Consider the following 44449-nt stretch of genomic DNA (forward strand, 5'->3'; position numbering starts at 1 on the left):
AGCTCCCTCGCCACAAAAGCCACAAAAGCCACAAAAGCCACAAAAGCCACAAAAGCCACAAAAGCCACAAAAGCTGCAAAAGCTGCAAAAGCTGCAAAAGCTGCAAAAGCTGCAAAAGCTGCAAAAGCTGCAAAAGCTGCAAAAGCTGCAAAAGCTGCAAAAGCTGCAAGACAAGGCGTGGGTTATTTGGGGTAAAGCGGTGGCAATCCCGAATCACCGGCCGCATCCAGCGCCCCTTCGGTGGGCGGGATGGTGCGGATCGCGCGCCACAGGTCTTCGCCTTGCCAATGCTGGCCGGTCTCGCTGTAGAGCGCGCCGTTGAGGCCGTCCAGGGCGTCGGACAGCGGCACGAAACGCGCCGCCATGTCGGCCAGGGTTTCCGGTTGCTGGCGGGCCCAGGCGTCCAGGGCCTGGCGGGTGGCGTGGGGGTCGTTGGCCAGGCAGGTGCGCTTGAGGTCGTCCAGCAGGGTGCGCGGGCTCGGTCCGGCCTGGGTCGAGCGCAGGATGGCCGGCTGCCAGCGGGCGCGCCACCACAAGCCAAAGCCGAGCAGCGTCGTGCAGGCCAGGATCAGGCTGCTCAGTTGCCAATACCACAGGGTCTCGCTGTCGACCGTCGTCACGATCTGCGCCGTGCCGGCGGGCGTATCCACCATCAGGCTCGGATTGTTCGCCACCTGCAGGGTCCGCGCCGGGAGGCTGGTGCGGTCCAGGTGATCTTCCAGGGTGTTCCACCAGACCACCTCCACCGGTGGCAGCTCGATGGTGCCGCTGCGGTTGGGCACCAGCGCCTCGCGGTCTTCGCGGCTGCCCACCAGCCCGCGTTCACTGCTGCGGCTGCTGAGTACCGGCTGGTCCGGATAACGTCGCAGGCCGTTGATCTCGGTGGCCGGCAGCGGTGGTAATTGGGCGCTGGCCAGGCCTTCGGCTTCCAGGGTCAGGCTGCGGGTCAAGGAGTCGCCCACCTGGCTGTGGGTCGGTTCCGGGCTCCAACTCTCGCTCAAGGACAGGCTGCGTGCCGGCAACCAAGGCACGTCGGCCGGGTAGCTGGCGGGCTTGGGCTTGACGCTCAGTTGCAGGAGCTCGGAGCTTACCCGCATCAATTGGCCGGGCTTGGGGCCCGAAGGGGCTGCGTCCTGGGCCACCGGTTCGACCAGGGTGGCGCTGAAGGTCTGGGCCGGGATCGTCAGCTCACCGCTACGTTGCGGGTAGATGCCATAACGCAGCTCGATCACGCCGTGGCGCACATCGTTGATGACCTTTTCATAGGTGCGCGATTCGCCCAGTTGTTCGGTGCGGGCATCGGGGATGTGCAGTGGCGTCAGGCTGCTGTCGTCGTACAGCGACACCGAATGGTAGATGCGCAATGTCAGGATTGCCTGGGCCTGCACATACACCTGGGTCTGGTCGAGGCTGGCCTCGATGAACACCGGTGCCAGGGTCCCGGACGCATTGCGGGTTTCGCTTTCGATGACTTGCAAGGTGATCGGCTGGCTGGTCACTTCACCCAGTTGCAGCGGGGGAATGATCACGGTGCCGCTCTGGCGCGGCAGCAGGGTGACGATCCAGCGGGTGGTGGCGCGGTTCTCGCCGTCGAGGGTCGTCAACTGGTTGACCTGACGGGTGCCGCGCACATCGAACAAGGCCTGGAGCGGGCCCAGGTCGGGTTTGCCGAACAGCGTGGCGTCGTTGGATTCCAGGGTCAGCTCCACCGTTTCCCCTGAGTTCAGGCGGCTGCGGTCCACACTGGCCGTCAGCTGTGCAGCCTGGGTTCCAGAGGCCCAGAGCAGCAAGACGAGGAGGTAGGCGGTGAAGCGGGTCATGGGGTTTTTCCCTGGGCCTGATGGCTTTGCTGTTCATACCAGAATTTACGCCTGAGCAGCTCGCCGGGATTGTCCGGGATCTGGCGCAGCCATTGTTCCATGGCCTGGCGTTGTTCTTCTTCATTGCGCTGGCCGGCGGCGGGACGCAGCGGCGGCGTGGTGGTCTGCTCGTCGGGCAGCTCGCTGCCCGGCACATCCTGGGCGGTGGGCGCTTGCGCGGTCCGTGGCGGCTGGGATTCGTCCGGTGTCGCGGTGGCCTCGGTGGAGGGTTGGCCCTCTTCTGAAGATTGACTGGTCGAAGTGCTATCCGGCGTTTGCTCGCCCTGGCCCGGTTCCTCGCGTTCGGCGGGCTTGGGCTCTGGTGTCGGTGGTGCCTGTTCGTTCAACAGGCTCTGCACCAGGGCCTTGTTGGTCTGGGCCGGGCGCAGGTCGGGTTGCAATTCCAGGGCTTGTTCATAGGCGTCCAGTGCGGCTTCCAGCTCACCGCTGCGAGCCAGGGCGTTGCCGCGATTGTAGTGGGCACGGGCGTCGTTGCCTTCGGCGAAGCGCCGGGCGGCTTCGCTGTATTGGCCGGCTTCGTACAGGGCGACGCCTTGCCATTGGCTGTCTTCGAAGTGGGCGGCGGCTTCGGCGGGGCGCTTTTGCTTGAGCAAGTGCTGGCCCTGCTGGTCGGGGCGCAACCACAGGTCCTGGAATTCGAAAGCGTGGCCGGTTTGCGGCAACATGAACAGCAGCGGCAGGCAGAACAGCCAGCCTCGACGCCCGGCGCAAGCGGCCAGCAGCAACAAGGGCAGGAGCAGCCAATAACCCTGGTCGGCCCAGGTGTCCAGGCGCAATGTCTGGCCGTCGCTGCGCAGATGGCGAGGACCGTCCAGCAGACCCAGGCCGCGCAGGTCGCTGTCGTCCAGCCGCGCCGGTCGGTAGCGGCCGTCCAGCTCGTTGGCGAAGGCCTTGAGGCCCGGGCTGTCCAGGCGCGGTACCAGGATCGAACCCTGGGCATCCTTGAGGTAGCTGCCATCTTCCTGGGCCACCGGTGCGCCTTCGCGGGTACCGATGCCCAGCATCAGCCATTGTGTGGCGGAACCGTCCAGGACCTGGCGGATGCCTTCACGTTCCTGCTCGTTCAACGACGAACCGATCAGCAGGATCCGACCGTGGCCGAGTTCACCCTGGTCCAGCAGGGCCATGGCTTTATGAACAGCCAGGTCGGCGCGATGGCCGCTTTGGGGCATGATCGACGGCGCGAGGGCTTCGAGCAGGTTGGTGCTGGTGGCCAGATCGTCGGACAGCGGCACCAGCGTGTGGGCGCTGCCGGCATAGACGATGATCGCGGTCTGGGCATCGCTACGGTTCTGCAACAGGTCCAGCACCTTGCGCCGGGCCTGTTCCAGGCGCGTGGGCGGGACATCGGTGGCGAGCATTTCCGGGGTCAGTTCCAGTATCACTATCAGCGGATCGGCGGGTTTCTGGCTGGTCTGTTCGACCCGCGCCCAGCTTGGCCCCAGCAACGCCAGCACGATCAACAGCCAGCCCAGGCCCAGGGCAATCCACGGCAGCCGGCTTTCCCGACCACTGCCGCCACTGAGCAGTACCGCATGAAAGGCCGGCGGCAGGATCATCTGCCAGCGGCCCACCCGTTTCTGCCGGTGCCACAGTTGCCAAAGCAACCAGCCCAGCAACGGCAGCAGCAACACGAACCAGGGGCGCAGCCAGTGCGGCCAGAGGGCGATCATCGACGCCTCCGCAAGCGCAGGCGCTTGAGCCGCTGGCGCCACTCGGTGTGTTGGGACGGTTGGAACAGCGGCTGGTTGAACAGACGTTGCAGTGGATTGTCCGGCCAGCGCGCCCGGGCCACCAGCAATATGCTCAACAGCAGCGCAGCGGCCAGGGGCCAGTGATACAGCGCCAGGGCAGGGCGTGCCTGGGTCGGTTGCTGGGTCACCGGTTCGAGCTGGTCGAGGGTGGTCTTGATCGCCAGCAATTGCTCGCCATCCTGGGCGCGAAAATAGCGACCGCCCGTGACCTGGGCAATGTCCTTGAGGGTCGGCTCGTCGAGGTCCAGGCTCGGGTTGACGCCGAGGAAGCCCGCCGTGCCACTTTGTTCCGGGTCGGCACCAATGCCGATCGGATAGATTTTCACGCCTTCGTCGGCGGCCAACCGCGCGGCGGTCAGCGGGTCTATTTCGCCGCCGTTGTTGGCGCCGTCGGTGACCAGGATCAGTACGCGACTGTGGGCCGGACGCTGGCGCAGGCGCTTGAGGGCCAGGCCGATGGCGTCGCCGATGGCGGTATTCTTGCCGGCGATGCCGATGCGCGCCTCGTCGAGCCAACGACGCACGGTGCGGCGGTCGAAGGTCAGCGGTGCCTGCAAGTAGGCCTGGCTGCCGAACAGGATCAGGCCGACCCGGTCTCCTTCGCGGCCTTCGAGAAAATCCCCGAGCATGTGCTGGACCAGCGCGAGGCGACTGACGTCTTCGTCCTTCCACTGCATGTCGGGAAAGTCCATGGAGCCCGAGACGTCCACCGCCACCAGCAGGTCGCGACCGCTGGCGGCAATGGGCAGCGGTTCCCCCAGCCACTGCGGTCGTGCAGCGGCGATCAGCAACAGCAGCCAGATCAGGATAAAGGGCGCCTGTTGCCGCCAGGTCGGCAGATTGGCCCGGGCCCGACGGCCCACCAGGCCTTCCAGGTCGCCGAGGAAGCTGACCTTGAGCGCCGGCTCGCCGCTGTCGGCCGCCGGCAGCACCAGGCGCATCAGCCAGGGCAGCGGCAACAGGGCGAACACCCACGGCCAGGCGAATTCAAACATGTTTGCGAATCCAGATTTCGACCGCCTGGGTCAGGCCGGCGATGGCTTTGTCATCGAGCTTGCATTCGGGCTTGTAGGCGCCTTCCACCAGCACCATCCAGCGCGTCAAGCCAGCGGCCGGGCAACGGTTGTCCAGGAAGGCCAGCCATTTGCGCCCGTTGAGGGTGTGGCTCTGGCTGTAGGGGTAGTGGTTGCGACACAGGCGCTTGAGCAGCCCGTTGAGTTGCTGCAACCAGGCACCGGCCGGCGCGCCGTCGTAGGGCTTGGGCAGCCGGGCGAGTTCGGCCAGGGCGGCCAGGCGCACCGGGTCCAGGGGTTGCTCGCTGCGGTCGGCGGTACGCTTGGCGGGAATGAACCGGCGCAATTGCCACAGCCCCAGGCCCAGCAACGGCAACATCAGCAGTAGCAACCACCAGCCCGGTGCGGGCGGCCAGAAGCCAATGGGCGGTGGCGCCATCAGCGGCTGCAATTGATCGAGGCTGCTCATCGGCTTTTCCCGGCCCGCTTGGGGTTCAGGTATTCGCGTAGCTGCTCGACCATGTCGCCCTGGGTACTCAGGGGCATCATCAGGATTCGCAGCTTTTGCGCCAGCAATTCCCAACGCGCCTGGCGTGCCTCGGCCTGGGCGCGATAGGCCTGGCGCAGTTCGAAATTCAGGGTGTCGAGCTCCAACTGCGCGCCACGCTGGGCGAAACGCAGCAAACCGGCGGCGGGCAAGGCGTGATCGAGCGGGTCCGACAGCGGCAGCAGCAACAGGTCGCAATGACGCGACAGCAGGCTCAGTTGTTGTTCGGCGCTGTCGGACAACGCACGCTCGTCGCAAATCACGATCACCAGGCTGCCGGGCCGCAGCACTTCCCGGGCCCGACGCAGGGCAATGCCGAACGAGTCGCGGTCCGGCTCGCCCTCGGTGTGCAGTGACTGATTGACCCGCACCAGCCGGTTGAGCAATTGCAACAGGCTCTGTTTGCTGCGCCGTGGCTTGACTTCGTAATGGGTGTTGTTACCGAACACCAGGCCGCCAACCCGGTCGTTGTGCCCCAGCGCGGCCCAGCCGATCAGGCTGGCGGCCTGGGCGGCGAGTACCGACTTGAACATCAGCCCCGAGCCGAAGAACAGCCGGTGGCTTTGCTCGATCATGATGAAGATCGGCCGTTCCCGCTCTTCGTGGAACAGCTTGGTGTGGGGCTCCTGGGTCCGGGCGGTGACGCGCCAGTCAATGGTGCGCACGTCGTCGCCGGCCTGGTAGACCCGCACCTGGTCGAAATCCACCCCGCGCCCGCGCAGCTTGGAGTGGTGCAGGCCGATCAGCGGGCTGCGCTGGCCCGGTGTCGAGAACAGTTGCACCTCGCGCACTCGATGGCGCATCTCGATCAGCTCCGAAAGGCTGACGCGGATGCCCGGTGCGGGCGCCAGGGGGTTATTCATGACTCATGCTCAAGCGACAGCGACGACGTCGAGAATTCGCTGCACGACCCGGTCCTGGTCGATGCCGGCGGCCTCGGCTTCGAACGACAGGATGATGCGATGGCGCAGCACGTCGAACAGCACGGCCTGGATATCTTCCGGGCTGACAAAGTCGCGCCCGGCCAGCCAGGCATGGGCACGGGCGCAGCGGTCAAGGGCGATGGAACCCCGCGGACTGGCACCGTAGGCGATCCATTCGGCCATTTCCGGATCGAACTTGGCCGGGTTGCGGGTGGCCATGATCAGTTGCACCAGGTACTCCTCCACGGCGTCGGCCATGTACAACCCGAGGATTTCCTTGCGTGCGGAGAAGATCGCCTGCTGGCTCACGCGGCGCTCGGGCTTGGTCTCGCCGTTCAGCGCTTCACCCCGGGCCTGCTGCAGGATGCGGCGTTCCACGGCGGCATCGGGAAAACCGATCTTGACGTGCATCAGGAACCGGTCGAGCTGGGCTTCGGGCAGCGGGTAGGTGCCTTCCTGCTCGATCGGGTTCTGCGTGGCCATCACCAGGAACAGCGGCGACAGTTCATACGTGCTGCGCCCGACGCTGACCTGGCGCTCGGCCATGGCTTCGAGCAGGGCCGACTGGACCTTGGCCGGGGCGCGGTTGATTTCGTCCGCCAACACCAGGTTATGGAAAATCGGCCCTTGCTGGAACACGAAACTGCCGGTTTCCGGCCGGTAGATTTCCGTGCCGGTAATGTCCGCGGGCAGCAGGTCAGGGGTGAACTGGATACGATGGAACTGCGCTTCGATGCCCTCGGCCAGCTCTTTGATGGCCTTGGTCTTGGCCAGCCCAGGCGCGCCTTCCACCAGCATATGACCGTCGGCGAGCAAAGCGATGAGCAGACGCTCGATGAGTTTTTCCTGGCCGAGAATCTGCGTTGAAAGAAAGGTTCGCAGCGCAAGCAGCGCTTCACGATGTTCCATCGGTGACTGTTCCTGGAAAGGGTGGCCCCAGGCGTTCGGATAACGCCGGGGCTGGGGGCGTTACTTTAATGCATGGCGGGGGGTGGCGACTAACGGGATTTTGATTGGCCGTGTGAATTGTGATCGGCTTGGAAAGATTGTGAGGTGGGTTTGCTTGCCATGAATCCCACCCGGACAGGCGCACTTACCCCGTGGGAGGGAGCTTGCTCCCGCTTGACCGGGCTGGCGCTCCAGTGCGAAGCACTCACAAAGTGAAGGGGTGTTTATCGGGATGTAGGAGTGCTCTGGAACAGGCTACGTTGTCTTGCGCCGTTGCCTACAACTGCGCCAGAATTCGCCGGCTTGTGCGCTTGGGAGGCAGGTTCTATCGTTTCCGGGTCGCTGATGAATCAGCGATCGGGTTTGGTAGCCCGGCTTTTGACTTGTCGCACAGCCCCTGTAACAGAGGCCTTTTTGGTATCTGTTTTATGGCGGTCATGCGCAGGGCGTCTTCGGACGCGCCGGTTCTCCAAGTCACCGGTCTACCAACCCGCGTATGGCCGCCACCTTCGTTTGGTAGCGAGGTTGATGGTCTCCTTTTTCTGATTTGGAGATTCATTCATGTTCAAAGTAACCCCGAACCCACCGAACACCGATCCAACGTCACCGCGTCCAAAAACCAAGTCCCAGAAACACGACGAAGTCACCGACCGAGTCCTCGACCATTACCTGAACCCCAAGCCGGACAAATCCGAAGCAGAACCTGCTCCCGGCCAACTCTTCACCGTCAACAAAGACATCGACACCGAAAGCCTGCTTGCCAACCTCAGCGAAACCCTGGCTTCGGCCAATGCCATGGTCAATGATCTGGCTTTCGACCTGGACGGTTCACGCCGGCATTTCCTCCTGGGCATTCAGCAACTGATCGAACTGGGCAGCCTGCTGGCGAACCGTGCACTGGACAACATCGAAACCCGTCAGCCGACATAGCCCTTGTGGCATTCCTTAAATCCTGGGCAAGCCGCAGAACCTGTGGGAGCCGAGCTGCTCGCGATGGCGGCGCAATATCCAACATAGATGGAGCCTGACCCACCGCCATCGCGAGCAAGCTCAGCTCCCACAGGGGATTGGCGGTGGACGCAGGAGCAAGGAACACCACGAATCCATTGTGGGAGCCGAGCTTGCTCGCGATGACGACGGTACATTCAACTTCAATGTAGCCGACCCACCGCTATCGCGAGCAAGCTCAGCTCCCACAGGGATTAGCGGTGAATAGCTCAGCCTTCCCACACCCCCAAATTCACCAGGTTCTCCGGTCGCTCCCCCGCCAATGCCGCCAGCAGATTGTCCACCGCACAGCGCGCCATCGCTTCCCGGGTCTCGTGGGTGGCCGAGCCCATGTGCGGTGTCGCTACCACGTTGTCCATCTGCAACAGCGGCGAATCGGCATTCAAGGGTTCGCGCTCGAAGACGTCCAGTCCCGCGCCACGGATCTGTTTGTTGCGCAGGGCGTCGATCAGTGCCACTTCGTCCACCACTTTGCCTCGGGAGATATTGATGAAGAGGGTCTCGGGACGCATTCGGGCAAACGCCTGCGCATCGATCAGCCCTTGGGTTTCAGCCGTCAAGGGCAAGGTCAGGCAAACGAAGTCCGCCTGCTGCAACAATGTTTCGAGACTGCAGTAACGCGCACCGAAACGTTGCTCGACCGCGGGCTTGGGCGAATGGCTGTGGTAGAGCACCGGCATGCCGAAGCCGAAGTGCCCGCGCTGGGCCAAGGCTTCGCCGATGCGCCCCATGCCGATGATGCCCAGGGTCTTGCCATGGACGTCGGTGCCGAAATGCCGGGGGCCGATGCTCTGTTGCCAGCCGCCGCTGCGCACCAGATTGGCCAGTTCCACCACGCGCCGGGCGGTTGCCAGGATCAGGGCGAAACCGGTGTCCGCGGTGGTTTCGGTGAGCACGTCCGGGGTATTGGTCAGCAGGATCCGACGTTCAGTCAGGTAGTCGATGTCGTAGTTATCGACCCCCACCGAGACGCTGGCGATGGCTTGCAGGTTCGGCGCCAGGTCCAGCAGCGCCGCATCCAGCTTGAGGCTGGCGCCCAGCAGGCCGTGGGCCGTGGGCAGGGCGTCGCGCAGTTGTGCCAGGCCCTGGGCATCGAGGCGTTCGATGAGCGTGACTTGGGCCTGGGCTTGCAGGCGAGCCATCAATTGAGGTGACAGCGCTTTGTACAACACCACGTGCTTTTTCATGGGAGGGGTCTCGATTCAGGAACGGGCGGGCGCCGGGCTCGGCGTCGCGGAGTGGGAGACGGTCCGGTCGCTGGCGCCGGGCTTGAGGGCGAGGGTCAGCACGACCGACAGCAGCAAGGCGCCGCTCATCAGCAGGAAGGACATGCCAGGGGAGCCGGTGGTGCCGTTGAGGTAGCCCACCAGGTACGAACCGCCGAACGAACCCAACGCGCCCATGCTGTTGATCAACGCCATGGCGCCGCCGGCGACATTGGCCGGGAGGATCTCCGGAACGATGGCGAAGAACGGACCGTAGGGCGCATACATGCAAGCGCCGGCGACCACCAGCAAGCCATAGGACCACCAGAAGTGCTCGGCCCCCAGCAGGTAGGAGGCGTAGAACGCGATGGAGGCGATCAGCAGCGGCGGCCAGACAAAACGCTTGCGCTTCTGCGCCTTGTCCGACGCCCAGGACACCACCAGCATGCCGATCACCGCCGCCAGGTACGGCAAGGACGACAGCCACCCGGCCTCGACCATGTTCATCTGCAGGCCGGCCTTGAGGATCGACGGCAACCACAGCACAAACCCGTAGACGCCGATGCTCCAGCAGAAAAACTGCAACGCCAGGATGATCACCTTGGGAGAGCGGAAGGCTTCGGCGTAGTTCTTCACCGCCTTGATGCCGACCTGTTCGGCCGCCAAGGCACTTTCCAGATCATGTTTTTCCTGGTCGCTGAGCCACTTGGCCTGGGCCGGGCGATCATCGGCCAGGCGCCACCAGACAAAGGCCCAGAGTACCGCCGGCAGGCCCTCGATGATGAACATCCAGCGCCAGTCGAATCGCTGCACCAGGTAACCCGAGACCACGGACATCCACAGCATGGTCACCGGGTTGCCGAGGATCAGGAAGGTATTGGCGCGCGAGCGTTCGGCCCGGGTGAACCAGTGGCACAGGTACACCAGCATTGCCGGCATCACCGCGGCCTCGACCACCCCGAGCATGAAGCGGATCACAATCAGCCAGTAGGCATTGGAGACCACGCCCGTCAGGGTAGCCAGCGAACCCCAGAGGATCAGGCTGACGAAGATCAGCTTCTTCACGCTGTGCTTTTGCGCGTAGATCGCCCCCGGGACCTGGAAGAAAAAGTAGCCGAGGAAAAACAGGGCGCCCAGCAGCGACGAAAGCCCTGGGGTGATCATCAGGTCCTTGGCCATGCCCGAGGCGGCGGCAAATCCATAGTTGGCCCGGTCGAGGTAGGCCAGGCTGTAGGTGATGAAGACGATGGGCATGATGTACCACCAGCGGCGGGTGGCGAGGTTGAGCGTTTGCATGTCGTTGACTCCTGAGCTTGTTGTTTTTGTTTGCAGCAGGTGTTTTTGGCGGTGGCTTCTATCGCGAGCAAGCTCGCTCCCACAGGGGGTTAACTCGATGCCATGTGGGAGCGAGCTTGCTCGCGATCGGCGGTTTCAAATTCAGCCAACAACTCAATGCGAGTCGGTAATCCCTCCATGTCTCCACGGCTCTGCACCGCGCGGCTGCCAATCCAGTTGGCGCGCTGCACGGCCTCGGTGATGGCCCGGCCTTCGAGCAATGCGCTGATCAGGCCCACGGCGAAGCCATCACCGGCGCCCACGGTGTCCACCACTTGGGCCACCGGCACGCCGGGGATGACGCCCTGGTCCAGCGCTGTGCGGTAATAGGCGCCGTCCGCGCCGAGCTTGATCACGACGAGTTCGACACCTTGGTCCAGGTAGAACGCGGCGATGTCGGCCGGGTCGTCGAAGCCGGTCAGCAGCCGGCCTTCGCCGAGTCCCGGCAAGACCCAGTGGGCGAGGGCGGCGAGGCGATTGATTGCAGTGATCATCGTCGACTCGCTGCCCCAAAGGCTTGGCCTCAGGTTGGGGTCGAACGACAGGCTGCGGCCGGCCGCGCGCATACGGCTCATCAATTCAAAGGACATCTCGCGGGCCGTGCCCGACAGCGCCGGGACGATGCCGGTGGCGTGCACGTGACGGGCGTCAAGCAGCGCTGGCGCGATGGAGCCGATCGACAGATGACTGGCCGCCGAGCTGCGCCGGAAATACTCGACTTGCGGGTCGCTGCCATCGACGGTAAGGGACTTGAACTGGAAGCCGGTGGGGTGCTCCGGGTCGACCGCCACGTGGCGACAATCCAGGCCCTCGTTTTCCAGGGTCTGCGTCACGAAGCGCCCCAGGGAGTCGGCGCCGACCCGGCTCAGCCACGCGACCTTGAAGCCCAGCCGTGACAGACCGATGGCCACGTTGCTGTCGGCCCCCGCAATGCGCTTGTGAAACTGGTCGACGCTGGCCAGGTCACCGCGCTGATCCGCCACCAGCATGGCCATGGTTTCGCCGAACGACAACACATCGAATTCAGACATGGGCAGGCTCCTGGCGCGATTGCCCGAGGCGGGACAGGGTGGCGACATGGTGGGCGGTCAATTGCAGCAGGTCATCGTCTTGCAGCGGGTATTCGGCGGCGCGCATCACGCGGGCGGGCATGTGCTTGAGCAGTTGTTCCCACTCGTGCAGGTCGGTCATGGCCGGAGGCACGGCGACGAGTTTGCCGTCGGCGCGCCGGGCCACGGCCTTGCAGTGCACATACGCCACATAGCGTCCGAGCTGGCGGGCGGCCACGGCGGCCGATTGGTCCTGCCATTGCCAGTTGCCAATGTCGAAGGTCATGGCGACGGGCAGCGCCTGGTGCTCCACTGCGGTGAAGAATCGTTGCAGCGGTTCGATTCGCCCGCCCTGCAAGGTCTGGTCGTTTTCCACCAGCAGTTGCACCGGGCTGGCGGCGAGCACCTGGGCCAGTGCCGACAAGTCATTGGAGTCGGTGAAATGCCCGAGGGAGACTTTCAGCCAGGTCGAACCGAACGCCTCGCCGCGTTGCAGGGCCAGCGCCAGGGCTGGGTTGGGCCTGGACTGGCCGGCGAGCCACAGTTCCAGGGGCGACGAAAAAATACTCTGCAGCCCCTGGGCCCGGGCAGCGGCGGCCAGTTCAGCGGGCTGTTCGGTGGTGAGCAATTCTTCGCGCCATTCGATGCGCGAGGCACCGGCGGCGGCCAACAGATCGATGAAGCGGCCTTGGCCATGCTGCCGCACCAGGTCGGCGCCGTAGCTGGAAAGACTGATGGAGACGGGTGGGTTGTGCATTGTTGTTGTACCTCTGAAACCGGTTTCAGTTTTATTCAAAAAAAAGGGGGTGTGTTTTAGGGCCTCATCGCGAGCAAGCTCGCTCCCACAGGGATCTTCAGTGCGCCACAGATCCCGTGTGGGAGCGAGCTTGCTCGCGATAGGGCCCTCACCATCACCGACCATTCCCAAGCGTCGACCCACGCTCAATCAACCGCGCCGCAAAATCCAGGGTCCGCACCGGCCCGTTGTCACCGCGCAAGCGCTTGAGCAGGCATTCGAACGCGCTGGCGCCGATCTGCGCTGTCGGTTGGGCCAGGGCCGTGATGCCGCTGCCCACCAAGGGGTACCAATCCAAGTCATCGAGGGCGATCAGGCCCACGTCGTCGAACAAGCGGCAACCCAGCTCGCGCAACACCGTCGTGGCGGCCAGGGCGGCAATGCCATTGGCGCAGAACAACGCCTTGGGGCCATGGCCAGGCTGGGCAAGAAAGGCCTTGATACGCGTGGTCAACTGATCAGAGGTTTCCACCACGGTGCCGGCCAGGGCAGGCCGCCGTTGGATACCAGCCTTGAAACTCTCGACCCGCTCGATTCGCGAACTGGTGCCGTCGAACGGTTCTGTCACCAGCAACAGATCGCGGTAGCCCCGTTGTTCGAGGTGATCGAGGGCCATTTCGATGGCCGCCGGGTTGTCCAGCCCGACCAGGTCGCTGTCGAGCCGATCGACCTTGCGATCCACCAGGACCAGGGGCATTTCGCTGCGCAGTTCGAACAGTTCGTCACGGTGGTGACCCAAGGTGTTCACGATCAGCCCTTCGATGTTGTAGGCGCGCAGCAGCGCCAGGTGCTGGCGTTCCTGCTCGTCGTCGCGGTCGGTGTTGCACACCACCAGGCTATAGCCATGGCGACGACAGGCGGTTTCCACGCCATGCATTACGGCAATCGAATAAGGGTTGCGGATATCGGCCACCAGCATGCCGATCAGGCGTGTGCGCCCGCGCTTGAGGCCGCGGGCCATCTGGTTCGGCCGGTAGCCCAGCTCGCTGATGGCCTGCTCGATGCGCCGGGCGATGGCCTCGGAGAGCAGGGCCCGGTCTTCGCCAATGAAACGCGAGACACTGGCTTTGGAGACCCCGGCGCGTTCGGCGACGTCGAGCATGGTCACGCGGTTGCGCTGGGCGGCGGAGAAAGAAGTCACGGATTGAAACCTGCTTATTGGATTTATTAGTGGCTCTGAAACCGGTTTCAGGAAACACCAGAACCCAATCGGTCGTCAAGGGCGACGTGTCGCAGGCACGACCAGCGGTGGTTCGCTTGCGTCGCACAGGGGCGACGATCCAGACAGGTCTTCATCAGAACCGGGCCACCCAGGCGATTTGCAGCGCGCAAGGCCGTGTGGTTAGCTGCCTGTCTCCCCAGCCCTTTGACTGCCGAAAACCACCATGAATTTTACCCAGCCTCGTTTGAGATTGCTGTCGATACTGAGTGTGACCTTGTTGGTGGTGGGCTGTGCATCCTATTACCTGTTACGCCACAGCGGCGCGCCGGTAGATGAAGGTTTCGCCGCCGAGCAACTGAACGAAGGGGGCATGGAAGACATCGGTACGCTGGCAGCGCCCGAGGTGGAAAAACGCCTCAATTACTTGATTCAGGACACCGGTGAAACCCTCAGGTCCCTGGAGCTGATCAGCGACGCGCAATTGAGCCTGACCCTTTCGACGAGCGAGCCCGACGACGAGCAGCCATTGCAATACGAGCCGCTGTTTGTCCCGTTCACCAGCGCGCAACTGAAAGCTGAGCTGGCGTCGATTCAAGGCTTGCGTTTTACCCAGCGGTTGTTTGCCGAGGGTTCCGAGGTGCGGCTCGATACCAGCCGCCTCGATCCGCTCTGGAAGCGCGCCGCCACGCCGGAGGAGCCGGCGGCCGAGCAGTACCTGCCGCAGCGCCTGCGTTTTCGCGATGGCAGCGAAACAACCTTCGCCGAGCTCAAGGTGTCGCCCCAGGTCGAGTCCGACGACACGATCTCGTCCCATGACGCCTTCGCCCTGTCGGTGAACAAATCCCTGGCGAGTCTCGGCCTGACGGTCGCTTACCGCAGCTACCCGGCGTTCAAGCAAGTGGTACTGGACAAGGATCACCCGAAAGTGACCCTGGACGGCGGTCAGTCCTTCCAGCTCACTGCCCTGGGTGATGACAGCGCGTCCGTGCGGTTGAGTACACCGAAATTGTCGACCTTCGTGGTGCAGGGGCTGGATGACGCGGGCAGGGCGCTCTACAGCAACGGTAACAACTCCCGGGCGTTCCCCTCCGATGGCGATATCGCGGCGTTGCATGCGTATTACAACGCGCTGTTGCAGACCAAGGACGATCTCAAGCAGCTCAAGACCGGCCAGGCGGTGCAACAGCAATTGCAGCGCTTGACCGAGGCGCTGGCCGCTCAGGTGGGGCCGTTGAAAAACACCGAGGTCGACTATCGATTCGAGGCCACCCCGCAACGTATCGTCATCCATGTGCTCGATCCGATGGAAGACAACACCGTTGAGTTCGCCCAGGTCGACAACGTCCTTGCAGCGCAAGCGCGTTACATCGCCCTGGACCGGAACGCCGAGCGCTACGGCTTCATCGATCAGGCTGGCCAGTGGTTGATCAAGCCCCGTTGGGTGCAGGTGCAAGATAGCCAGATGGCCGATACCTACACGTTGTTTTCCCCGGAGAAGTCCATCGACCCGGAGTCGGAGTGGCAGGCGTTGCGCAGCCAGCTCGCCTACTTCCCCGCTGGTAGCAACAAACTCGTAGACCTGCCGTTCGAATACATCACCGAGGCGTTGAGCAATGGCCTGCTGTTGGTGGAGCGCGAAACCAACGGCCCTTACGGGCTCTATGATGCCAAGCGTCATCGTTTCGTGTTGCCGATGAAATTCGTCAACCCTACTGTGACCGATAACGTGTTCATCGCCCGTCTCGGCAAGCGAACCGATGTCATGGAAGGCCTGTACGGCGCCTATACCCTGGACGGCAAAGAGATCCTACCGACGCAGTTCTCGGGCATCGAGTACCGCGAGGGGTTGCTCTACGCCAGCTCCGCCGATCGGAGTCGTCAAGACGTGTTCGACCTGCAAGGTAAACGGATCAACCCTCAGGGTGACAACGTGATAGGCCGGTTTGTCGGGCAACAACCGCTGCTGGTGCAGGACACTAAAAGCCGGAAATTCGCTTTTATCGATCGCCAGGGCGCGCGGCTACCCATCAAGCTGCCATATGACGAAGTGACGCCGTTTTCCAACGGCATGGCGGTGGTCGGACGCGATGGCAGCTACGGTGCCATCGATCTGGCGGGCAGGTTGCAGGTCCCGCTGGATTACAACCAGATCAGCGCGTTCCAGACCCACTACGCCGCGGCCATCCGGGCCGATGGTGGTTCCGGCCTGGTCTTGATCAGTCGGGACAACAAGGTGATCAAGGAACTGGGGTCCTACACCAGCCTGGACGTGCCGGATAACGGCAATGAGGCTCGTTATTACGTGAGGGATCCGAATAACAGTTACGAGTACCTGGTTTATGACGCCGATGGCAATCTCGTGAAGAAAGACGGATAAAGGCGGATGCAGTGATTTCTCGCCACAGGAGCGTGTTCGTGTCCGGATCTCAGAGCTGGCTTATATAGGTCCCCGTCCCCTTGAGGATGTTCTGCAGCGTCAGTTCCACTTCCGCCAAGTCCGCCGTATCGGTGTCGTGGGTGATCTCCAGCACATCGTCGCCGTTGAGCGCATCGGCATCCGCCGGGGCAATTTCAATCAGCAAGCGGGTCGGGCTGAGGGTGACCTTGACGCCGTCCAGTGTCGAAGGCTCTCCATCGAGGGCGATTTCCAGTTCGTCTTCGTCGGGGTAGCGCGTCATCAGGAACATTTCGCCCTGGGCGCTGTGGCAGCAGAGCATGGCCATGTTGTCTTCTTCTTCATCACACGGGTTGGCGATCAGAAGGGCGGTGGTCATTTGCATGGTGATGGCTCCAGGATCGAGTGCACCTGCGGGGTGCAAAAAGTGGATTCTGCCAGCCCGAAGGATTTTCTGCTGGTTTACCGCCTCGGGGTGCCGTTTGGCCCCCAGCCTGCTAGGGTTGTTCGGTGCGTACCGGCTGTTTAGCTAGCCGATGACCGAATATGTCGCAGCGCTGCAAGCAGGCAGGTTGTCGCACTCGTTAAGCTGCGCAACGGATGTGCACCTGCCAAGGCCACCCCAGGGTGGTTTTGGCAGGTGTCCATGACATGAAATTACATGGAAAAGGATGTGACCTGCGGGTCCTGTCCAGCTTCACCCACCTGTCATCCTGTTTCCTCTGCCCGAGAATCAGGAACGGGATGGCCGACAGCCCCGCAGGGGTTGCACGCGACGCTTCAATCAATAACAAGCCCAAGCGGAGTACCACAGATGGCGTTCTTCACCGCAGCCAGCAAAGCCGACTTCCAGCACCAACTGCAAGCGGCACTGGCGCAGCACATCAGTGAACAGGCACTGCCACAAGTGGCGCTGTTCGCTGAACAATTCTTCGGCATCATTTCCCTCGATGAACTTACCCAGCGCCGGTTGTCCGACCTCGCCGGCTGCACCCTGTCTGCCTGGCGCCTGCTTGAGCGCTTCGATCACACGCAACCACAGGTGCGCGTCTACAACCCCGATTACGAACGCCACGGCTGGCAGTCGACCCACACGGCCGTGGAAGTGTTGCACCACGACCTGCCGTTCCTGGTGGACTCGGTCCGCACCGAGCTGAACCGTCGCGGCTACAGCATCCATACCCTGCAAACCACTGTGCTGAGCGTGCGTCGCGGCAGCAAGGGCGAGTTGCTGGAAATCCTGCCAAAAGGCACCCAGGGCGACGACATCCTGCAAGAGTCGTTGATGTACCTGGAAATCGACCGTTGCGCCAACGCCGCCGAACTCAACGTCCTGAGCAAGGAACTTGAGCAAGTGCTGGGCGAAGTGCGCGTGGCCGTGGCTGATTTCGAACCGATGAAAGCCAAGGTCCAGGAAATCCTCGACAGCCTGGACAGCAGCGCCTACGCCATCGACGCTGATGAAAAGAGCGAGATCAAGAGCTTCCTGGAATGGCTGGTGGGTAACCACTTCACCTTCCTGGGCTACGAAGAGTTCGTGGTGCGCGATGAGGCCGACGGCGGTCACATCGAATACGACCCCGATTCGTTCCTCGGCCTGACCAAATTGCTGCGCGCCGGCCTGACCGCCGAAGACCTGCGCATCGAAGACTACGCCGTCGCCTACCTGCGCGAACCGACGCTGTTGTCGTTCGCCAAGGCCGCGCACCCGAGCCGCGTGCACCGTCCGGCCTACCCGGACTACGTGTCGATCCGCGAAATCGACGCCAGCGGCAAGGTCATCAAGGAATGCCGTTTCATGGGCCTGTACACCTCTTCGGTGTATGGCGAGAGCGTGCGGGTCATCCCGTACATCCGTCGCAAGGTCGCGGAAATCGAGCGTCGCTCGGGCTTCCAGGCCAAGGCGCACCTGGGCAAGGAACTGGCCCAGGTGGTCGAAGTGCTGCCCCGTGACGACCTGTTCCAGACCCCGGTGGACGAGCTGTTCAGCACTGTCATGTCCATCGTGCAGATCCAGGAACGCAACAAGATCCGCGTGTTCCTGCGCAAAGACCCGTATGGCCGTTTCTGCTACTGCCTGGCCTACGTGCCACGTGACATCTATTCCACCGAAGTGCGCCAGAAGATCCAGCAAGTGCTGATGGATCGCCTGAAGGCCTCGGACTGCGAGTTCTGGACCTTCTTCTCCGAATCCGTACTGGCCCGTGTGCAGTTGATCCTGCGGGTGGACCCGAAGAACCGCCTGGACATCGACCCGCTGCTGCTGGAAAAAGAAGTCGTGCAGGCTTGCCGCAGCTGGAAGGACGACTACGCCAGCCTGGTCATCGAAAGCTTCGGCGAAGCCCAGGGCACCAACGTGCTGTCGGATTTCCCGAAAGGCTTCCCGGCCGGCTACCGCGAGCGCTTTGCCGCGCACTCGGCCGTGGTCGACATGCAGCACCTGCTGAACCTGAACGAAAAGAACCCGCTGGTCATGAGCTTCTACCAGCCGCTGGGCCAGGTCTCCGGCCAGCGCGAGCTGCACTGCAAGCTGTATCACGCCGACACGCCGCTGGCGCTGTCCGACGTGCTGCCGATCCTGGAAAACCTCGGCCTGCGCGTGCTGGGTGAATTCCCGTATCGCCTGCGCCACACCAACGGCCGCGAGTTCTGGATTCATGATTTCGCGTTCACCGCCGCCGAAGGCCTGGACCTGGACATCCAGCAACTCAACGACACCTTGCAGGACGCCTTCGTCCACATCGTGCGTGGCGATGCCGAGAACGATGCGTTCAACCGCCTGGTGCTGACCGCCGGCCTGCCATGGCGCGACGTGGCGCTGCTGCGTGCCTACGCCCGTTACCTGAAGCAGATCCGCCTGGGCTTCGACCTGGGTTATATCGCCAGCACCCTGAACAACCACACCGACATCGCTCGCGAGCTGACCCGGTTGTTCAAGACCCGCTTCTACCTGGCGCGCAAGCTCAGCGGCGATGACCTGGAAGACAAGCAACTGCGCTTGGAGCAGGCGATCCTCTCGGCCCTGGACGACGTCCAGGTGCTCAACGAAGACCGCATCCTGCGTCGCTACCTGGACCTGATCAAGGCCACCCTGCGGACCAACTTCTACCAGACCGACGCCAACGGCCAGAACAAGTCCTACTTCAGCTTCAAGTTCAACCCGCACCTGATCCCGGAACTGCCCAAGCCCGTACCGAAGTTCGAGATCTTCGTCTACTCGCCACGGGTCGAAGGCGTGCACCTGCGCTTCGGCAACGTTGCCCGCGGTGGCCTGCGCTGGTCCGACCGTGAAGAAGACTACCGCACCGAAGTGCTGGGCCTGGTAAAAGCCCAGCAAGTGAAGAACTCGGTGATCGTGCCGGTGGGCGCCAAGGGCGGTTTCCTGCCACGTCGCCTGCCGCTGGGCGGCAGCCGGGACGAGATCGCGGCCGAAGGCATCGCCTGCTACCGCATCTTCATCTCGGGCCTGTTGGACATCACCGACAACCTGAAGGACGGCGCGCTGGTACCGCCGGCCAACGTCGTGCGCCATGACGACGATGACCCGTACCTGGTGGTCGCGGCGGACAAGGGCACTGCGACCTTCTCCGACATCGCCAACGGCATCGCCATCGACTACGGCTTCTGGCTGGGCGATGCGTTCGCCTCCGGCGGTTCGGCCGGCTACGACCACAAGAAAATGGGCATCACCGCCAAGGGCGCGTGGGTCGGCGTGCAGCGCCACTTCCGCGAGCGCGGCATCAATGTCCAGGAAGACAGCATCACCGTGGTCGGCGTCGGCGACATGGCCGGCGACGTGTTCGGCAACGGCTTGTTGATGTCCGACAAGCTGCAACTGGTCGCGGCCTTCAACCACCTGCACATCTTCATCGACCCGAACCCGGAGCCTGCCAACAGCTTTGCCGAGCGCAAGCGTCTGTTCGACCTGCCGCGTTCGGCCTGGACCGACTACGACACCAGCATCATGTCCGAAGGCGGCGGTATCTTCTCGCGCAGCGCGAAGAGCATCGCCATCTCGCCGCAGATGAAAGAACGCTTCGACATCACGGCCGACAAACTGACCCCGACCGAGTTGCTCAACGCCTTGCTCAAGGCGCCGGTGGACCTGTTGTGGAACGGCGGTATCGGCACCTACGTCAAGGCCAGCACCGAAAGCCACGCCGATGTCGGCGACAAGGCCAACGATGCGCTGCGTGTGAACGGCAACGAACTGCGCTGCAAGGTCGTGGGCGAGGGCGGAAACCTGGGCATGACCCAACTGGGTCGCGTCGAGTTCGGCCTCAATGGTGGCGGTTCCAACACCGACTTCATCGACAACGCGGGCGGCGTGGACTGCTCCGACCACGAAGTGAACATCAAGATCCTGCTCAACGAAGTGGTGCAGGCCGGCGACATGACCGACAAGCAACGCAACCAGTTGCTGGCGAGCATGACCGACGAAGTCGGTGGCCTGGTGTTGGGCAACAACTACAAGCAGACCCAGGCCCTGTCCCTGGCGGCACGCCGCGCCTTCGTGCGGATCGCCGAATACAAGCGCCTGATGAACGATCTGGAAGCCCGGGGCAAGCTGGACCGCGCCATCGAGTTCCTGCCGACTGAAGAACAACTGGCCGAACGTGTCGCGGCGGGCCACGGCCTGACCCGTGCCGAACTGTCGGTACTGATCTCCTATAGCAAGATCGACCTCAAGGAAGCGCTGCTCAACTCCCTGGTACCGGACGACGATTACCTGACCCGTGACATGGAAACCGCGTTCCCGCCGACGCTGGTGAGCAAGTTCTCCGAGGCCATGCGTCGCCATCGCCTGAAGCGCGAGATCGTCAGCACCCAGATCGCCAACGACCTGGTCAACCACATGGGTATCACCTTCGTTCAACGGCTCAAGGAGTCGACGGGCATGAGCCCGGCGAACGTGGCCGGTGCCTATGTGATCGTGCGCGATATCTTCCACCTCCCGCACTGGTTCCGGCAGATCGAAGCCCTGGATCACCAGGTCTCGGCCGACGTGCAACTGGAGCTGATGGACGAGCTGATGCGCCTGGGCCGTCGCGCTACGCGCTGGTTCCTGCGCAGCCGTCGCAACGAGCAGAACGCGGCTCGTGACGTCGCTCACTTCGGTCCGCACCTGGCCGCGTTGGGCCTCAAGCTCGACGAACTGCTGGAAGGTCCGACCCGTGAAGGCTGGCAGACCCGTTACCAGGCCTATGTGGCCGCTGGCGTGCCGGAGTTGCTGGCGCGCATGGTTGCCGGTACCACGCACCTGTACACCTTGCTGCCGATCATCGAGGCGTCCGACGTCACCGGCCAGAACGCCGCCGATGTGGCCAAGGCTTACTTCGCCGTGGGCAGTGCCCTGGACATCACCTGGTACCTGCAACAGATCAGCGCACTGCCGGTGGAAAACAACTGGCAGGCCCTGGCCCGTGAAGCGTTCCGCGATGACGTCGACTGGCAGCAACGGGCGATCACCATCTCGGTTCTGCAAGAGGGCGACGGTTCCCAGGACGTGGAAACCCGCCTGGCGCTGTGGCTTGAGCAGCATCACGAAATGGTCGAGCGCTGGCGCGCCATGCTGGTGGACATCCGTGCCGCCAGCGGTACCGACTATGCCATGTATGCGGTCGCCAACCGCGAACTGCTGGACCTGGCGTTGAGTGGTCAGGCGGTCAAGGTGCCCGACTGATCCGGCGTTGAATGAAAAAGCCCCGCATTGAGAGATGCGGGGCTTTTTTTTTGGCTTTAAAGATTCACTGTGGACCCTTGTGGGAGCGAGCTTGCTCGCGATAGCGGTGGGTCAGCGACATTGAACTTGACTGATACACCGCCATCGCGAGCAAGCTCGCTCCCACAGGATGGCTTGTAGTGCGACTGTTAGTTTTTCAGCGGTATCAATACCGCTTCATCCTCTCCCATCACCATGAACACCAGCAATTTCGCCGGTTGGCTCGTGCTGGCGTTTTTCGACACCAGGTGCTCGGAACCCGCCGCTTCATACCAGAACTCCCCGGCCTTGTAGGTCTTCGCCGGCTCGCCCTTGACCTGGGAGGTGATGGCGCCTTCCAGCACATAGGCCATGGCCGTGCCTTCGTGTTTGTGGGCAATGGACGCTTGGCCGGGGGCATAGTTGACGGTCAGCATCATGGCTTTTTTGCCTGGAACGTTTTTCAGCAATTGTTCCTGCAACACCGTGACCTTCTCTGAAGGCGCGGCTTCGTGGGCGTAGGCTTGGGTAATGGGCAGCAGGCTGAGGGCGGCGATCAGATAGAGGGTTTTCATGGGGTATGGACCTTGGTGATTTCGAGTGATTTCGCGCTGTCGCGGCGATGGGTTCACCCTAAGCCCCCAGGTGGGGCAAGCAAACGTCCAATCTTTCGGAAGGTGGGTAGACCAATGGTTGGGTGGCAAATTTCCATCAGGCTGGCCCGTACCCCCGTGGCGAGGGAGCTTGCTCCCGCTGGGTGGCGAAGCCGCCCCAACCGGAACGCCGCCACTGTCCAGGCAGACCGCATCAGCCGGTTTACGACTGCTGCGCAGCCGAGCGGGAGCAAGCTCCCTCGCCACAGGTCAAGAGCGCTCAGACAATCGGAAAACTATTGAAATCCACGCTTCGGGCCAGGCGGTTGTCGATCAGGCTGATGAAACCTTGCACTTCCGGACAGTTGAAGTGGGCTTGCATGGCCGCCTCCGATTGCCAGCGGGCGCTGACGTTCCAGCGGTCGCCATCGTCCGGGCAACGGTCGACCATATAGGCGTCGCAGCCTGGCAGGGCACGCAGGGTTTCGACGATCTGCTGCAATTGCCGGCCCAGATCTTCCGAGCGCCCGGCGGCGGCTTGCACCTGTACGGTATTGATCACTTGGCGAGACATTTTTCAGACTCCTGAATCAAGTCGGACGGAGGTGTTCACGAGTAATGACACCCGTGCAGGATAGGCCTGGCGGCGCGAGGCTCAAACAGCCAATGGGCGGATAAATGCCCAGTCCAATCCTCAGGCCACCTGCTGCAGAATGTCGCGTAAACGGTCGAGGGCGATGTCGATGTCCAGGGTTTCGATAGCGCCGAAACCGAAAAACAGGCCCGGCCGCACGGGCACATCATTGAAAAAACCATCGAGGCTGTAGAGCCCGACCTCGGCTTTTTTCGCCAGCTCGATCACCAGCGCCAGATCCACCGGGACCTTGCACAGCACGGCCATATGAAAGCCCGCGGTGGTGGGCACGGCCTCGAACCAGGGCGACAAGTCCCCGGCCATGCGCGCCAGGATCCGCTCGCGACGCCCGGCGTACAGGGTGTGGCAGCGGCGGATGTGCTTGAGCAGGCAGCCCTCGGCGATGAACTTGGCCAGGGCCCATTGGGGCAGGGTGGAGGTGTGCTGGTCGGTGAGGCGCTTGGCCAGGATCACCGCTTCAAGGATCGCCGGCGGCAGGATCGCGTAGCCGAGCCGCAGCTCCGGCAGCAGGGTCTTGGAGAAGGTGCCGACGTACGCGACGATCCCGCGCTCATCCAGGCTCTGCAACGAATCGGCGGGCCGGCCTTCGTAGCGGAATTCGCTGTCGTAGTCATCTTCGATGATGATCGCCCCCAGCTCATAGGCCCGCGCCAGCAAGGCCTCGCGGCGGGCCTGGCTCATGGGCATGCCCAGGGGAAATTGGTGAGAGGGCGTCACATAAATCAGCCGCGTGCCGTCGGGGATCAGGTCTACCCGCATGCCTTGCTCGTCCACTGGCACCCCAGCCACCGTGGCGCCCTGGGAGCCGAACAGCAAGCGCGCCGGCGGATAACCCGGGTCTTCCATGGCCACCAGGCTGCCGGGACGGGTCAACACCCGCGAGATCAGGTCCAGGGCCTGTTGCGCGCCGTTGCACACCACGACGTCTTCGTCCTGGCAATTGACCCCGCGGGAAAAGGCGATGTGCCGGGCAATGGCATTGCGCAGCGACGGCAGGCCTTCGGGCTGGCTGTAGAAACCCTTGGCACTGGCGATCTGGCGCAGGGCGTGGGCGGTGCAGCGCCGCCAGTCGTCCAGCGGAAACTGACCCTTGCCGGTGGCGCCGCCGATGAAGTCGTAGCGCAACGCACCTTCGAGGGTGGGGTGGCGCATCAGGTCCGGCATGGTGCGCCAGGCCTCGACGACATCGGCGCCGGCCAGCTCGCGATGGCTTTGCTTGCGCACGACTTTGGCCGGACGCGCATTGACGTAGGTGCCTTTGCCGATGATGCCAGTGAGGAAGTTCTCGTAGGTCAATTGGGCGTAGGTGTCGGAGACGGTCTTGCGCGAGACACCCAGTTGCTCGGCCAGCAGGCGACTGGGCGGCAGTTGGGTGCCGGCGGCCAGGCGACCGCTCTCGATGGCGCTGCGCAATTGTTGATACAACTGGCCCGACAGGTCCTTGCGGCCGTTGATGACAACATGAAGTTCCATACCCGCAAGCTCCTGGGCGATTGTTCGGTGGCCGGCGTCAAAGGCGCAAGATTACCCGCATTGTGCGACTGCATAGAAGTTGCGTGGGGAAAATCCCGTCCATTGGACTTGTCCCCGGTTTTTTCGCCGAATTGGACCTGTCATTGCCCGGCACCAGGGCCTACCGTGAAGGTCTCGAACACCACGGAGCCCGCCATGAGCCCGCGTCTGGATTACTACACCGCATCCCCCGGGGCGATGCGAGCCATGATCGGCCTGGAAGCCCTGACCAGTCGCCTGAGTATCGAACCGGCGCTGCTGCACCTGATCAAGATCCGCGCCTCGCAACTCAATGGCTGTGCCTTCTGCACCGACATGCATTCGGTGGAGGCACGACGCCAGGGCGAGACCGAGCGGCGGCTCTACGCGCTGGCGGTATGGCGCGACAGCGGTTTCTTCACGGCTCGCGAACGCGCCGCCCTGGCCTGGACCGAGGCGGTGACGCTGTTGGCTGAAAGCCAGGTGCCCGATGACGTCTATGCCCAGGCCCGGGCCTGCTTCAGCGAGGAAGAACTGGTGGACCTGACCCTGGCGATCAGCACCATCAACAGCTGGAACCGGCTGGCGGTGAGTTTTCGCCAGAGTCCGGGGGGCTGAGTTTTCAGTCGTTTAGCGCCTGGCAGGCCGCTATCGCGAGCAAGCTCGCTCCCACATGGGGTGGGTCTGAACAGGAGTTTTGTGTTTCTCCCGGATCAATGTGGGAGCGAGCTTGCTCGCGATGAACGATAACGCGGTTTGATGTTGAGCAAAGGCTAATTGTCGGCGGGCGTCGGCGGCCGCTGGGGCTTGACCGAAGTGCCGAATGTATTGCCCATGCGCACCCCCGTGGCCGCCGGGGTGGCCAGGCCGATGCTGTTCGGTGCGCGTTCGTTGACCGGCACATTCATGGCGTCCTGGGCCCGTTGCGCCGCCTTCGCGGCCTGGGGGTCGTTGCCCATCTGCCGACTCAGGCAGTTGTAGTCGGGGGTCTTGTAACCCCCCACGGTCACCTCGATACAGGCCGGGGCTTCTTCGCCCTGGGCCCAGGGCAAGGCCATGAACAGCCCGAGGCCTGCCATCATGTTCATCCACTGTTTCATCTCCGACCTCCTGGCCCGTCGCAGCGGACGGTGCGTTGTCAGGGCATCAGTCTAGTGCGGCCCGGAGGATTTGTATCAGTTGTCATACGACATTCATAAACACCCCTCAGGATGACGATTTTCAACGGATACGTCAGTCGTGCAGCAGGGCAGAGCCAGGGGCGGACGCGGACGTGGATTGACCAGGGCGCCCTTGGGGTGGCTGATGGTGTTGCTGTGTCTGCTGGCTGGGCCGATCCAGGCGGTGGGCCTGGTGGACCTGGACATCGCGCCCCAGGAACTGACCACGGCGCTGGAGCAGTTCAGTCGCGCGACGGGCATGGCGGTGCTGGTGGATCACCAGCTGTCGAGCCAGCGCCAGACGCTGGGTGTGCAGGGGCGGTTCACCCCCTCCGAAGGGTTGCGGGTGTTGCTCAGCGGTACCGGGCTGGCGGCGCATTATGCCCGGGCGGATGCGTTCACGTTGCAGCCGGTGCGGGTCCGCGAGGTGCCGCTGCCTGCCGGCGTCACCCCGGGCTTGAGTGACAGCAACTACGCGGCAGCCATCCAGACGGTCATCCAACGCAATTTATGTCGTTCACCGTTGACCCGTCCGGGCAGTTTTCGGGCGGTGCTGCAAGTCTGGATCGGCCGGGACGGCGTGGTCCAGCACAGCCGCCTGGTCAGTTCCACGGGCGACCTGATGCGGGACAAGGCCTTGGTCAACAGTTTGCAGAACCTCAGGATCGACCGTCCGGCGCCCAGTTCGTTGCGCCAGCCGGTGACCCTGCTTTTGTTACCCGACTCATCAGGAAAAAGCATGGAATGCATGACAGGGGAAGGGGTGTCCGGGCGATGAAAGACATCGGTCGCAGCCCGTTGGTGAAGTTGTTCCTCACCTCCTATGAGGATTTCAGGGTGCGCCTGCGCAGGCGCCTGGGCTCCGAGGAACTGGCCAACGACGTGCTGCATGAAACCTACCTGCGGGTCGATCGCATGGTCGACACGCCGGACATCGCCCAGCCCAATGCCTATCTGTATCGCATGGCCCTGAACATCGCCGCCGACCGTCGGCAGGCCGATGCGCGCTTGCTCACGGGCGATGAAATCGAGGAACTGCTGCAGATCTCGGATGAGGCGCTGGACCCGGCGCGGGTGGTCGGTGGGCAGAAGGAGTTGCAGACCTTGCTCAAGGCCTTGTACGAACTGCCGGCGCGCCGTCGCAGGATTTTCATCGCCGCCCGCCTGGAAGAAGCGCCGCACTTGGAAATCTCCCAGCGCTTCGGTATTTCCACGCGCATGGTGGAAAAGGAAATCAAGGCGGCGCTGGGGCATTGTGCCCTGCGCCTGGAAAGAAAAGTCATTCAGCGGTTCGGTCCCGGCGCGGGAAAACCGTCTTGAGAGTAGAGACCCGACCCTTTCATGAGTGTGTGTGCGCTTGAACATCTTCAGCATCGCTTCCCCTGATGCCACGCCCCAGGCCCGATTGGCCGGCGAGGCCCGAGATTGGCTGATCCTGCTGACCTCGGGACGCGCCACCGTGGCCGATGCCCGGGCCTTGCGCCTGTGGTGCGGGCAAAGTCCCGAACATGCGCAGGCCTTTGAACAGGCCAAGGCGCTGTGGCATGGGCTGCAACCCGCCGCCGCAGCGTTGCAGGCGCCTCGGCATTTTGGTCGTCGGGCGTTGTTGGGTGGCGCCCTCGCGGCATCGGCGGCTTTCCTGCTGATCCGCGCCACGGTGCCCGGCGGTGTTTCCGGGCTGGGGGCCGACTACATCACCGACGTCGGCGAACAGCGCCGAGTGGAATGGGGCGAGGGCGTCAGCCTGGAGCTCAACACCCAGACCCGTCTCAGCCGTCGCGCGCTGGCCGATGGCGGGCAAGGGTTGGAATTGCTCAGTGGCGAAATTGAAGTGCAGGGGCGCAGTGCCCAGGTGGTCAGCGTCCAGGCCGGCACCGGTTGGATCAGCGCCGCCCGGGCACGCTTCAACATCCGCTACACCGGCCAGAGCGTCTGCGCGACCTGCCTGGAGGGTGTGGTGCAGGTCGAGGTGCAAGGCCAGCGGTTTCGCCTGGAACCGGGCATGCAACTGACTTACGACCCTCACCAGGTGGGCGCGCCCAAGCGTGCCGATGTGTCGGCCGCCATTGCCTGGCGTGAGCAGGTGCTGGTGTTCAACGACGCGACCCTGGCCAGCGTCATCGATGAAATCAACCGCTACCGTCCCGGCATGTTGCTGCTGCTCAACCGCGAACTGGGCCAGCGCAAGGTCCAGGCACGGTTTCGCCTCGACCAGTTGGCGGGCGTGGCGCTGTTGATCCGCGATGCCTACGGCGCCAAATGCACTGAGTTGCCGGGTGGGGTGGTGGTGCTGAGCTGAGGCCGGCGATGCCTGGCGGGCCTCATCGCGAGCAAGCTCAGCTCCCACAGAGGATTGTGGGCGGATGCTGAATCTGTGGGGCCCCACGAACTCCTGTGGGAGCTGAGCTTGCTCGCGATGAGGGCGGCACACTCAATCCAGATGCAAGCTGACCCACCGCTATCGCGAGCTTACTCCTGCAAGGGGCCTGTGTTGGGCTCTGGCCTTGAAGGTCCTCCAGTAACCGCCTAATCCAGCGGCCCCAACACCTGTCGATAGGTTTCGGCCCCCTGAGGTGTCTGGCGAGTCAGGCTGACCTCGATGCCCGTCGGGTTTTCCTGGCGGTTGCCGCTGAGTTTGCGCCAGCCTTTTTCCGTGTCCCAGTACCGCAGGCCGGCGTCGCTGACGTCACTGAGCACGGCCACGCCCGGGCCGGGTGCGGGCAGGGGGTAGCGGTTGCGGGCCTGGCCCTGGGCGCGGTAAAGCGTGTCGCCCTTGAGCCACCAGCGCACCCGTTGCAGCTCGCCTTCCTGGGCCGCCGCCACGCGGATCACATCCAGGCGAAAGCCCCGACCTTCGGTGCTGCGCACGGTGAGGGCGGGCGGGGCGGTCGAGGGCTGGTCGTCGACGCCGGGTTTGACCGGTTCGCTCAGCTCGATGCTGGCGCGCAGGGCCACGTCGCGCTCCAGTTGGTTCAACACCCGCAGCAGCGCTTCGGTCTGCTCGGTACTGGCCTGCAAATGGCTGTCGGCACGGGTCACGCTGTCCAGCCCGCGCCAGGCGATCAGGCTGACCACCGCCATCAGCAGGATCGCCACCATCACCTCCAGCAAAGTGAAGCCTTTCTCCCGGGCGCTCATTGGAGTTGCACCCGCCCGGCGGCGCTGCGTTGCACAGTGAGACTGTTCTGGCCATCCGACAAGCGGATCTGCAAGGGTTCGCCGATCCATTCGGCATTCAACACGACCCGCTGCCTGGGTTCTACGCGCACTTCCATCGACGGACTCTGCCAGCGACGTCGGCGCAGTTGCGGGTCGTCCTCGAAGCGATCGACTCCGGTGCCCCGGTCCGCGCGGCGACTGAAGCCAAAGCCCTTGGCATCCCAGCGGCAGGTAATCGGCCGTCCGTCGGTGTGTGCTTCGGTCTGGGCCAGTTGCAACAGCTGCACCAGCCGTTCGCCATCCTGGCGCAGCAACTTCAACGGGTCCGGCTTGATGCTCAGGCTCACGGCGGCACTGGCGATGCCGATGATCACCAGCACCACCATCAATTCGATCAGGGTAAAACCGCGTTGCTTGCCGAGGTTCATGTGCGCTCCTTTGCGTGAGCGTCATCCTGCACGGTGAAGATGATAGGGATGTGAAATAAAACGGAGAGAATTGACGCGTACGCTGCAAGTTGGAATCAAAAAAAGGAGATTCAGGCCATGGCGTTCATCGAGCGTGTGTCCCCGGCGCAAATCGTCCAGGTCGTGGGCTTGTTGGCGGCGTTGGCCGGGGTGGCGACCTGGTCTTCGCTGCTGCTCACCTCGGCCGAGTCGCGCACGCCGGACGTCGCCCCGCAGCGCATGGCCGAGCGTTCCGATAACCCGGCGTTGCAATGGTTCTCCAACCAGCCGGCACCGGTGGACATCAAGGTCAGCGGCGTGCTGGCCGGTACCCACGCCGCCGTGGCGATCCTCAGCCTCAACGACGGGCCGCCGCGCAGTTTCCTGGTGGGTGAAAGGGTGGCCCAAGGCGTACGGTTGGTGGCGATCGAGGCGCAGGCGGTGGTCATCGAACGTGGCAATGAGCAGACCCGGCTGGTCCTGGCCCGGCTGCCGGATTCGGTGGTTTTGCCCTCGCTGTGGGAGCAAGGCTTGCCCGCGATGAAGACGGTGCAGTCTCCGAGGAAATGAGGCGCCTGCATCGCGGGCAAGCCTTGCTCCCACAGATAAACCCCTCGTCACAGAGGATGTGTTAATCCACACCATTCAAGGTTTGTCCCGGCTGACCAACGTCTCCAGCCGAGCCAGCGGCGGGGCTTCGCGACTGCGGTCCGACACGCTCAGTTCAACCCGCAGCAGCCGGCCGTTTTCCGCCGGGCGCAGGGTCTGTTCGCAGCGCAGCAGCAAGCGCCCCTGGTCGCACTCGAACACTTTGGAACCCTGGGCAAAACGGCCTTCCAGGCGCAACTGCGCCAGTTGGCTGCGAGCGGCCAGCAGGGCGATGGATTTGTCCCGCAGCAGGCCGTTGCTCTGGGTCATCACCGCCGCCACGCGCACGGCGGCCGACATGGCCACGGCGATGATCGCCAGGGCCACCAGCACTTCGATCAGGGTGAAGCCGGCTTGCGGAGCAGGGCGTGGCATGGCGCGGGCTCGGGTGCGAGGGCAGCCTTCAAGGGTAGTCGGCGTTCGTGACCGATTGACGACGCAAGCTCCTGAGCAATTTCAATATCACTGACATATTTTCTTGCAACACTGCGCCTCGAATCGAATCCAGCGAAGGACCGTCGAGATGCAGATCGCCCGTTACAACGCCCGTTCCCAAGGCCCTCGCGGGCAGCGGGGTTTCACCCTGATCGAAATCATGGTCGTGGTGGTGATCCTCGGCATCCTGGCGGCGATGGTGGTGCCCAAGGTCCTCGACCGTCCCGACCAGGCGCGGGCAACGGCGGCGAAACAGGACATTGGCGGCCTGATGCAAGCCTTGAAGCTGTATCGCCTGGACCACGGCAGTTACCCGAGCATGAACCAGGGTCTCAAGGTGCTGGTGGAGAAACCGGCCGATGCGAAAAACGGCACCTGGCGCTCCTACCTCGAGCGCCTGCCCAACGACCCTTGGGGCCGCCCCTACAACTACCTCAACCCCGGTGCCAACGGCGAAGTCGATATCTTTTCCCTGGGGGCCGACGGCCAGCCTGATGGCGACGGCGTGAATGCCGACATTGGCTCCTGGCAGTTGTAAGGGCCGTGATGCGAACGGATTCGCCCCTCGCGGCGAAGCAGCGCGGCATGGCGGTGATCAGTGCCTTGTTGATCGCCGCCGTGGTGGCGGTCATCGCCGGCGGCATGCTGACCCGCCAGACCCTGTTCACTCGCAGCCTGGAGGCCGAGCAGTTGCGCGTCCAGGGCACGGCGCGGTTGCAGGGCGGTCTGCAACTGAGTCGCCAGTTGCTCCGGGATGCCCGCCAGCGCGATCCACTGACGCGCTTAGGCCAACCCTGGGCCAAACCCATCGTGATACCGGGTTCAGGCCAGATCGACACACCGTTCGAAGGCCAGTTGGAAGATGAGCAAGGCAAGTTCAACCTGCGCAACCTCGTCGCCAATGAGCGGGTGGACGAGGAACAAGTGCGCGCCTTCGAACGCCTGTGCCAGCAATTGGGCGTGGCCGCGATGGTCCGCACGCGTATCGTCGAAAGGGTGGTCGAGGCCTATCCGCGCCTGTTGAGTCCGCAGCGGGTGGACCAGGCGCCAAAGGCCAATACCTTCAACAGCGGCCGCGAAACCTCGCCCCAGGCCGACAACACGCCGCTGGCCCCGACGCGGCCGATGCTGCGCACCTTGCAAGACTTGCGCAGCGTCAAAGGCGTCACCACGCGGTTGCTGGACACACTGGCGCCTTACGTGACGATCCTGCCCACCAACACCTGGCTCAATGGCAACACCGCCAGTGCCCCGGTGCTGGCCGCCTACGTGCCGGGGCTGTCGCTGCAACGGGCCGAGGCACTGGTCAGGGAGCGTGACGGCGGCCATTGGTTTATCAACCGCGGGGATTTCGTCAATCGCCTGCGCATGCCGGAGCTGGAGACCGCCAGCGTCAAGGTCGGCATCACCAGCGACTGGTTCCGTCTGCGGGGGCAGGCGCGCAGTGGTCAGCGGCGGGTCGAACTGGAAGCTTTGCTGCAACGCACCGAGGACCGCTTGCCCCAGGTGATCTGGTCAAGGGTGGGGGTATGACGCGCTTGCGCATCGCCCTGGCGCCGCTGGACAGCCTGGACCTCGACAGCCCGGTGGCGTTTGCCTGGCTGGATCGCCAAGGCCAGGTCCGTGAGCAAGGCCGCAGCAGCCTTCGGGCGCTGGGCCAGAGTGGTAAAAACCTTTCGGTGGAGTGTTTTCTTCATCCCCGCGACAGCGTGTTGACCCGCCTGGAGTTGCCGCTGTTGCCGGCGGCCAAGATCAGCGCCGCGGTGACGTGCGCGGCCCAGGCCCTGATGCTCGGCGCCAGCGAACACATGCAGGTGGCCCATAGCCCGCGCGACATTGACGGGCAGGTGCAGATCGCCTGGCTGGACCGTGAATCCCTCGCCAATCTCGGACGGCTAGTGCACCAGGCCGGCATGAAACTGCGTGGCCTCTACCCGGCGGCCTACGCCTTGCCGGTGCTGTCCGGGCCGGTGGCCTGCATCGAGGACGACCATCTGCTGGTGCGCCATGGCCTGCAACACGCTGTGGTGCAACCGTTGCAGGAGGAGGCGCTGGACGAGTGGCTACTGGAAACGGGGGCTGGGCTGCATTGGATCGGCGCCGCGCCGCCCAAATCTTCCCTCGACACCTTGGCTGAAAGCCAGCGCTGGACTGGCCCGGCACCGGGCTGGGGTTTGCATGCCGGTCTGGCACGCAACGCCGTCGAGCGCGGTGGTTGGGGCCGGGCGGTGGCGATCTGCGCGACAGCGCTGGCGGTGTGGGTGGTCGGGTTGAACCTCTATGCAGCCCGCGAAGCGGCCCAGGGCCAACGGCTCAAGGCGCAGATGAGCCAGCGGGTGAAACAGGCGTTTCCCGAGTTGCCAGTGATCCTCAACCCGCTGCAACAGGCTCGCCAGCAGATCGCTGCGCGCCAGAGCGGTGCGGCGACCGATCCGGCCCAGCGCTTTGCCAGCCTGGTGCAGCAGGCGGGCAGCGCCATGCCGTTCATGAGCGGCAATGTCCAGGCGTTGGTGTTCGAGAACGGTGAGTTGCGCCTGACTGTCGTGGCCGAGGCGCAGAAAACCGCCGCCGAAGAGGATTGGAAAATCCCCCTGGCCCAGGCCGGCATCGACGTCGCCGCCATCGAACAGGGCTGGCGCCTGCGGGTGGCCCCGGCCGGCCAGGGTACGCAGGACGCCTCCGACGAAACCCCGGACACCGACGATGAATAAGCACTCCCTGGCACTGGCGCGGGTCCGTTGGCAAACCTTTCGCACGCGCTTGCGCACGTTCTGGCAGGGGCTTGCCGTGCGCGAACAAGCCGCCGTGGCCCTGGCTGCGCTGGTGTTGGGCGGCTGTCTGGTCTGGCTCGCGCTGATCCAGCCACCGCTCAAGACCATCGCCTACTGGCAAGCCGAAACCCCGAAGCTGCGATCCCAGACCGAGGCCCTCGAAGTGCTGTTGCGTGACGTCGCCGGGCCGGCGCAAGGCCTGCCCCTTGAAGCCGCCTTGCGCCAGAGCCTGGACGCCAGCGGCTTGAGCCAGCACTACCAATTGCAAGCGCCCGGTACCGAGCGCCCCGGCGCCTGGCAGCTCACGTTCGACCAGGCCCCGGCGGAGGCGGTCATCAGCTGGCTGCTGGGCAATCCACGGCAATTTTCCCTGGAGGTGATCGAAGCCCGTTTACAGCGCACTGCCCTTGCCAATCCCGATAACCACGACAACCTCGACAACAGCGCCGGCACACTGTCCGGAACCGTTCGCATGGATCAGGCGCAAAGCGCTAAGGAAGCTTCATGAAAGGGGCCCGATACCCACGTCATTGGCGCAAGGCCGCGCCGCTGTTGTTGCTGGCGTTGAGTGCGTGCAACAGCACGCCGCCCGCGTCGCAGCCACCGTTGCTGGTGGACAGCGAGCTGGGTATTCCATTGGGGAGTACCCAGCGCAGCGGCGATGCATTGCTCGATCGCCAGCGGGCCCAGGACCTGCGTGAGCGCAAGCCCGCGGTGCGGCATCAGGTCGATCTCACCGCCCGTGCCCGAGAGCCCCGCAGCAATGCGCCGGCGCGCACGCCCCTGGGGGATCAACCGGTGACGCTGAATTTCGTCGAGGCGGATATCCAGGCGGTGGTGCGGGCCTTGTCCCGTTCCACTGGCCAACAGTTCCTGGTGGACCCGCGGGTCAAGGGCAACCTGACGCTGGTTTCCGAAGGCCAGGTCCCGGCTCACCAGGCCTACGACATGCTGCTGGCCGCGCTGCGCATGCAAGGCTTCAGCGTGGTAGACGTGGGCGGCGTGGCCCAGGTGGTGCCGGAGGCCGATGCCAAGCTGTTGGGTGGGCCGATCTACAGCGCCGACAAACCGGCCGGCAACGGCATGCTGACGCGCACCTTCCGCCTGCAATACGAAAACGCGGTGAACCTGATTCCGGTGCTGCGCCCGATCGTGTCGCCGAACAACCCGATCAATGCCTACCCGGGCAACAACACCATTGTCGTCACCGATTACGCCGAAAACCTGTCGCGGGTGGCGCAGCTCATCGAAGGCATCGACACCCCGAGTGCCATCGACACCGATGTGGTGCCGATCCACAACGGCATCGCCGTCGACATCGCGCAAATGGTCTCTGACCTGCTGGAAACCCAGGGCGGCGACCAGACCCAGAAGATCAACGTGATCGGCGATCCGCGCTCCAATTCCATCATCATCCGCGCCGGCAGCCCCGAGCGCACGGAGCTGGCGCGCAACCTGATCTACAAGCTCGATAACGCTCAGAACAACCCGAGCAACCTGCACGTGGTGTACCTGCGCAATGCCCAGGCCGGCAAGCTGGCCCAGGCCCTGCGCGGCTTGCTCACCGGGGAAAGCGAAGGCGAGGGCAACGACAACTCGCGCTCGGTCCTCAGTGGCATGGGCGCCAATACCAACGGACAGAGTGGACAGGGCAGCAGTGGCGATGGCACCGGCAGCACCACCAGCGGCAGTGCGTCGACCAGCGGCAACGGCTACGCCCAGGGCAGCAACGGGGCAACCTCCGCTTCGACGAAAAACGAACAGAGCACCGCTTTCAGCGCCGGCGGTGTCACCATCCAGGCCGACGCTACCACCAACACCTTGCTGATCTCTGCGCCGGACCCGCTGTACCGCAACCTGCGGGAAGTCATCGACCTGCTGGACCAGCGTCGCGCCCAAGTGGTGATCGAGAGCCTGATCGTCGAGGTCGGCGAGGACGACGCCAGCGAATTCGGCGTGCAATGGCAGACCGGCAACCTCGGTGGCAGCGGGGTGATCGGTGGGGTCAATCTCGGCGGCAGCGGGCTCAACCTCAACGGCAAGACCAGCATCGATGTCTTGCCCCAGGGCCTGAACCTCGGCGTGGTCAACGGCACCGTGGACATTCCCGGCATCGGCAAGATCCTCGACCTCAAGGTCCTGGCCCGGGCCTTGAAGAGCAAGGGCGGCACCAACGTGCTGTCGACGCCGAACCTGCTGACCCTGGACAACGAAGCGGCGAGCATTTTCGTCGGCCAGACCATTCCCTTTGTCAGCGGCAGCTACGTCACGGGCGGGGGCGGCACCAGCAACAACCCGTTCCAGACCGTGACCCGCGAGGAGGTGGGTTTGAAGCTCAATGTCCGGCCGCAGATTTCCGAAGGCGGGACGGTCAAGCTCGACATCTACCAGGAGGTCAGCAGCGTCGATAATCGCGCCTCGAGCACCACGGGTATCGTCACCAACAAGCGCGCCATCGACACCAGCATCCTGCTCGACGACGGGCAGATCATGGTCCTTGGCGGGCTGCTGCAGGATGGCTACAGCCAGAGCAACGACGCGGTGCCGTGGCTGTCGACGATTCCCGGGATCGGCGCGCTGTTTCGTAACGAACGGCGGCAGATCACCAAGACCAACCTGATGGTGTTCCTGCGGCCCTACATCATCCGCGACACCGCGGCGGGACGCGGCATCACCCTCAACCGCTACGACTTCATGCGCCGCGCCCAGGGCCTGCTGCAACCGGATCGCAGCTGGGCAATGCCGGACATGCAGGCCCCGCAACTGCCGGCCTCGGCGAGGGCGATCCCGGGGACGCCGCCTGCCGGGCCGCAGATGCCCAGGGCGGTGATCAAGGCGGTGCCGGTAACGGAGCCGATTGGACAATGAATTCCGTGGCGAGGGAGCTTGCTCCCGCTGGGTTGCGAAGCGACCCCAAAAAGATTGCATGCCATCTGCCTGGCACACCGAGGTGCCTGGCTTTGGGGCTGCTGCGCAGCCCAGCGGGAGCAAGCTCCCTCGCCACAGTGGGTGGGTCAGTAGTAGAGGAAGTGTGCCCATGAACACCCTCCCATACGCCTGGGCCAAGGCCCAGCGCCTGGTGTTGCGCCAGTCCGAAGAGGGGGCGGTGCTGATGGTGTGCCCGTCCACGCCGGGCTGGTCCATCAGTGAAGTGCGCCGTCAGTTCGGCGACGTGCGGCTGGAGCGGGTGCGCGACGAGGAGCTCGACGGGCTGCTCAACAGTGCCTATGCCGACACCGGCAGTGCCGCCGCAGTGGTGGGCGCGGCGGAAAACGAAGTCGACCTCGACCGGCTGATGCAGGACATCCCCGAGATCACCGACCTGCTGGACACCCAGGACGGCGCGCCGGTGATTCGCATGATCAATGCCTTGCTGACCCAGGCCGCACGGGATGAGGCCAGCGACATCCACATCGAACCCTACGAGAGCCATTCCGTGGTGCGCTATCGCGTCGACGGCACCCTGCGTGATGTGGTTTCGCCGCGCAAGGCCCTGCACGGTGCGCTGGTGTCGCGGATCAAGATCATGGCCCAGCTCGACATCGCCGAAAAACGCTTGCCCCAGGACGGCCGCATCGCTTTGCGCGTCGCCGGTCGACCGATCGATATCCGCGTCTCGACGGTGCCCACCGGCCACGGCGAACGGGTGGTGATGCGGTTGCTGGACAAACAGGCCGGCCGCCTGCAACTGGAAACGTTGGGGATGGATCCGGACGTACTGGGCAAGCTCGATCACCTGATCCGCCAGCCCCACGGCATCGTCCTGGTCACCGGCCCCACGGGCAGCGGCAAGACCACCAGCCTCTACGCCGCCCTGGCCCGGCTGGACGCCAGCGTCCACAACATCCTCACGGTGGAGGACCCGGTGGAATACGACCTGCCGGGCATCAGCCAGATCCAGGTCAACGCCAAGATCGACATGACCTTCGCCCTGGCGTTGCGGGCGATCCTGCGCCAGGACCCGGACATCATCATGATCGGCGAAATCCGCGACCTGGAAACCGCACAAATCGCCGTGCAGGCGTCCCTCACCGGTCACCTGGTGCTGGCGACGCTGCACACCAACGACGCGGTGTCGGCCATCAACCGCCTGATCGACATGGGGGTCGAGCCGTTCCTGCTGGCCTCGTCGATGCTCGGCGTGCTGGCCCAGCGACTGGTGCGCAGGTTGTGTCCGCAGTGCAAGCAACCAGATCCCTCCACGCCCGGCACCTGGCGCCCGGTAGGTTGCCCGAGCTGTAACCAGACCGGCTACAGCGGCCGCACCGGGATCCATGAACTGTTCTGCATCGACGATGACATCCGCACGCTGATCCACCAGGGGGCAGGGGAGCAGGCACTGCGCGCCGCCGCCCGCCAGGCCGGCATGTTCAGCATGCGCGAGGATGGCGAGCGCTGGGTGCGCAGTGGCACCACGGCCCCTGAAGAAATCCTGCGCGTGACACGGGACGCCTGATGAATCGCTACCGTTTCGAGGCCGCCGACGCCCAGGGCAAGATCGAATCCGGACACTTGGAAGCCGACAGCCAGGGGGCGGCCTTCAACCTGTTGCGCAGTCGCGGGCTGACGGCATTGCAGGTGCAGGTCGAGCGCAACACGACACCGGCCAACGGCGGTGGCTTGTTCAGCGCCAAACTCTCGGACAACGACCTGGCCTGGGCCACCCGGCAACTGGCGAGCCTGCTGGGCGCGAGCCTGCCGTTGGAAGCCGCGTTGAGTGCCACGGTGGAACAGGCCGAGCGCAAGCACATCGCCCAGACCTTGAGCGCGGTGCGCGCCGATGTGCGCAGCGGCATGCGCCTGGCCGAAGCCCTGGCGGCACGTCCCCGGGATTTTCCGGAAATCTATCGGGCGTTGATTGCCGCCGGTGAAGAGTCCGGCGACCTGGCCCAGGTGATGGAGCGATTGGCGGACTACATCGAGGAGCGCAATAACCTGCGGGGCAAGATTCTCACGGCGTTCATCTACCCCGGGGTAGTGGGGCTGGTGTCGGTCGCCATCGTGATTTTCCTGCTCAGCTACGTGGTGCCCCAGGTGGTCAGTGCATTTTCCCAGGCCCGCCAGGACCTGCCGGCGCTGACCGTGGCGATGCTCACCGCCAGCGATTTCATTCGGGCCTGGGGCTGGTTGTGTTTTGGCGTGCTGGCCGGCGGGTTCTGGAGTTGGCGCATGTACTTGCGCAAACCGGCGGCGCGGTTGAACTGGCACGCGCGGGTGTTACGCCTGCCGCTGATCGGGCGTTTCGTACTGGGCCTCAACACCGCGCGCTTTGCCTCGACCCTGGCGATTCTCGGCGGAGCCGGGGTGCCGTTGCTGCGAGCACTCGAAGCCGCACGCCAGACCCTGTCCAACGACCGCCTGAGCCAGAGCGTCAGCGAGGCCACGGCCAAGGTCCGCGAAGGGGTCAACCTGGCGGCGGCGCTGCGGGTGGAAAAAGTCTTCCCGCCGGTGCTGATCCACCTGATCGCCAGCGGTGAGAAAACCGGCTGCCTGCCACCGATGCTCGAACGCGCCGCGCAGACCCTGTCCCGCGACATCGAACGCCGGGCCATGGGCATGACTGCGTTGCTGGAGCCGTTGATGATCGTGGTCATGGGCGGGGTGGTGCTGGTGATCGTCATGGCGGTGCTGTTGCCGATCATCGAGATCAACCAGTTGGTGCAATAGCCCACCGCGCAAAAACCGTGGCGAGGGAGCTTGCTCCCGCTGGGCTGCGCAGCAGACCTAAAACCTGACTTTCCAGTACAACAGACAGATCGCAATCAGCCCGTCTGGGGTCGCTTCGCAACCCAGCGGGAGCAAGCTCCCTCGCCACAAAAGCAGCCCGTTGTTTTGCAGTGATGCAACACCTCCCGAGCCTCTCCATCGCCAAACTCGGGTTCCTCGTTCTGTCATGTTTACGCGCCTGCCCACCGCCTGCCGCCACCTTCACGGTGAACCCTTGCTGCATCCCCGCAAGAACCAGCCGAACCCTCAGCCCAGAGCCCTCGAACACCCGAGGAAAAAGCCTAAAAAACAGCCCTCGGCTCCCGAGGTTTTTTCCTTTATCTGTCACCGGAAACTGCGAATTTCTAACCCATGGCCTCACCCCATCGCCATCGGCACAGGACCGAGCGCCATGACGGCAAGCACGCGTCACCCAACCTACGTACGAACACGATGAAAGGAGATTCTTCATGTTTAAGCGCAACGTTCTCGCGGTATCCCTGACCCTCGCCGGCCTCTGCGCCGCTCAGGCCGCCATGGCTGATGTCAATGGCGGTGGTGCTACCTTGCCTCAGCCGCTGTACCAGACTTCCGGCGTCCTGACTGCCGGTTTCGCCCCTTACATCGGCGTGGGCAGTGGTGCCGGCAAGTCGGCTTTCCTGACCAACGACTACACCAAGTTCGTGCCAGGCGACACCAGCGGCAAGAAAGTGCACTGGGCTGGTAGTGACTCCAAGCTGAGCGCCACCGAACTGAGCACCTACGTCAGCGCCCATGGTGCTGCCTGGGGTCCATTGATCCAGGTGCCATCGGTCGCCACCTCGGTTGCCATTCCGTTCAACAAGACCGGCACCGCCAACGTTGACCTGAGCGTCAACCAATTGTGCGGCGTGTTCTCCGGTCGTCTGACCGACTGGAGCCAGATCACCGGTTCGGGCCGTACCGGCGCGATCACCGTGGTCTACCGTGCAGAAAGCAGTGGCACCACCGAGCTGTTCACCCGCTTCCTGAATGCCAAGTGCGCTGAAACCGGCACCTTCGCCATCACCACCAACTTCGCCTCCAGCTACAGCGGCGGCCTGCCAGCCGGCGCCGTTTCCGCCACTGGCAGCCAGGCTGTGATGACTGCAGTGAACGCCGCCCAAGGCCGTATCAGCTACATGAGCCCGGACTACGCGGCTACCACCTTGGCCGGTCTGGACGACGCCACCAAGGTCGCCCGCGTTGCCGGTGTTTCCCCAGCCCCAGCCAACGTATCGGCCGCCATCGCCGCTGTCGCGGTACCTGCCGTCGCCAACCGCTCCAACCCGAACGCCTGGGTACCGGTGTTCGCCGCTACCACCAACCCAAGCGACCCTAGCGTCGTAGCCTACCCATCCACCGGCTACCCGATCCTGGGCTTCACCAACGTGATCTTCAGCCAGTGCTACGCCGATGCGACCCAGACCACTCAGGTTCGCAACTTCTTCAGCCGCCACTACGGTTCGTTGACCAACAACGACTCGGCCATCACCGCCAACCGTTTCGTGCCGCTGCCTTCGGCTTGGAAAACCGCCATTCGTGATTCCTTCGTCACGGCTTCCAGCGGTCTGAGCATCGGCAACACCAGCGTCTGCAACGCCATCGGTCGTCCGTTGTAAGCCCACGCTTGAGCGACCCGCAATACCCGGTCAGCAACGGTGAAAGCCGTTGCTGACTTTTTGCGTCATAGCCGTACCAACACAGCCACATGAAATTTTCATGACATCCGTTCGGTCCCGAGCGGTTGTAACCGCCTAACCCCTATAACCAACGCTGGCAGCTTGATGGCACTGCGTTGCGCCCCCTTAGAGCGAACCCGAAAGGATGAGTAGGATGCTGCGCTGCAAACCCCAGACGAACCTGAATGCTTCACGTCGCGATGGCGAGTTGTCGATGTTGCGGCTCAAGCCGCTGGCCCAGGCCATTGCCCTGCTGATGGTGGCCGGCAATGCCCACGCGGCGACGGCGTTCAGTTCGGCCTGGTTTGCCGCCAAGGGCGCGTCCCAGGCCGGTGGTACGGGGCGGCCCACGACGGCGCAGCCGGGCATGCCACCACCCCTGGCGCAGCAGCAACGGGCCAATGCGCAGTTGCAGCGGTCGCTGACCAACCTCAACAACACAGTGGCCGCCATCGCAGCGCAGCAGGCGGCGCAAGCGGCAGGAAGGCAGGCCGCGTTCGGGCAAATCCAGACCGTGCCCGACGGCTTGGGCGAGGGCGGCCTCAAGGTCGACAACAGCCTGACCCAGGGCTGGCTCAACGCCAAGGGGCCGCAGCAGACCCAGAGCGGCGGCAAGACCACGGTGAAGATCGAGCAGACCGCCGACAAGGCGGTTCTCAACTGGGAAACCTTCAACGTGGGGCGCAACACCACTGTGGATTTCCAGCAGCAGTCGGACTGGGCCGTGCTCAACCGAGTCAACGATCCTCAAGCCCGACCGAGCCAGATCCAGGGCCAGATCAAGGGCAATGGCACGGTGATGCTGGTCAACCGCAACGGCATCATTTTCAGCGGCAGCAGCCAGGTTAACGTGCGCAATCTGGCGGCGGTGGCGGCCAACGTCAGCGATGAACAATTCAGCAAGCGCGGCTTGTACGTCGATGCCACCGGCAGCCAACCGACCTTCACCGACGCGGCGGGCAAGATTGAAGTGCAGCAGGGCGCACTGATCGAAACCCATCGCGCTGCCACCTCCACGGCCGGTGGTGGTTATGCCTTGCTGCTGGGGTCCGAAGTGGAGAACGCCGGTTCCATCATCACTGCCAAGGGCCAGACCACCCTGGCGGCGGGTGACAGCTTCTACATCCGGCGCGGCCAGGGCACCAGCGGCAACCTGCGTTCCACCACCCGTGGCAACGAGGTCGCGACGTCCCTCAAGCCCGGCAGCAGCGCCGGCACGGTGATCAACAGCGGCCTGATCCAGGCCAGCACCGGCGACATCACCCTCACCGGGCACAACGTGCAGCAGAACGGCGTGGCGGTGGCCAGCAGTTCGGTGGACACCCGCGGCACCGTGCACCTGCTCAACGCCGCGAGCGACAGCAGCGGCAGCGTGACCCTGGGGCAGGGCAGCGCCACGGCGGTGTTGCTCGATGCTGCCGGCGGCAGCGCCCTGGACAGTCAGCGCAATGCCGGACCGGCCGGCCTGGATGGCACGCCGAACAACCTGATCACCGGCCAGTTCAACAACCTCAGCAGCGTGGTCGACCGCAGCGACCAGTCCCGGGTCGAGATCGTCAGTGGCGGCAGCGTCGACTTCCAGAACGGTTCCATCACCCTGGCCACCGGCGGCCAGGTCGCGGTCAGCGCCGCCGGGCGCAGCCTGGTGCGCGATGGCGCGGTGATCGATGTGTCCGGCGCCATCGGCGTCAAGGTGGCGATGGAATCCAATTCCATCAAGGTCAACGTGCAGGGCAATGAACAGCGCGACGCCCCGGTCAACCGCGACGGCGGTAAACTGACCAACAACGATGTGTGGGTGGACGTGCGTGACTTGATCTACGTGCCGGCGGGCACTAACGGTTACGCCACCGATCGTTGGTACACGGCGGGTGGATTGTTGGAGGTCGGCGGTTACCTGGGCACCCGCGGCCACAGTGTCGGCGAATGGGCCGCACAAGGCGGTACCCTGACGTTCACCGGCAACGATGTGGTGACCCAGCAGGCGGCGCAGTTGAACCTGTCTGGCGGCACCTTGGATGTGCAGAGCGGCTACCTGCGCCAGTCCTGGCTCAAGGGCGCCGATGGACGCTTGTACGAATTGTCCAAGGCGCCGGGGGACATCCTCTATACCGGCATCTACAAAGGCTACGAAGACCACAGCCAGCGCTGGGGCCAGACCGATTACTACTACAATCCGCTGATCGCCCCGCGCGAGCGTTTTGAGGCCGGCTACACCGTTGGCCGCGATGCCGGCAAGCTGGTGGTATCGACCCGCAACGCGGTGCTGGAAGGCCAGATCGTTGGAGAGGTCTACCAGGGTGAACGCCAGACCCAGGCGCCGAACCTCAACCTTGATGGTTACCAGCAATCGCAAAACGCCGTGGCCCGACGGGCTCAGTTGTGGGCAGGCAGCTACACACCGATCTATGACAAGACCAGTGGCGTGATCAATAGCGGCCTGAACCCCATCTTCGATCAGGTCACCGTCGGCAAGGTGACCGACAAGATTGCCGCGGGCCTGGACCTGACCTCGGTGGTCGGCAGCGACCGGCAAGGCAAGTTGGTGCTGGATAACGCGCTGCTCAATGGCTTCCAGCTCGGCGCGGTCAAGGTGGCAGCGGCGCAAGGCATCAACGTCGATGGCACGCTCAAGGTGGCCGATGGCGGGGATATCACGCTTTATGCGCCGCAAGTGGAGGTGAACGCCGACCTGACCGCCCGTAGTGGGCGCATTGCCTTGGGTAACGTGCTTAAACAGGTCCGAACCGATAATTTCCAGATGGAAGACGTTGTGCTTTCGCCCGCCACCGGTCAGCGCGCCGCGGTCACGCTGGGCGAGGGCGTGACATTGAACACCGCTGGTCGGTGGAGCAACCTGCTACTCGACGGCAATGATCACCAGGGCCTGCCGTTCCTCAATGGCGGCGTTGTGTCTGTACGCAGCAGCGGCGACATCGATGTGCGCCAGGGCAGCCTGATCGACGTCAGCTCCGGTGCTGCGGTCATGGCCGATGGCAAGACCCGTGGCGGCAAGGGCGGTGACCTGACCCTGACCGCCAGTACCGGCACGTCGTCCAGTAATGGTGCCTTGAACCTGGGCGGCGAATTGCGCGGCACCGGCGTGAATGGCGGCGGGACCTTGCAACTGGCGGCCAACAAAGTGCTGATCGGCGACAGCGGTTCGCCCCTCGAACCCGGCACCTTGCAACTGGGCGGTGACTTCTTCGACAAAGGCTTCTCGGCCTATGACATCACCGGTAACCAAGGCCTGACCGTGGCCGAAGGCACCCGCGTCGATGTGACGATGCCGGTGTACCGTTTCGGCGAGCAGGCGTTGAGCACCGGCAGCGGCGCAGAACCGGCCGATGCGTTGCAGCGCTGGACGCCGCAGCTGTACCAGGAAGATGCGATCAAAGGCGTCCTGACCCAGCGTCGCGGCGCAAGCCTGAGCCTCACTGCCGGTACTGCGAACTCCAGCGCGGCCGACATGGCCAGCACGGTGTTGAACCTGGGCAAGGGCAGCGTGATCAGCGTCGATCCGGGGCAGGGCATCGATGTGCGCAGCATCGGTCAACTGACCGCCAACGGCACCCTTAATGCGTGGGGTGGGCGGGTCAGCTTCACCGGGTTGAGCGTCATCGGTGCGCAGGGTGAAGCCGTCAACGCCCAGGGCCACGGTCGTTCCATCTGGCTGGGCGAGCAAGCGCTGATCGACGTCTCCAGTCGGGCCGTGACCGCCCAGGATATGCGCGGGCAGACCTATGGCTTGGTACGTGATGGCGGGCAGATTGTCATCGGCGGCCAGATCGATGCCACAAAGGGTTCGGCTTCCGCATCCGAACTGTTTGTCGTGGTGCGCGACGGCGCGCGTCTGCAAGCGGATGGCAGCCAGGCCGTGCTGGATATTCCCGGCCAGGGACGCACGTCGGTGGCGAGCGATGGCGGTAGTATTTCCCTGGCGTCGGCCAATGGTTTGTACCTGGATGG

The 44449-nt window shown here is 64.0% G+C and carries 37 protein-coding genes; 18 read left to right on the forward strand and 19 right to left on the reverse strand.

All coding sequences use genetic code 11. The features are described from left to right. Positions 1 to 195: hypothetical protein (locus tag J4E53_RS11680; RefSeq protein WP_207268141.1), on the forward strand; the 195-nt coding region annotated here is incomplete at its 5' end. On the opposite strand, the gene J4E53_RS11685 is transcribed toward J4E53_RS11680, so the two are convergent. Genes J4E53_RS11685 through J4E53_RS11710 form a run of 6 tightly spaced genes read right to left on the reverse strand, consistent with a single transcriptional unit; the run spans position 183 to position 7026 of the window. Continuing rightward, the gene (locus tag J4E53_RS11685) at positions 183 to 1820 is read right to left on the reverse strand and encodes a BatD family protein (protein ID WP_060741997.1); all 1638 of its coding nucleotides are present in this window, start codon (positions 1818 to 1820) and stop codon (positions 183 to 185) included. The two genes, J4E53_RS11680 and J4E53_RS11685, sit on opposite strands and share 13 nt — an antisense overlap. After that, entirely contained in the window at positions 1817 to 3553 is a 1737-nt protein-coding gene (locus J4E53_RS11690; RefSeq protein WP_103309767.1) for a tetratricopeptide repeat protein, read from the reverse strand. Before J4E53_RS11690 ends, J4E53_RS11685 begins: the two co-directional genes overlap by 4 nt. After that, positions 3550 to 4629, reverse strand: coding sequence for a VWA domain-containing protein (locus J4E53_RS11695; RefSeq protein WP_103309765.1), 1080 nt, complete (start codon positions 4627 to 4629; stop codon positions 3550 to 3552). The genes J4E53_RS11690 and J4E53_RS11695 overlap by 4 nt, the downstream gene beginning before the upstream one ends. After that, complete coding sequence (locus J4E53_RS11700) at positions 4622 to 5116, reverse strand: DUF4381 domain-containing protein (RefSeq protein WP_060742000.1); 495 nt, start codon at positions 5114 to 5116, stop codon at positions 4622 to 4624. The genes J4E53_RS11695 and J4E53_RS11700 overlap by 8 nt, the downstream gene beginning before the upstream one ends. Then, positions 5113 to 6057, reverse strand: coding sequence for a DUF58 domain-containing protein (locus tag J4E53_RS11705; protein ID WP_060742001.1), 945 nt, complete (start codon positions 6055 to 6057; stop codon positions 5113 to 5115). The genes J4E53_RS11700 and J4E53_RS11705 overlap by 4 nt, the downstream gene beginning before the upstream one ends. 9 nt (positions 6058 to 6066) lie before the next feature. Continuing rightward, a complete protein-coding gene (locus J4E53_RS11710) occupies positions 6067 to 7026 on the reverse strand; it encodes a MoxR family ATPase (protein WP_039589986.1) in 960 nt (319 codons plus the stop codon). A gap of 600 nt (positions 7027 to 7626) precedes the next feature. Here J4E53_RS11710 and J4E53_RS11715 point away from each other — a divergent pair. Then, entirely contained in the window at positions 7627 to 7995 is a 369-nt protein-coding gene (locus J4E53_RS11715; RefSeq protein WP_060742002.1) for a DUF6124 family protein, read from the forward strand. A gap of 287 nt (positions 7996 to 8282) precedes the next feature. On the opposite strand, the gene J4E53_RS11720 is transcribed toward J4E53_RS11715, so the two are convergent. The 5 genes from J4E53_RS11720 to J4E53_RS11740 all read right to left on the reverse strand — a co-directional run bounded on the left by J4E53_RS11720 (position 8283) and on the right by J4E53_RS11740 (position 13599). Further along, entirely contained in the window at positions 8283 to 9260 is a 978-nt protein-coding gene (locus J4E53_RS11720; protein ID WP_207268142.1) for a D-glycerate dehydrogenase, read from the reverse strand. Positions 9261 to 9275: 15 nt separating this feature from the next. After that, complete coding sequence (locus J4E53_RS11725; protein WP_060742004.1) at positions 9276 to 10574, reverse strand: MFS transporter; 1299 nt, start codon at positions 10572 to 10574, stop codon at positions 9276 to 9278. Between the two features lie 89 nt (positions 10575 to 10663). Beyond that, on the reverse strand, positions 10664 to 11644 hold the full coding sequence (locus tag J4E53_RS11730; protein WP_103309761.1) for a sugar kinase: 981 nt from the start codon (positions 11642 to 11644) through the stop codon (positions 10664 to 10666). Further along, the gene (locus J4E53_RS11735) at positions 11637 to 12419 is read right to left on the reverse strand and encodes a TIM barrel protein (RefSeq protein ID WP_103309759.1); all 783 of its coding nucleotides are present in this window, start codon (positions 12417 to 12419) and stop codon (positions 11637 to 11639) included. The genes J4E53_RS11730 and J4E53_RS11735 overlap by 8 nt, the downstream gene beginning before the upstream one ends. 154 nt (positions 12420 to 12573) lie before the next feature. After that, positions 12574 to 13599 carry a LacI family DNA-binding transcriptional regulator gene (locus J4E53_RS11740; protein WP_103309757.1) on the reverse strand — a complete coding sequence of 342 codons (1026 nt, stop codon included), beginning with the start codon at positions 13597 to 13599 and terminating at the stop codon, positions 12574 to 12576. Between the two features lie 244 nt (positions 13600 to 13843). Here J4E53_RS11740 and J4E53_RS11745 point away from each other — a divergent pair, with 244 nt between their 5' ends. Then, entirely contained in the window at positions 13844 to 15997 is a 2154-nt protein-coding gene (locus J4E53_RS11745; protein WP_103309755.1) for a WG repeat-containing protein, read from the forward strand. Between the two features lie 49 nt (positions 15998 to 16046). Here the strand turns inward: J4E53_RS11745 and J4E53_RS11750 are convergent, their stop codons facing one another. After that, positions 16047 to 16400: a hypothetical protein gene (locus tag J4E53_RS11750; RefSeq protein ID WP_092168782.1), complete on the reverse strand. Its 354-nt coding sequence runs from the start codon at positions 16398 to 16400 to the stop codon at positions 16047 to 16049. 429 nt (positions 16401 to 16829) lie between these two features. On the opposite strand from J4E53_RS11750, the gene J4E53_RS11755 reads away from it, so the two are divergent. Further along, positions 16830 to 21698 carry an NAD-glutamate dehydrogenase gene (locus tag J4E53_RS11755; RefSeq protein ID WP_103309753.1) on the forward strand — a complete coding sequence of 1623 codons (4869 nt, stop codon included), beginning with the start codon at positions 16830 to 16832 and terminating at the stop codon, positions 21696 to 21698. 188 nt (positions 21699 to 21886) lie between these two features. Here J4E53_RS11755 and J4E53_RS11760 read toward each other — a convergent pair whose 3' ends face one another. The 3 genes from J4E53_RS11760 to J4E53_RS11770 form a co-directional block, all read right to left on the reverse strand. Further along, positions 21887 to 22291: a cupin domain-containing protein gene (locus tag J4E53_RS11760; RefSeq protein WP_103309751.1), complete on the reverse strand. Its 405-nt coding sequence runs from the start codon at positions 22289 to 22291 to the stop codon at positions 21887 to 21889. Positions 22292 to 22589: 298 nt separating this feature from the next. Then, the gene (locus J4E53_RS11765; RefSeq protein WP_103309747.1) at positions 22590 to 22883 is read right to left on the reverse strand and encodes a putative quinol monooxygenase; all 294 of its coding nucleotides are present in this window, start codon (positions 22881 to 22883) and stop codon (positions 22590 to 22592) included. A gap of 120 nt (positions 22884 to 23003) precedes the next feature. Continuing rightward, the gene (locus J4E53_RS11770; RefSeq protein ID WP_092473724.1) at positions 23004 to 24437 is read right to left on the reverse strand and encodes a PLP-dependent aminotransferase family protein; all 1434 of its coding nucleotides are present in this window, start codon (positions 24435 to 24437) and stop codon (positions 23004 to 23006) included. A gap of 195 nt (positions 24438 to 24632) precedes the next feature. On the opposite strand from J4E53_RS11770, the gene J4E53_RS11775 reads away from it, so the two are divergent. Beyond that, positions 24633 to 25073, forward strand: a complete 441-nt coding sequence (locus tag J4E53_RS11775; protein WP_060742012.1) for a carboxymuconolactone decarboxylase family protein — start codon at positions 24633 to 24635, stop codon at positions 25071 to 25073. A gap of 155 nt (positions 25074 to 25228) precedes the next feature. On the opposite strand, the gene J4E53_RS11780 is transcribed toward J4E53_RS11775, so the two are convergent. Then, positions 25229 to 25555, reverse strand: coding sequence for a hypothetical protein (locus J4E53_RS11780; RefSeq protein ID WP_060742013.1), 327 nt, complete (start codon positions 25553 to 25555; stop codon positions 25229 to 25231). 205 nt (positions 25556 to 25760) lie between these two features. Between J4E53_RS11780 and J4E53_RS11785 the strand changes: the two genes are divergently transcribed. The 3 genes from J4E53_RS11785 to J4E53_RS11795 are packed head-to-tail and all read left to right on the forward strand — an operon-like array spanning position 25761 to position 27914. Then, a complete protein-coding gene (locus J4E53_RS11785) occupies positions 25761 to 26393 on the forward strand; it encodes a secretin and TonB N-terminal domain-containing protein (RefSeq protein WP_060742014.1) in 633 nt (210 codons plus the stop codon). Then, positions 26390 to 26935, forward strand: a complete 546-nt coding sequence (locus tag J4E53_RS11790) for a sigma-70 family RNA polymerase sigma factor (protein ID WP_103310401.1) — start codon at positions 26390 to 26392, stop codon at positions 26933 to 26935. The genes J4E53_RS11785 and J4E53_RS11790 overlap by 4 nt, the downstream gene beginning before the upstream one ends. Positions 26936 to 26972: 37 nt before the next feature. Continuing rightward, positions 26973 to 27914 carry a DUF4880 domain-containing protein gene (locus J4E53_RS11795; protein WP_103310412.1) on the forward strand — a complete coding sequence of 314 codons (942 nt, stop codon included), beginning with the start codon at positions 26973 to 26975 and terminating at the stop codon, positions 27912 to 27914. A gap of 227 nt (positions 27915 to 28141) precedes the next feature. On the opposite strand, the gene J4E53_RS11800 is transcribed toward J4E53_RS11795, so the two are convergent. Together J4E53_RS11800 and gspH are read right to left on the reverse strand one after the other, a co-directional pair. Then, positions 28142 to 28753, reverse strand: a complete 612-nt coding sequence (locus tag J4E53_RS11800; RefSeq protein ID WP_092198309.1) for a type II secretion system protein J — start codon at positions 28751 to 28753, stop codon at positions 28142 to 28144. Beyond that, positions 28750 to 29202 (reverse strand): type II secretion system minor pseudopilin GspH, encoded by a 453-nt coding sequence (gene gspH / locus J4E53_RS11805; RefSeq protein ID WP_103310403.1) that lies wholly within the window; start codon positions 29200 to 29202, stop codon positions 28750 to 28752. Before gspH ends, J4E53_RS11800 begins: the two co-directional genes overlap by 4 nt. Positions 29203 to 29319: 117 nt before the next feature. On the opposite strand from gspH, the gene J4E53_RS11810 reads away from it, so the two are divergent. Next, positions 29320 to 29790: a type II secretion system protein N gene (locus J4E53_RS11810; protein ID WP_060742018.1), complete on the forward strand. Its 471-nt coding sequence runs from the start codon at positions 29320 to 29322 to the stop codon at positions 29788 to 29790. 75 nt (positions 29791 to 29865) lie between these two features. Here J4E53_RS11810 and gspI read toward each other — a convergent pair whose 3' ends face one another. Further along, positions 29866 to 30243, reverse strand: a complete 378-nt coding sequence (gspI, locus tag J4E53_RS11815) for a type II secretion system minor pseudopilin GspI (protein WP_060742019.1) — start codon at positions 30241 to 30243, stop codon at positions 29866 to 29868. 148 nt (positions 30244 to 30391) lie between these two features. Here gspI and gspG point away from each other — a divergent pair, with 148 nt between their 5' ends. The 9 genes from gspG to J4E53_RS11860 form a co-directional block, all read left to right on the forward strand. Then, a complete protein-coding gene (gspG, locus tag J4E53_RS11820) occupies positions 30392 to 30841 on the forward strand; it encodes a type II secretion system major pseudopilin GspG (protein WP_060742020.1) in 450 nt (149 codons plus the stop codon). Positions 30842 to 30849: 8 nt separating this feature from the next. Beyond that, entirely contained in the window at positions 30850 to 31836 is a 987-nt protein-coding gene (gspK, locus tag J4E53_RS11825; RefSeq protein ID WP_103310404.1) for a type II secretion system minor pseudopilin GspK, read from the forward strand. After that, positions 31833 to 33014, forward strand: a complete 1182-nt coding sequence (gene gspL, locus J4E53_RS11830; protein ID WP_103310406.1) for a type II secretion system protein GspL — start codon at positions 31833 to 31835, stop codon at positions 33012 to 33014. Before gspK ends, gspL begins: the two co-directional genes overlap by 4 nt. Further along, entirely contained in the window at positions 33007 to 33582 is a 576-nt protein-coding gene (gene gspM / locus J4E53_RS11835; protein WP_060742022.1) for a type II secretion system protein GspM, read from the forward strand. Before gspL ends, gspM begins: the two co-directional genes overlap by 8 nt. Continuing rightward, positions 33579 to 35942 (forward strand): type II secretion system secretin GspD, encoded by a 2364-nt coding sequence (gspD, locus tag J4E53_RS11840; RefSeq protein WP_103310407.1) that lies wholly within the window; start codon positions 33579 to 33581, stop codon positions 35940 to 35942. Before gspM ends, gspD begins: the two co-directional genes overlap by 4 nt. A gap of 169 nt (positions 35943 to 36111) precedes the next feature. Further along, positions 36112 to 37530, forward strand: coding sequence for a type II secretion system ATPase GspE (gspE, locus tag J4E53_RS11845; RefSeq protein ID WP_103310409.1), 1419 nt, complete (start codon positions 36112 to 36114; stop codon positions 37528 to 37530). After that, positions 37530 to 38741 carry a type II secretion system inner membrane protein GspF gene (gspF, locus tag J4E53_RS11850; RefSeq protein ID WP_060742025.1) on the forward strand — a complete coding sequence of 404 codons (1212 nt, stop codon included), beginning with the start codon at positions 37530 to 37532 and terminating at the stop codon, positions 38739 to 38741. The genes gspE and gspF overlap by 1 nt, the downstream gene beginning before the upstream one ends. Positions 38742 to 39250: 509 nt before the next feature. Further along, on the forward strand, positions 39251 to 40420 hold the full coding sequence (locus tag J4E53_RS11855; protein ID WP_103310410.1) for a substrate-binding domain-containing protein: 1170 nt from the start codon (positions 39251 to 39253) through the stop codon (positions 40418 to 40420). 214 nt (positions 40421 to 40634) lie between these two features. After that, on the forward strand, positions 40635 to 44449 hold a 3815-nt coding region (locus tag J4E53_RS11860), incomplete at its 3' end, for a filamentous hemagglutinin N-terminal domain-containing protein (protein WP_207268143.1).

This window comes from Pseudomonas sp. FW305-28, from assembly GCF_017351395.1.
GTDB classification, from domain to species: domain Bacteria; phylum Pseudomonadota; class Gammaproteobacteria; order Pseudomonadales; family Pseudomonadaceae; genus Aquipseudomonas; species Aquipseudomonas fluorescens_AA.

Bases quoted from the DNA above. Each gene is read 5' to 3' on its own strand.
- J4E53_RS11765 (WP_103309747.1), bottom strand. From the start codon at position 22,883: ATGTCTCGCCAAGTGATCAATACCGTACAGGTGCAAGCCGCCGCCGGG.
- J4E53_RS11750 (WP_092168782.1), bottom strand. From the start codon at position 16,400: ATGCAAATGACCACCGCCCTTCTGATCGCCAACCCGTGTGATGAAGAA.
- J4E53_RS11785 (WP_060742014.1), top strand. From the start codon at position 25,761: ATGGTGTTGCTGTGTCTGCTGGCTGGGCCGATCCAGGCGGTGGGCCTG.
- J4E53_RS11700 (WP_060742000.1), bottom strand. From the start codon at position 5,116: ATGAGCAGCCTCGATCAATTGCAGCCGCTGATGGCGCCACCGCCCATT.
- J4E53_RS11745 (WP_103309755.1), top strand. From the start codon at position 13,844: ATGAATTTTACCCAGCCTCGTTTGAGATTGCTGTCGATACTGAGTGTG.
- J4E53_RS11720 (WP_207268142.1), bottom strand. From the start codon at position 9,260: ATGAAAAAGCACGTGGTGTTGTACAAAGCGCTGTCACCTCAATTGATG.
- J4E53_RS11735 (WP_103309759.1), bottom strand. From the start codon at position 12,419: ATGCACAACCCACCCGTCTCCATCAGTCTTTCCAGCTACGGCGCCGAC.
- gspK (WP_103310404.1), top strand. From the start codon at position 30,850: ATGCGAACGGATTCGCCCCTCGCGGCGAAGCAGCGCGGCATGGCGGTG.
- J4E53_RS11725 (WP_060742004.1), bottom strand. From the start codon at position 10,574: ATGCAAACGCTCAACCTCGCCACCCGCCGCTGGTGGTACATCATGCCC.
- J4E53_RS11715 (WP_060742002.1), top strand. From the start codon at position 7,627: ATGTTCAAAGTAACCCCGAACCCACCGAACACCGATCCAACGTCACCG.
- gspD (WP_103310407.1), top strand. From the start codon at position 33,579: ATGAAAGGGGCCCGATACCCACGTCATTGGCGCAAGGCCGCGCCGCTG.
- J4E53_RS11705 (WP_060742001.1), bottom strand. From the start codon at position 6,057: ATGAATAACCCCCTGGCGCCCGCACCGGGCATCCGCGTCAGCCTTTCG.
- J4E53_RS11690 (WP_103309767.1), bottom strand. From the start codon at position 3,553: ATGATCGCCCTCTGGCCGCACTGGCTGCGCCCCTGGTTCGTGTTGCTG.
- J4E53_RS11695 (WP_103309765.1), bottom strand. From the start codon at position 4,629: ATGTTTGAATTCGCCTGGCCGTGGGTGTTCGCCCTGTTGCCGCTGCCC.
- gspI (WP_060742019.1), bottom strand. From the start codon at position 30,243: ATGCCACGCCCTGCTCCGCAAGCCGGCTTCACCCTGATCGAAGTGCTG.
- J4E53_RS11730 (WP_103309761.1), bottom strand. From the start codon at position 11,644: ATGTCTGAATTCGATGTGTTGTCGTTCGGCGAAACCATGGCCATGCTG.
- J4E53_RS11800 (WP_092198309.1), bottom strand. From the start codon at position 28,753: ATGAGCGCCCGGGAGAAAGGCTTCACTTTGCTGGAGGTGATGGTGGCG.
- gspF (WP_060742025.1), top strand. From the start codon at position 37,530: ATGAATCGCTACCGTTTCGAGGCCGCCGACGCCCAGGGCAAGATCGAA.
- J4E53_RS11710 (WP_039589986.1), bottom strand. From the start codon at position 7,026: ATGGAACATCGTGAAGCGCTGCTTGCGCTGCGAACCTTTCTTTCAACG.
- J4E53_RS11855 (WP_103310410.1), top strand. From the start codon at position 39,251: ATGTTTAAGCGCAACGTTCTCGCGGTATCCCTGACCCTCGCCGGCCTC.
- gspG (WP_060742020.1), top strand. From the start codon at position 30,392: ATGCAGATCGCCCGTTACAACGCCCGTTCCCAAGGCCCTCGCGGGCAG.
- gspL (WP_103310406.1), top strand. From the start codon at position 31,833: ATGACGCGCTTGCGCATCGCCCTGGCGCCGCTGGACAGCCTGGACCTC.
- J4E53_RS11770 (WP_092473724.1), bottom strand. From the start codon at position 24,437: ATGGAACTTCATGTTGTCATCAACGGCCGCAAGGACCTGTCGGGCCAG.
- J4E53_RS11685 (WP_060741997.1), bottom strand. From the start codon at position 1,820: ATGACCCGCTTCACCGCCTACCTCCTCGTCTTGCTGCTCTGGGCCTCT.
- J4E53_RS11810 (WP_060742018.1), top strand. From the start codon at position 29,320: ATGGCGTTCATCGAGCGTGTGTCCCCGGCGCAAATCGTCCAGGTCGTG.
- gspH (WP_103310403.1), bottom strand. From the start codon at position 29,202: ATGAACCTCGGCAAGCAACGCGGTTTTACCCTGATCGAATTGATGGTG.
- J4E53_RS11755 (WP_103309753.1), top strand. From the start codon at position 16,830: ATGGCGTTCTTCACCGCAGCCAGCAAAGCCGACTTCCAGCACCAACTG.
- J4E53_RS11775 (WP_060742012.1), top strand. From the start codon at position 24,633: ATGAGCCCGCGTCTGGATTACTACACCGCATCCCCCGGGGCGATGCGA.
- gspE (WP_103310409.1), top strand. From the start codon at position 36,112: ATGAACACCCTCCCATACGCCTGGGCCAAGGCCCAGCGCCTGGTGTTG.
- gspM (WP_060742022.1), top strand. From the start codon at position 33,007: ATGAATAAGCACTCCCTGGCACTGGCGCGGGTCCGTTGGCAAACCTTT.
- J4E53_RS11760 (WP_103309751.1), bottom strand. From the start codon at position 22,291: ATGAAAACCCTCTATCTGATCGCCGCCCTCAGCCTGCTGCCCATTACC.
- J4E53_RS11780 (WP_060742013.1), bottom strand. From the start codon at position 25,555: ATGAAACAGTGGATGAACATGATGGCAGGCCTCGGGCTGTTCATGGCC.
- J4E53_RS11790 (WP_103310401.1), top strand. From the start codon at position 26,390: ATGAAAGACATCGGTCGCAGCCCGTTGGTGAAGTTGTTCCTCACCTCC.